Here is a 53,408-nt window from a genome sequence, read left to right as displayed (position 1 = left end):
ATTCAAGGGTGTTAAAAACCGGGCCGCAGCCAACGAACATCTCCGGCAGAACCGGCGGATTACGGCGCAAGCGCCTAATCCGCCCTACGCATAAACAACGCCGTCAGAGTACCAATCCTGCGAATTTCTAAGACCGGTTATGGCACTCAGCAGACCGTAATATTTGGCCAAGTTTGAATGGCAGGCCACGAGATCTATACATATTAGCGACCATGGACGGCCTAACCCTGAAGACGTCCGGCACTAGCCAGTGCTAGAATGCGCCCAAATCTTAAAACCACATAAACCATTAGGGAAAAACCATGAACCTGATCATCCTTCTGATTATTATCGGCCTGCTGCAATACATCCTGTTTATGATGAAAGTGGGCGGCGCCCGAGGAAAACTCAACGTACCGGCTCCAGCCGTCACCGGCAACGAGCAATTCGAACGCCTCTACCGCATCCAGATGAACACCATGGAACAACTTATCCTGTTCATCCCCGGAATGTATCTGTTTGCCACCTACACCCACATACTGACCGCCCAGATACTCGGTGTCCTCTACATTATCGGGCGCTTCCTTTACGCGCGCAGCTACGCTAAAGACCCCAAATCCAGAACCGTCGGCGCCCTCATGTCCATCCTGCCCAACTTTGTACTCATAGGCGGTGCTCTCGTGGGAATCCTGCTCGAAATCTTCACCTAAGAAATTCCATTAGATTCCCAATAGCCGCGCTGCCCGACATCTATCCTAAAGAGCACTAGCAGCGCGGTATCAAATCCCGCAACACCGATATTCCCTCCTCCCGCTCCGCTTCAGACGTATTGGCGAACCCCAACACCAAACCACTTCGTCCCTTGCCGGAGGCGTAGTACCAGGACAAAGGCGTACTTCCGAACCCCGCACCACGAAACTCACTGGCCAACTCAACATCACTCTGGCAATCAATCATCAACGCCAAATGCATCCCCGCGCTGCGGGCAACCGGAGTTGCCAACCCCTTAAGCTGATCCTCTACCAATGCACGTAAATGATCCCACTTACATTGATAGAGCTGCCGCATACGCCGTAAATGCCGAATAAAATGGCCCTCCGCGATAAAATCGGCGACAACCGCTTGAGTGAGCAGCGGTGTCTCTCCCCCCAACGCACGCTTGGCCGCTACCAATGTGGGAACCAACGGCTTCGGCACCACCAGATAACCCAACCGCAATGCCGGATACAGCGTTTTGCTGAAACTGCCCATATACAACACCGGCGTCTGCTCCGCCATACCCTGTAAAGCCGCAATCGGTTTGGCGTGAAAGTGAAACTCACTGTCGTAGTCATCCTCGATAACCCACAACCGATGACGTGCCGCCCAATCCAGCAACCGCAATCGATCAGCGGCCGGCAGAATTCCCCCTAATGGATACTGGTGAGTGGGCGTGGTGTACAACAAGCGGCCGGGAGGTGATTGCGGCAACGCCGTCACATCAATACCGTTATCTCCCAACCCAACTGCGTAGAAATGAGCATTGCGGGATTTAAAGGCATCGCGCGCGCCGCGATAACCCGGTTCCTCCAGCATTACCGTATCCTCCTCATCCAACAACACCAACGCACACAGCGCCAGGGCCTGTTGGGCCCCCTGGGTAATGATGATTTGATCAGCGTCGCAGATCACTCCTCGGGAGGTTTTCAGATAATGCGTCAAAGATTCGCGCAAGGGTTGATAGCCTTGATCCTCCTGAAACCCACGCAGTGGCATGCGTTCCTGATGACGACGCTGTAACCTTAGCCAGGTTGCATCCGGAAATGCCTTTAAATCCGGCACGCCTACCGTAAACGGCAAACACTGCTCATGGGAGATAGCCTCGTAATTCGACCATTGTTGCCCGACCCTGGATAACGGCGGCAAATGCTCCTGACTCTGCCACTGCACCCGGGCCACTTTCCCGGCGGGCAACTCCGATTTGACGGCAACCCCACTGCCGGGCCGACTTTCGAGATACCCCTCTGCTTTGAGCTGATCGATCACAATCAATACGGTATTACGGCTGACACCCAATTCATCGGCCAGGCGACGACTCGAAGGAAGCCGGGTACCGGCCGGCAACAAACCTTCATTGATTCGGCTCAATAAGGCGCTGTGCAGCTGAGGCTGCAACGGCCGCGAGCGATCAATGGGAATCTGGGCAAAAGAAAAGGCTTCCATGGCAGCTCTCAACTGGTGCTATAAGGTGGTCAGAATTGGCTCTTTCTCTAGAGCCACCATCCTATAACAATTACTCCTGCCCGGCCTACACAGAGCCGCATTTTCGTTTAATCGCGAAGCTTAAGGAGACACAGCTATGGACGTTACAGACGCACCGGAAATCACCGTAGAATCCTCAACTACCAGCCTGCCGGATTCCAGGCAAACGTTCGCACCCAGCCCTCGCAGTCGGGTACGCCACGGCGCCAAAAGGGCCAGCTATCGTCTTCGTGATATCTATCAGCTGGTGGATGACCTGAAACTGGGGCATGTGGGTTTTGTCCAGGAGGGCCAGGTGTTTGTCATTCCCATTACGCTCTGGCGGGTGAACGATCATCTGTATTTTCACTGTGCCAACAAGGGGCGCCTGCAGAAGCTGCTGGAGGCTGGAGAACAGGTCTGTATTTCGCTGGCGGAATGCACCGAATGGGTACTGACGAAATCCGCTTACCATCACAGCGCCAACTACCGCTCCGCCGTGGTCTATTGCCAGGGAGAGCGAGTGACGGAAGCTGCGGAGTTTGACCATGCTTTTGAGGTGATCATCAACCAGCTGGAAACCGACCGCTGGTCTCAGGTGCGCCCGCCCAATGCTATCGAACGCAAAGCCACGGCGTTGATGAAACTGGAGATTCTGGACGGCTCATTCAAGAGTCGTAGCGGAGGTCCCAATGAAGAGCCCGAAGATATGGCACTGCCGGTGTGGCACGGCACGGTTCCAGTGTGTCCCTTTCATCCACGATAGCGTGTTGGGGTGCCTTCAAGAGGCCAGTACCAATTCCGTAGTACTGCCCTGACGACTGGCGTGCACATCCAGGCGCACGTTCAGTCGTTCTTTGAGTTCCGGCACATGGGAAATCACGCCCACCATGCGGCCACTGGCCTGCAAATCCACCAGCGTATTGATGGCCAGATCCAGGGACTCCGGATCGAGGCTGCCAAAACCTTCATCCACAAACAGGGTATCGAGCCGAATACCACCGGCATAGGCTTGCACTACATCAGACAGGCCCAATGCCAGCGACAGCGCTGCCATAAAACTTTCGCCACCGGACAAGGTCGCTACGGGACGTTGTTTACCGTTGTAGGCGTCCTCCACCATCAGCTCCAGACCAAAAGCACCTGCCCCCTTGCCTTTTTCGGTTTGCCGGTAGAGCTCAAAACGACCTTTGCTCATACGCTTGAGTCTCTGGCTGGCCACCACCAGCACATCGTCCAGCAACACGCTGAGTACAAAGCGTTGCAGATTGATGCGATCACCCGTTTTTCCGGCCGCCACATCAGCCAGAGTTCCGATAACCGCGTAGCGTTTTTCCAAGGTTTGCGTTTCTTCAATGACTTTTGACAGCGCTTCTTCAACCCCGCGTAATGTCACCATCCGCTGATCCAGTCCGCGATGGTTTTGTTGCTTCAGCTCAAACTGCTGTAGACACTGTTGCAAGCGTTCCTCAATGGCGGGCAGATCCATCTGCGGCTGTTCCTGCAGTTGAGCCTCGAGTCTGACCAATACGCCCTGCACTTGCGCCCACTGACGTTCGAACTCTTGCAGCTCCTGCATCCAGGTCTGCATCTGCGATTCACTCTGGCGCGCGCCGAGGAATTCTTCCTCGGAGGCAAAGCGACTGTCTTGCAATACCTGCAACCAGGATTGCTGTGCTTTGCAGCAGGCATCTTCGGTTTGTTGCCACTGCTGCCTCATGCTTTGGTCATGGGCTCGCGCGGCTTCGAAAGCCAGTTGCGCCTGCTCCAGGTTTTTCTGTAACTGTTGCAGTCGTTGCGTTGTCTGTTGAAGCCTGGATTCATTATCAACAAAAGCCCGCTGCAAGGCGCCCGCCTGACGAAATGCTTCGGGCAATTCCGTCAGGGTTTGCTGCAACTGCTGGTTGGCCAATTCCAGACGGGTATTGGCTTGCGCCTGCGCTTTGGATTCCCGTTCCTGTTGCAGACGCAGAGTGTCGAGTTGTTGCTGCCATTGTTGCAGCTGCTCTGTAACGGATTGATGTATCTGCTGTGACTGCTCCAACGCTTGTACCCGCTGTTGCAATCTCTGAAGTTGCTGCTGTAACTCAGACAGGGGCAGGTCGACAGCATCGCCCAAACCCAGGCGATGTGTTTCTATCTGCTGCTGCAGATGCTCTCTGTTGGTTTTCTGAACCGCGAGCCGCTGCTCAATTTCAACAAAAGCCTCTCTCGCCGCTTCCAGAGCTTGGGTCGCCTGCTGTCGCTGGGCTTGGTCCGGAATTGCAGTCGTATCGTAAGCCGGTTGCGGATGTTTGTCACTGCCACAGACAGGACAAGGCTCGCCTTCCTGCAATTGTGCCGCCAGCAAAGCCGCCTGTCCGCGATGCCATTGAAGTTCCAGCTGATCCCGCGCTTGCCGCAACGCCTTGCCTTCGCCTTCAGCCTGTTGACGCTGCTGCTGTAGCCCCTGCAGATTGCTCTCTATCTCAGCGAGTTTGGCGTTGTCAGCATCCAATTGTATCCTTCGTTGGCAACGCTCGTTCAGTTGTTGCAGTCGCTGTTGCTCCGGGTTAAGTTCATTCAGCTGTTCTTGTAAATCCCGCAGCTGCCTCTGCCCCTGCTCCACCTGCTGGCTCATCCGGTTTAACCGCTGTTGCTGTTCGGCAACCGTTTGCTGTTGCTGTTGATAGTGCTGCTCGGCCTGTCGCCGCTGTTGTTCGGCCTGCTCCCAATGGTCGACACGTTCCCGGTAACCCAGTAGCTGTTGAGCCTCTGCTTTCAGCTGATCGATATCCTTTTGCAGAGAGTCCAGTTCCTGCATGGCCGTCCGTGCCTGCTCCAGTTGCTGTTGCTGTTGTTGTAGGCGTTGTTGCGATTCGCTGAGTTGTACTTGAAGCACTTGACGTTGCTGTTGCTCCCGCTGACAAAGCTCCCAATCCGGCTGCAAGCGCAACGCATCCTGTGCCAGCGCCAGTTGCTGCCGCTGTTGCTCCTGCAGACCGCGGCGTTGCTCCAGGATTTGCTGACGTTTCTGTTCACTCAGCAACTGTTGGTAGCGCTGCTCCCGCTGCTGAGCCTCGTCGTGCTCTTTCTGCACCGCTTGTAGTTGCTGTTGAACGCCTTGCAGTTGTTCCTGAGCCTGTTGCAACTGCGGCTCAAGCGCTGACAGTTGTTCCTGGAGGGCTTCTCCGCTGTCGAGTCCGCCGGTTTCAAGAATCCCCTTCTGACGGTTAAGCAAATTCTCCCGCTGTTGACGCAGATTACCGGAGCGAATTTTGAGGGAATCCTCAATGCGTTTATAGATCTGCGTCTGAAACAGTTGACTGAAAATTCTTTCCCGCTCACCGGAGCCAGCCAGTAGCAACCGACGAAATTCTCCCTGGGGCAGCACCATGACCTGGCGAAATTGCTCCACGGTCAAACCCGTCAATTCTTCGATGGTGCGGGTAGCTTCGGAAACCTTGGCGGCCACCAGTGGCTCTTCTTTCGATTCTCCATCTTCGTCATCTTCTCGCAATCGGAACAGCTCTGCTCGCGGTTTATGGGTGGTATAACCTTCACCTCGGACCTTGGGCCGCAGTTGTTCCGGTTCCCGCACAATGCGATAGTGGCGACCGCGCAGCTCAAACAACAACTCCACCCGGGTGATGTGTTGATCATCGGCGTAGTCACAGCGCATCTGGCTGGCTTCCCGTTCGTTGCCGGTGGTACTGCCGTAGAGCGCAAAACAGATGCCATCAAGGATGGTGGTTTTGCCCGCTCCGGTCGCACCATTGATCAGAAACAGTGGCCTGTCCCCAAGGCGGCGAAAGTCAATTTCTTCCGTTGCGGCAAAAGGACCAAAGGCCGTCATGGTCAACTGCAGAGGTCTCACGTGTTTGACTCCTGAGCCGATTGCTCACCTCGGTGCAATTGCTCAATCACCTCCTTCATATACTCATGCTGCTCATCGCTCATGCTCTCACCCTGTACCTGGGTAAAGAAGTCTTCAAACAGATTGAGTTCTCCTTTTTGCAGTCGCTCGCGATTGACTTCCAGGGTGTCACTTGCCGAGGTTAAACCCGGACGCTCCAGATGCAGTACATTGGGATACACCTCTCGCAACTTGCCCATGGCATCGAGAATCGCGTGGCGATCCGTCAAGCGTACCAGCAGATAGTCTTCGGCGCGGCTGTCATCCCGCCCGTCGGCCAAAATTTGCTGCAGCTCCCCTTCGATCACCCGCATATCGCGCAGGGGCTCCAGGGGCAGTTTTTCCACCTCGCATCCGCCGTTTTTATCGAGAGTCACCAAAGTGGCGGACTTGTGATGGTGCTGTTCGGAAAACGAATATTTCAGAATGGAACCGGAATAGCGAACGTGAGGCGCCCCCTTGTATTGAGGGCCGTGCAGGTGCCCCAGGGCAACATAATCAAATTCCAGAAAATGTGAAGGACTGACCCGGTCGGCACCACCGATGGATAGGGGACGCTCGGAATCCGATTCCTCTGCGCCGTCGAGAAAGCAGTGGCTGATAACCACGCTGCGACGGGCTTGATCACTATTGGCAAGATCGCTGTGAATATGATCTGTCAGGAAAGCCATCGCCTCTTCATGACTGCTGACACTGGTATCAAAGCGATCACGCACATGAGCCGGTTCCACATAGGGTATGGCATAAAAGGCAATCTCTCCGTATTCATCCTGCAGTATTACCGGCCGCAGAGGTGCCCGCAGCGGGCCAATGACATGCAACCCGGCCCCCAGCAACTGCCGCGCACCGAAACCCAGCCGTTCAGCGCTGTCGTGATTACCCGCGATCATAATGACAGGAATCTTCAGTTCCTGGCAGAATTGATGCAGAATTTCATCCAGCAGAGACACGGCAGCCGTCGGTGGAACAGAGCGGTCATAAATATCCCCCGCCACGATCACGGCATCCACGCACTGCTCGTCAGCCATGGTCACCAGCTGCTGGAGCACGTGGCGCTGGTCCTCCAGCAGAGAGATATTGTGAAACTGGCGCCCCAGATGCCAGTCAGACGTATGCAGAATTTTCATTCGGGGGATTCTACAGATAATGGACTGTTCTCGCAGTACCGAATGACATGTTATCGAGGGAACTTGGCGTCTACTTGGGCGTCTGAATGTGCAGGAATATGGATGGATTGCCCCACGTGATACTGACCTCTCATTACAATTTACCGCTGTTTGCCCTGCTGTTGGTTGCCTGGGTGAGTCCGTCTTTGGCCACACCGCCCTTGAACATATTGGACCCCGGCAATGAAGGGCTGTCGGCATTTGAGGAAGAGAGTTTTGTGGGTCATACCGATTATCAGATTGTGGAGCACGACGGCACGACGACATTAAGAGCGGCAGCCAATAACAGTGCTTCGGCCCTGTACAGGAAGATTGCGGTAGATCTCAATCGTACCCCCCTGTTGACCTGGGAATGGAAGGTGGAGCGCCTGTTACCGGCCAACAATCCTCAAGAAAAGGCCGGCGACGATTTTCCGGCGCGAGTATATGTGGTTGTCCAGGATGGTTTCCTACCCTGGCAGGTCAAGGTCTTGAGCTACGTTTGGGCCAATTCAGAGCCCCCTGCCCCCTACTGGCCCAACCCTTTTACAGAAAGAGCCGTGATGATTCCCCTGCAGGCCGGCACTGAACATCTGGGGCAGTGGCGTCGCGAGCAAGTCAACATTGCCGAGGATTACCAGAGGATCTTCGGTGAACCCATTAAGGAAATTGTTGGTGTTGCGATTATGTCCGATGCCGACAACGGTGGCGGGCAAACCCTGGCCTACTTTGGACGGATTCGCTTTGAAGTTCCGTCGGCAAGGCAAAAATGATCATAAAACAATCAAATCAATGATTCCCTGGCTTCGCGCAATTGTTGCTGCAACCGCTGTGACAGGCTTTGTACTTGCGTCCAGGCCTCCTGCAACGCCTTCAGGTCAGACTCGCGGCAGGCTGCCTCCAGTTCAGCCATCACCTGATGCAGAGCTTCACTGCCCAAATTGCCAACAACCCCTTTAATGGTATGGCTGATACTGGCAACTTCGAGCAGATTCCCCTGTTCGATATGTTGCTGGAGCTGTTTCAGGCGGTCGGGCATATCCTGCAAAAACAGATCGATTAGATGGACCACTCTTTCCGGTTTGTTACGTACCCGTTTGAGCAAAGCGGCCTGGTCCCAGAGACTGTCGGTTGCCGCTGTCGATTGGGAAGTCGTTGTCTCCGGGGGTGCTTGTTTCGCCAAGTTCGTATGGGCTTGCGGCAACCAGTGTCTCAACACCGATGCGATCACTTCCGGCTCCAGCGGCTTGGCGATATAGTCGTTCATGCCCGCATCCAGACAGGCTTGGCGGTCGCCTTTCATGGCGTTGGCGGTCATCGCGACAATCGGTATCGCGGTATCTCTTACCCCATCGCGACCGTCCCGAATCCTGGCGGTGGCCTCGTAGCCGTCCATTTCAGGCATCTGGCAATCCATTAACACTAATTGATAGGGGGGGTCCGCATCAGCCAGGGCCTGTAACGCCACCGCCCCGTTGTCCGCCACATCGGCACAATAACCGAGTTCCTCCAGAGTATTCAGCGCGACCTCCTGATTGATGCGGTTATCCTCCACCAACAGGATACGTACATCACAATGCCCTCCGACTTCGGTAGTCAGCTGCGGCACCGAAGGCTCCGAACGACGCAAGCTGCGCATCAATTTGGCGGGAGTCGCTGGCAGGCTAAGTCGGCAGCAATGGTCGGGGATGGCTGCCCCATTCTGGTTCACGGTTTCAATCAGCAGCCAAAGCGCTTTTTCACTCGGTTTCTCCAATGCCGCCAGCAGTGCCGGCTGCTGATCAGGACCATCGGCATTGAACAGCGCCGGGTAAGATTGCCGCAGCGTCTGGCTCAACACCAACAGAGGTTTGGGGTCAGTCTCTAATGCCTGCTGCAGCAAAGACCACTGGGGCGATTTTGTATCGCGGACATCCAGGAACTGCAGCGGAGCAAGACCGAGCAAACGCAGCTGAGTCTCCAAAATTAACATTTGAACTTCACCCTGATGAATCAGCCAGGTCTCCCCCAACTTCAATTCCTTAACCAGATTGGGCCAGGCCGGCAGGGCTTGAGCCATCGGCAGTGAAACCTTGAACCAGAAACAGCTGCCCTGCCCCGGTACACTGTTGACACCGATTTCCCCACCCATCAGATCCACCAATTGTTTGGCAATGGACAGCCCGAGTCCGGTTCCTCCGTATTGACGGGTTGTGGAAGCATCCACCTGAGAAAACGCGTCAAAAAGATGTGCCTGTTTTGCCTCCGCAATACCGATACCGGTATCAGTGACCGCAAACAGGAAGCTCACCTCCTTCTCAGATTCAGCAGAAAGTATTTGCGCTTCCAGAGTCACTTCGCCCTGTGGTGTGAATTTGCATGCATTGCTACAGAAATTGGTCAGAATTTGGCGCAAACGCCCCGGATCGCCCATCAGTTTGTGATGCAATTCCAGGGGCAATTTCAGTTGCAGTGACAACCCCTTTTGGCGAGCCATAAACTCAACGCTGTCGGCCAGATTTTCCAACAGGTCAAATAGGTCAAACTCAATGACCTCCAACTCCAACTTGCCCGCTTCGATTTTGGAAAAGTCCAGAATATCGTTGATCAGTACCAATAAAGAATCGGCACTGGAACGAGCCATGTTGGCAAAGTGTGCCTGACGCTGACTGAGCGGTTCACGGGTAAGCAAGCGCAACATGCCGAGCACACCGTTCATGGGTGTGCGGATTTCGTGACTCATATTGGCCAGGAACTCTGACTTGGCGCGAGTGGCTTCTTCGGCGCGGTCCCGGGCATCTTCCAGAGCCCAGGTCTGAAACTCCAGATCACTGGCGTATTTGTGCAGTTGTTCTTCGGTGTTTTTGATTTCGGTAACGTCTTCCGCTGACAGGAAAAATCCCCGCACATTGAACTGTTCATCAGCGTCCGGCAGGAGGTTTACCTGTGCAAAACGCAGACTGTCCGGTGCCTGAGGTAGCGGCAGTTCCATCGTAAAACTGACATTATCGCCACCGAGCACGCGATCCATCTGTGTATCAAAAAGATCGAAGTGATCGGTATCAAAGCAGCTTTGCACGAGCTCACCCTGCAATGCCTGTGGTGACCGTCCAAACCAGCTCTCACCGGTGTTATTGATAAACTGGAAACGCTTGTCCCGATCAATATAAGCCAGCAGAAACGGTACCTGGTTGGCAATAGCATCAATATACTTGCGGGTATTGGCAAGTTCGACCTCCCGCTCCTTGCTGTCGCGACTGAGTTGATTGTAGCTGCTGGCCAAGGTTCCAAGTTCATCGCCCGATTCCACCGGAAGGGGAATAAATTCATCGACGCGCTTCTGCTTTTCAATAGTTTTAATCATGGCGGTGACGGGCTTAAGAACGCCACGGCGCTGAAGGGCGCTGACCGCCACCAGCAGTAACAACATACCCACCGCCACCGTCACCATCACCACCTGCAGGCGTTGGCTTTCTGCATAGACGCCATCACTGATATCGTAATTGAGTAAAATCGTGTGAGGTCGCAGGCGGTTAAAGGTTTCGTCGATCAGATTAATTCGCATCAGGTAATAGAGATTATTGCCAACGAACAGAGCCCGGCTCTCTTGCTCCGGTGCATTCAAATAATTCTCCAATAACTGCCATTCGCTTTCGGTAAAACCTTGTGACAAAGGCATGCCAACATGTTGTACCTTGTTATCCAGCCAAAGCTCACGGTTGTGGTCTTTGATGACAGACAAGCGGCGCACATTTTTGGCACTCGCCAGAGAGGTGACCGCCCGCGCCAGTGACGCCTGGGTATTGTCCATCTCGGTCATAATGATCAGACTGTCGGTGATATAACCGGCGCGGATCAGCATTTGCTGCTGTAAGGTCTCGCGGCTGGAATCCTGCATCACCATTAACAGGGCCAACAAGATCAGTCCGCTGATCAAGGTGGCTGGCGCTGTGAGTTTGAGCGCCAACGAACCATCGAACCGGGAACGCTGAGACATAGTTTCAGAGCTCTCCCCGATACATTAACGGGTGCTGCTTCTCACAATCCACCCCTTCCAGCGAACCCAGCTGCACCAGTGTGTCACACACGGATTTTGCCGAGGCCTCAATGATCTGGGGGTTGCTGAACAATTCACGTTGTTTATTGATATCGAGCAGTGCCAGTGTGGAGAGTACCTCGCGAAAATCCTCCACCGAGATGCCCTCCCGACGCGCCATAATCTCATGAGCCTCGTCGGGATGATGCGCGCTGTAATCCAGGGCCATCTGCCAGGCCTGATGAATACTGGCCACCAGATGCGGGTGTTGTTCCAACACGCTGCTGGCGATGGCAACGGTGTCAATAATTTCAAAGGGGATCTCTGCGCTGCTGAAAATGGTGTGATAGCGGGAGTCCTTGAGCACATTGACGGAAAAGGGCGAATAAGAAACAAACGCATCGATACGCCCCTGGTCCAGCAGCTCCTGCCCTGCGCTCTGCTCGGTATTGAGTACGGTCACATCACTGAGACTCAGACCGGCTTTGCTCAGCGCCCTCTGTAACATCACAATCCCCAGCGAGGAGACTTCACAGCCCACGGTTTTGCCTTTCAGCTGAGCGACATTTTCAATCTCACGGGATGCCAGAATCACATCGCCGCCATTGGAATAATCGGCCACCAGCACCACCTGCAAGGGCTGGCCACCCAGGTGTTCGGCCTGCACTGCCTCAATCAGGGTACTGCTGAGACCATCCACCCTGCCATTGACATAGGCGCGCTGGGCGTCCCCCAGAGACATCAACTGCACCATCTCCACATTGGCCCCGGAAGCGGCGAAAAAGCCCTTCTGTTGGGCCAGGTACAGGAATTCGTAGCCGGGCCAGGGGTTAATAGCAATGGTCACGGGCTTTTCGGGCGGTTCACTGCACCCCCCAAGCAATAGCACCACCAATATCAACCTTACTGTATATATGGCTATCCCGTGCCGAAAAGGCTGGCCTGTGTTCATCAATAGCATTCCTTGTTATCCCCTCCCAGTATGGTAGTTGAGTGCTCAAATGAAAAGTCCACCCTGTCTATCAGCGTTCGAATCGGCTAGTATCCAAAATCAAGGCCCATCCCAGGGGCAGCCAACAGGGACTGTTGTTTTTATGATCATTCTTCCCACCGAAAAACGCTTGGACTGGCAGCGCGCGCCCGTGGTGTTGTGCCTGCTGGTTGCCATCAATATTTTTGCGTTTCTGTTCTACCAATCTGGAGATGATCCTGAATTTGAACAAGCCCTGCATCTCTATCAGCAACAGGACCTGCTGGAGCTGGAGTGGCCAATATTTCAACAATATCTGACCCAAAGGGAAGAAACCCAAACTCTCGAAGAACTCCAGGAGCTGTATCAAGATGCTCCCGAGATAGTCAGCATCCATGTGCTTCTGCGGGTGGATTTCTACCGCTATCTGCACCAAAACTACCCGGATCACATGTCCTATGAGCGCTACGACGACTGGGCACCGCTGCGCAAACTCATCAACCAGCACATAGAATCCGTCAGCTATGTGGCGTTAGGACTCAATCCCCAGAACTTTAACCCCGTCACCCTGCTCACCCACCAGTTCCTGCACGGTGACATCATGCACCTGCTGGGAAATCTGTTTTTCCTGGTGATCTGTGGCTTTGCGGTGGAGGCCGCCATCGGCCACCGCTGGTTTCTGCTGTTCTACCTTCTGTCCGGAGTGGCCGGCGGCTTGCTGCACTGGCTCTTCAACCCCATGGAAAGCGCCTCCCTGATTGGTGCCTCTGGCGCCATTTCCGGAGTGATGGCCATGTACCTGGGTGTCTTCCGGCTGAAAAAAATCGAATTCTTTTATTGGTTCTTTATCTTTGTAGGGTACATCCGCGCCCCCGCCCTGGTGATTCTGCCCTTTTATATCGGCAAGGAACTCTACAGCTTTTACACCGATACCGGCTCCAACGTCGCATTTATGGCGCACACCGGCGGTTTTTTGATGGGAGCAGCCCTGATTGCCCTGACCTTGTGGTTGCAACCACAGCTGTTCGATCAGGAATATATCGAAGAAGATCAGGACCAAGACCCCTACCGCGAAGCCCTGGCGGCCATATACACCGCTATCGGGCGCTTCCAGTTTCCCTCGGCACTGAAACAACTGAACCGGGCCATCGATCAATATGACCTTAATTTTGAACTCGCGGCTCTGCGCAGCCAATTGGCTGAAGCCAGTGGTCATCCCGAGCACAAAGACTACCTGCTGCGATGGTTGACGATGCCGGCGGAGGGCAACACCCAGATCCAGCGCCTGGAAACGCTCTGGAAGAAACACCCGCAGCTGCATGACCACTTGAACGACGAACAACGACTGCAGTTGGGGCTGAGCTTCGTGCAGCTTGAAAACCCCGTCAGTGCCGAGACCCTGTTTAAACAATTGACCAATGCCACGCCCCCTCCGGCCAAAACCGGGTTACTGGCCAAAAAGCTGGCGCAGTCTTTTGCGCAGAACAGCAACCGGGAAAAACAGCAATACTATGCCCGCCAGGCGCGGGACATGATGCAGGGATAATCAAAGTGCGAACCAAGGACATGGACTATTGCAAATACCACCCGCTCACACCTGCGGCTTTTCACTGCCAACACTGTGACATCGATTTCTGTGGACATTGCATCAACGAAGACCCCTACCGGGACACTCAACGCTGCTTTCACTGCCAACAAGACCTTGACCCCCTGGGAGCACGCAATAGTGCCCCCCCCTTCTGGCGTCGTCTGCAGGAAACCTTTCACTACCCCTTGCAAGCACAACCGCTGATATTTATTGCCCTGATTTCATTTTTATCGGCGCTGCTCAGTTTTACCCCCTTTGCCATGCTTGGGGTACTGGTGTTATCCGGCATTATGATGAAGTATTGCTTCAGCTGCCTCGAAAGCACCGCGCGCGGTCAGCTAAACCCGCCGGATATCACTACAGCTTACGAAGGTGGCGTCGCCCTGATGCTCAGTCTGATACTGATTTTGGTGCTCATGGGCGGCGCCGTTGTTGCCGTTGGCCTCTATTTGGGGCCCACTGCTGCCGGTCTGTTGGCAACCCTGATGGTTATCAGCCTGCCAGCGGTGATGATCAATTTTGCCATGTCAGAAAATCTGCTGTTCGCGCTCAATCCGCTCAACTCGATCAAACTGATCCACACTATTGGTCTGCCCTATGGCCTGTTGCTGGGTTTTATTCTCATCATGATCAGTTCCGTTGGTGCCATTGGTGGTCTCTTTGGTTCACAGATTTCGGTGCTGAGTCTGGGACTGCAATCCGTCGTCAGTAACTATTACACGGTAGTGGCTTTTCACATGATGGGTTACATGTTATTTCAGTATCAGTTTGAGCTGGGTTTTGTTGCCCAGACCGACGAAGACTCCGAAGCACGCTCAGATCGGGACCGTCTGCTGGCTCATATTGACGTTTGTGTGAAAGAGGGGCAGTTCGGCAAGGCGTTGAAGTTGTTTTCCGAGGGCGTTCACAAATACGCCAATGATCGTGAACTGTTTGAGATGTGTTTTAATTTTATGTGTGCCACAAAAAACCGTGAGCACATTGGCAATTTTACCAGCAGTTATCTGCAACTGTTGCAGGATCAGGGGCGGCCTGAATTAGTGCGTGGGGTGTTTAAGCGCGCCCGTGATGTGAATACAGAGTATCAGCCCACAGATATTAAACTGCGGGTGCACTTGGCCCGGGATTGTCATGACAGTGGTGATTTTATGACAGCCATCAAATTGATCAACGGTCTGCACAAGCAGCACCCCGAGCACCCGCTGTTGCTGGAGGCTTATCATCTGATGGCGGAAGCCATGGAGCAGGTACCAAAGATGGCGGCTCAGTTACCGGCGTGTCATAAGCTGATTGCACAGTTGAAAAAGCAGACTGCGGCGGCTCCAGTTCAGAAGTCTCCTCAGAAAACCAGGCCTAAACCGACCGTTGACTCAGCGCCCAAACCGACCTTGGAGTTGGAGCCTGTTGAGCCGGCTGATGGTAATAATAACGATTTACCGCCGATTGAGTTTCGTTGACATTTGTTCCAGGCATTGGGGGTATGTGCCATTTCCGGAAATAGCGCACACATCTATTTTCGGTTATGGCACTCTGCTGACTTTTAAATCTCAAAAAAAGCCGGCAATGTTGCACATTGCCGGCCCAACTGACGGGTGGTTCCAAAAGCCCGTCTATCCTACATTGAGGAATCGTTTACCCGAGGTTAATAGCGGTATTCGGCCTCCAAACCCCAAACACGACCTTTTTGCATCGGACCCGCGGTATAGGCGCCGCCAATGGACGTCAGGTTGCCCCAACGGGCCTCGTCATTCAGGTTTTTACCGTACAATGACAGTTTCCAGCGATCATCCGGAGTGGTGTAATTCACGCTGGCACTGGATTCGTGTTGTTGATCGAAGTAATGGGTATTGGCGTCGTTGTAGGCTGCACGATCGCGGAAGCTGTAGTTGGCCCGGAAGGTCAAGAATCCGGCGTCCCCCATATCCACATCGTAGGTGGCGCCAAGACTGGCAGTCCAGGGAGACAGACGCGGCAGGTCGGTGCCCACGTAGATATCAAAGGCTGGATCCACCTCGGTATAACGACCCTGGGTATAACCGATTGAGCCGTTGATAGAGAAGTTATCCGCCAACAGGGCGACAAAGTCCACTTCCACACCCTGAATCGTGACATCACCAGCATTGATGGTCGCCTGCAGAACAACCACATCGGCATCACCCTGGTTCAACTCGCGCTGCATATCGTCTACCTCATTGTAGAAGTAAGCAGCATTGAGACGGAAACGACCATCCATCCAGTCGGACTTGAGGCCGATTTCAAAACTGCCCTGAGCCTCTTCCTTGGTGGGGCCAGCGGGAATCAGATCGGGTTTGGCGTTACGGAAATTCACCCCGCCGCTGCGGAATCCACGGGTATAGAACGCATACAGTTGGGCGCTTTCGGTAAAGTGCCAATTGAAGCCGAGTTTCGGCGTCCAGTTATTCCAGGTATCTTCGAGATCGTCGAATTCGCAGTTAAACGTCAGCAGATCGGAACACCGACTGCTGCCATCGAGCCCCCCCTTGATCACCTGGGCCTCTTTCTCTTCGCGGGTAAATCGAACACCGGCGGTCAGGGTAAGCGTCTCGGTCAGGTGATAATCATTGTTGACAAATGCGCCCCAGGTTTTGTGGTCCATGTCTCCTCCCAAAGCAATCCGCAAGGCACCGCCGGCCACATAACGCGATTCACGGTAGTAGACGTCCTGCTCGAAGTAATACAGTCCGGTGGTCAGATCCCACTTGCCTTCCATAAAGGTACCGGAGTAACGCAGCTCGTTACTGATCTGATCCTGTTCAGTCCAGGCGGGCACGGTAAAGATAGGAGCGGACGTGCCGTCCACGTCGGCAACTGAAAAGGCATCCACCTGACGCCAACCCAGGATATTGGTAATCACGCCATCTCCAAATCCTACATTCCAATTGGCTTCGAAAGTGACCTGGTCCCAGGTCATATCGGTTTCACCCTGTTCGTTCATGGTGGTGGTGAAATCGTCTTGGGTGCCGCTCTGCTGAGCACTGGCGTTGGTCCAGGCAGCACCATCACCAGTGGTCTCGCCGGTTTCGGCAATCAGCGTCAGGTCCAGATCTTCCGTAGCTTGCCAGACAAATGTCGGACGTAAAAATTTGGTTTTCAGCTCACCGATATCACCGTCCCCGGCTGGATTGTGATAGTAAACACCGGGAGTCGCCTCTCCACCCTCACGATCAAAATAACCCTGATCGTCGTTGTAATAGGCCACCACCTTGGCAAACAATTTGTCTTCCACCAGGGTGCCTTCTACCGAGCCGGCAAAGTTAAACAGATTCTTGTCAGTTACCTGGGCACGGGCGCGGTAACCAAATTCACCGTCTGGTCGCGCCGAGCGCAGTACCACCGCACCACCGGTAACGTTGCGGCCGAACAGCAGCCCCTGAGGACCTCGAAGCAATTCAACGGATTCCAGATCGAACATATCGATCACCGCACCGTGGGTAATACCCAGATAAACTCCATCGATAAAGGTACCTACAGTGGGGTCAACACTGGGAATGGAGCTATTAATACCCTGCCCCCGGATGGTGAAATTCTGAACACCAGGGAAGGTGCCGACCTCTTCAAGCTGAACATTGGGGGCGGCATAGCTCATATCGGTCAGATTCTTGACGAACATATTGTCAAGCTGCTCACCGCCGTAGGCGGTAATCGCAAGGGGTACGTCCTGTACGGATTCAGCGGCGCTTTTCTTACGGGCCATTACCTGAATTTCTTCGATCAGGGTTGCGGCAGCGCCGGCGGCAAAGGTGGGAAGGGATATAGTGGAAGCCACTGTCAGGGCGACAGCGGAGCTCAATAGGGTGCGTGACACGGATGACTTAGACATTCCGACGGCTCTCTTGGTTATTGTATTAGAGTTATTGTGTGGTGCCTTGTGAAGGCACTCGACATGGAGACGCAGTCGGATTTAAGAGGGGGACAAAAAAAAGAAAAATAGTTGGCAGGTGCTAAACGGCCCGATTGACGGGCCTTCAAAGGTGTCTGTTGTTAAGGCAGGGATCTAGAAACCGAGATCGTCCGGATCGCCAAAGGGGGTTTCGTCACGGCTGGCAATGGCCGACTGACAGGCATCCACCTTAGGAGAATAGCGCCGATAACTACTGAACAATTGTTTTTTGATACCAAGTTTTTGAGACAGTGGCATAAAGTCTGAAATGGTGAGCAGTCGGTTGCTTGCTCCCTTCATTTCCTGGTCCATAATCTGCGCACAGGGGTGAAGGCCAAACTCCCCCACAATCCTCAACTCATGCTCTTTGTCGTACATAAACACCTCTTTGGTGTCCTCGAAGTAAAGCGCATCCGCAGTGCCATCGGAATCCACGTCCAGTGCACACATATCGTAGATCAGGTAGCGGTCGCAATAGAGATCATGAACGGCAGGCAGCGTATACAGCTGAGCATTGGGACCCGCGCCAGCGGAAATATTGATACAGCCGCCAAGCAACAACATGATCAGCAGGATCGGGGAATACAACCAGCGTGTGTTCAAAACACTCATGGGGAGTTCTCTCATCAAAGGCGCCGGCAGTACTTTAAGGCATGTTCGTTAAAGTTTTATGTCCCCCGGAAGTGCCATTCAGCTTGAAATGCGCTGAGCGATTGCCTCTGCAATCGCCAGGGTACGCTCGGCTTCTTCAACGTGCAGAACTTCCACCAACTTGCCGTCCAGCACGGCGACGCCCTTGCCTTCGGCTTGGGCCAGCTGCCAGACCTCAAGAATACGCCTGGCGCGATCCACCTCCTCCGGTGCCGGGCCGAATATCCGGTTGGCGGCCTCCAGCTGATTGGGGTGAATCAAGGTCTTGCCGTCAAAGCCCAGATTGCGCCCCTGTTGGCATATGGCCTCAAAGCCCTGCGGGTCCTTCAAATCGAGATAGACTCCGTCGAGAATCTCGGCGTTGTTCAATCGCGCAGCCAGCACACACTCGCTCAATGCGTAAATAAACCCGATGCGATCCGGTGTATGGGGAATACGCATTTCCTTGGCCAGGTCTGAGGTTCCCATGATCATAACGGTCATTCGCGGATGAGAGGCCGCAATTTGCTTAGCATTTGCCACACCCAATGGCGTCTCGATCATGGGCCAGATTTTCAAATCCAGTGAGCTATGTGCTTCGATTAACTCGGCCACGGCTTGCACCTGAGCGGCAGTCTCCACCTTGGGCATGCAGATCGCATCCAAGGTTACCCCGGCCTTTAACACCGCCAAAAGATCATCCCGCCCCCACTCGCTTTCGAGACTGTTGATTCGTACCACTAACTCCCGATTGCCATACCCAGCCTGCTCCAGAGTGTCGATCACCTGCTCCCGGGCCTCGACTTTTTTATCTGGAGAGACCGCATCCTCCAGATCAAAAATAACGGCATCGGCATCCAATCTGCGGGCCTTATCCATGGCGCGAGCATTGGCGCCAGGCATATAAAGTGCCGAACGACGCGGGCGGAGGGGAGTTGAAGAGCTGCTATTCGACATTGTGAATTCCTGAATCTTTACTGCGTTGGGCGGGCAATTTTACAAAATGATGGATTGGAAGTCAGCGTTGGAAACTCATCCTACCGTTCGAGAATTTCATCCAATAACCAACGGTGTCCTTTATCACCGCTGACAATGGGATGCCAAAGGAGGTCAATGCTGAAGGATCCGGGATCAAACCCCAGGGGAATGGATCGCAAAGGCAACTGCCGACAGAAGTATTCGGCATAGCTCTTGGCTACAACCATTACGTGTCGGCTTTCCCCGACCAGTAGCGCACCTGCGGTGTAGGTACTGAGCGTAGCCACAATCTGGCGTCGACAATTCTGCTCTTCCAGCCAATGGTCCACCATTCCGCGACGACCACTGTTACTCACCCAAACATGGGTCTGCTCGAGGAACCGCTGCAAAGAAACCGGTTCCCGCTGTAGCGGATGATCCTCTGCCACCAGACACACCAAATGATCCCGTTTCCAGGTATGACGTTGAAACCGCGACGGAACGTCGAAAAAGCGACCGATCGCCAGATCAATATCGCCTTTTTCCAACCCACCCAACACCGACTGCCGCTGCAAGTGCCGAATCGTAACACCTACACCGGGAGCATCTGACTGCCAGCCGGGTAACAAGCGAGACACCAGCTCAACGCCAATAAAATCGGGCGCAGCGATCACAAACTGCCGTTGGCTGTGGCGACTGTCGAAGGGTTGAGTGGGCAGCAGAGCACTTTCCAAATCCCGCAAAGCATGCTTGATGGGAGCAACCAGAGTCAGGGCTTTGGGAGTCGGCTCCATGCCCTGTCCGCTGCGAACCAAAATAGGGTCATCCAGCTGCTCACGCAACCGCCTCAGCGCGTTACTGACCGCCGGCTGGGTCAGAGACAGTCGTTCAGCGGTGCGGGAAACACTTCGGGTTTCCAGCAAGGTATCAAAAGTAATCAAGAGATTGAGATCAAAGGATTGCAGTGACACTGATTATCACTCAAGGTTATGGGTATGCAACTAGTATACACAATATTAATGAATGGTATTTAACAAGACTCCAGACACCGCTGAAGACCAGCTCCGCGCTATCGCGGCTTCAGTAGCGTCAATTGGGCAGCGCCGGTTAATGGCTTAGTGGTGTAAGGGGGTCAATATTAATATATAAATCTGGCGAATATTTGTATTGAAACTATAAATTATGAATATGTCCTATATACAGGCAAAATCAATGCAATTCCCATAGGATCGAGATAATGCAGCCTTTTACGTTCACCACCACTCGCTCCCTGGTCAGTCGGCCGGGCGCCCTGAAAGAGCTACCTGACTACTGCCGCCAGCTGGGTATGGAACGGCCATTAATCGTTACAGACAGAGGGATTGTTTCTGCCGGCTTGCTCGACCAACTCGAGGATGTGCTGGGGCAATTGCCCAGTGACAGCTACTGCGATGTCGTGGCGGATCCACCGGAGTCCGTAGTACTTGAGGCCCTTGCTAAGGCCCAATCCATGCAGGCTGATGGCATTATCGGCTTTGGTGGTGGCAGCTCTATGGACACAGCCAAACTGATTGCCCTGCTGGCCTGTTCCGGGGAGTCTCTGGATCAGGTTTATGGGGTTGAACAAGCCAAGGGCCCGCGACTGCCCCTGGTGTTGATTCCCACTACCGCTGGTACGGGCTCAGAGGTGACAGCGGTGGCCATCGTCACCACCGGCGAAACCACCAAGACCGGCGTGGTGTCCCCTATTCTTCTTCCCGATCTAGCCATTTTGGATGCCGAGCTGACAGTCGGGCTGCCTGGTCATATCACCGCCGCAACGGGTATTGACGCTATGGTACATGCCATTGAAGCCTACACCAGCGCGCACAAGAAGAACCCATATTCTGATATGCTGGCGAGAGAAGCTTTGAAGCTGATGGCCGGGAGTTTACTCACTGCGGTTGAAAATGGTGAAGATCTCGAGGCCCGACAGCAAATGCTGTTGGGCGCCTGTCTCGCCGGCCAGGCTTTCGCCAATGCGCCCGTCGCCGCGGTACACGCTTTGGCCTACCCTCTCGGCGGCCATTACCATATACCACACGGCCTCAGTAATTCACTGGTTCTGCCTGAAGTATTACGCTTCAACGCCAGTGCCGCTGCCGATCTCTATGCAGAGCTCTACGATGTCCTGGTGCCATCTAACGATTACGCGACTGCCGATCAGAAAACCCAAGCCATGATTCAGTGGCTGAAACAGCTGATCGACTCGGTTGGTCTGCCGACCCGTCTGCGCGATGCGGGGGTCAAGGAAAAGAGTCTGGAAATCCTGGCTGCCGACGCCATGTTGCAGCAAAGATTGCTGGTCAATAATCCCCGCGAGGTCAGTGAAGCGGATGCCCTGGCGATTTATCGTGCCGTCTTTTAACTATTCAACCAGAGAGTGACCCCATGCCGACAACCCGAAGTGACTACGGCTACTTTTTACCCATTACCACCCGTTGGATGGATAACGACATCTACGGTCATGTGAATAACGTCACCTATTACTCTTACTTCGATACCGTGGCCAATACCTATTTGATCGAAGAAGGTAAACTGGATATCCATAACGGGGATACCATCGGTTTTGTGGTGAACTCCCAGTGCACCTACCATGCTGCGGTGACCTATCCGGACAAAATACAGGGGGCCCTGCGCGTCAATCGCCTGGGCAACAGCTCAGTTGAATACGGCATTGGCATTTTCCGTGAGGGGGAAACCCAGGCCGCTGCGGAGGGTACCTTTACTCACGTGTTTGTAGATCGGGATAACCAGCGCCCGACGCCCATCCCCGAATTACTGCGTGCGGCGTTGGAAAAACTCAGCCATTAATTCGTCGCTGAAGCCCCTCATAATCCCTCTTTTCTACCCCGACAAGGGTATGCGATAACCTAATCGAAGTACCCTTGTTGTAAATCAAATCTCAATATGCAAAACCAGACTATCCTTATGGCTTTCAACTTGGGGGATGGTGTTGAGTGTTCGGCACGCTGAAAAAACTATTGGGCTCCATGACTGGCAGTATCCGGGATCTGGCACCCATTGTTGCGGTTATTCTGTTCTTCCAATTGGTGGTGTTGCAGCAACCCCTGCCGAATGTCGGGCAACTGATTGGCGGGGTTGTGTTTGTCATCATGGGGCTGACATTTTTTATTCACGGCCTGGAGCAGGGTCTGTTTCCGATTGGCGAGTCCATGGCCCACGCCTTTGCCCGTAAAGGCAGCGTATTTTGGCTATTGGTATTTGCGTTTGCGCTCGGCTTCGGTACCACCATCGCCGAACCGGCGTTAATTGCCGTTGCATCGGAGGCCGCCAGCATTGCAGCCGATGGTCAAATCATCGCCGCCACCGGGGAAGCAAAAGAGGACTACGCCTTTGGTCTGAGAATGACTGTGGCGGTATCTGTCGGAGTCGCCATTGTCATAGGCGTGATCCGCATTATCAAAGGCTGGCCTATCCAGTGGATTATTATTGGCGGTTATGTGTTAGTGGTGATTATGACGGCGTTTGCTCCGCGTGAGATTATTGGTATCGCCTATGACTCCGGCGGAGTGACCACTTCTACCATCACGGTGCCACTGGTGACCGCGCTGGGGGTCGGTCTGGCTTCGTCCATCAAAGGACGCAATCCGATGATCGATGGCTTCGGGTTGATCGCCTTCGCGTCGCTGACGCCAATTATCTTTGTTATGGCTTATGGGATGACCATTTGATGGAAGTCTTAAATCAGATCCTGTCTGTCAGTCTGGGCACCATCAAGGACGTGCTACCGATCGCTGTCATTATTTTTGGATTTCAGTTCGCGGTGATTCGCAAGGTACCCGCCAACTTGCCGACAATTCTCGCGGGGTTTGTCTGGGTGTTATTGGGTTTATCCTTGTTTCTTCTGGGACTGGAATGGTGCCTGTTTCCTCTCGGTCGGTTGATGGCAGAGCAATTGACAGACCCGGTATTTATTCATGGTACCGAGGTCGTCTCGCAACTTGCCGCAGATCTGGACTGGCGCGATTATTTCTGGGTTTATATGTTCGCCTTCCTGATTGGATTCAGCACTACCATCGCCGAGCCTTCGCTGATTGCGGTTGCCATCAAAGCCAACGAGGTTTCCGGTGGTGCCATCGGTGTATGGGGATTGCGTATTGCTGTTGCTCTGGGTGTGGCCGTGGGTATTTCCCTGGGTTGTTACCGCATCGTTGCCGGCGATCCGATTCACTGGTACATCATTGTCGGCTATATTCTGGTGGTGCTGCAAACGGCCTTTGCGCCCAAATTGATTATTCCCCTGGCATACGACTCCGGCGGTGTAACCACTTCCACGGTAACCGTACCACTGGTGGCAGCACTGGGACTCGGTCTGTCCGAAACCGTGCCGGGTCGCAACCCCCTGATCGATGGCTTCGGGTTGATCGCCTTTGCCAGCCTGTTCCCAATTATTTCGGTCATGGCCTACGCTCAACTCTCAGAGTTGCTTGCCAGATCCGCCCGAAAAACCGTACGACTAGGTGACTGACTATGCACTTTAAAATGATTGTTGTGTTTGTCGAAGATGAAAAAACCGATGTAATACTAGACGCAGCTCGAACCGCGGGAGCCACTGGCGCAACGGTGGTCAATAATGCCCGCGGTGAAGGTATGAACAAATCCAAAACCTTCTTTGGCCTGTCGCTGGACACTCAGCGAGATATGATTGTTTTTCTGGTGGAAGAACATCTCAGTCGCTCCATATTGGAGGAAATTAACCGCGTCGGCCAGTTCGACGAAAAACCCGGTACAGGCATTGCTTTTCAACTCGATGTGGAAGACGCTGTCGGCGTTGTTCAACAGGTCGAAAAAATCACCGGTAACGTCAAGGAGCTATTGTAATGAACAAGCAAGTGATTAAAGCCCGTGATGTCATGCACGAAAAACACTTGGAACTCGATGGATTGGCAACAGTATCCGAGGCGTTAGCACTGATGAAAGCCGACAAAGCTGATGTTGTCATCGTTAAAAAACGGGATGAACACGACGCCTATGGTATTGTCCTGCTATCCGATATCGCCAAAAAAGTGTTGGCCAAAAACCGATCCGCAGAGCGAGTTAATATCTACGAAATCATGTCCAAACCGGTGATCACACTGGAGCCGGATCTGGATGTTCGCTATTGCGCGCGACTGTTCGAGCGCTTTGGCTTGTCCAACGCGCCGGTGGTTGAGAACGGTCAGGTTCGAGGAATCGTCAGCTACAACGAGTTGGTGTTTCAAGGGCTGTGCGAGCTGGCGGATTCCTGACTGACAAATGCGTCAGTCATAATATGGCTGCGTTTGGCACCGTTAAAAAAGCAAGTCTTGGAAACCGCTTCTATCATAGAAGCGGACCCACATAGGTAGATAAGTGTCTGGCGCAGTTCTCTGTGCCGGTCGCGAATCAGTGAAGCCAGGTCATCCTGCTGTTTGCCCTCTTCAAGCAGCGCCTCGCCACTGGTAACAACCGGGTGATAGCGAAACTGCGGGTATGTTGCGCGGAGTTTTCTCAGCTCTTCAACCAAATACAGTTCGTCAGATTTAGCGGCAGCCGCATAGAGATCGATGCGGCCACTGTGATTGTTCTGCAGTGCATCCTGCAGAATTCCGAACAGTGGCGCCAATCCGGTGCCATTTCCCACCAATAACAACGGTGCGTCACTGTAATCGGTATCGTAATAAAAGTGTCCTTCCGGTGTCCCAACCTCCAAAAAGTCACCCTGCTTCACCTGATCGAAAACCCATCTGCTGACTTCTCCGAATGCATGGCGCTTTATGTGCAGTTTAATGAGTCCATCCCGGGCAGGATCACTGGCAATTGAATAGGGCCTGCCCAGATTTTTGTGACGCCAGAGAATAATATTCTGGCCCGCCCGCCAGCGACATCTCACTTCGAGGCTAAGTTCTACTACATTGTTATTCAGCAGGCGTTTTCCTGTTACCCGCGCCTGTTGACGACCATTGGTGTCTGGACGATGTATTCGCAGATCCCCTTCGGGATAACAGCAACAGGCCAAAAATGCTCCCTGCTGCCTTTGCAAGGGCGTCAGACTTTCCCGGGCATGTTCTGGAACCGGATCCGGGCTGATCAACACACAGGTGTGACAAAGACCCCGATGGCAACTGTGGGGTACCTGCGTGCCGCTGCGCAACAACGTCTGCAAGACAGACTCACCCGGCTGCACGGGCAAGCACTGATCTTCAAACCGCAGCTTGGCCATAAAGGTTTCTCAAGCTCCCGCAACAGCAGACGAGTACTCGTTGCGTACCGGTAATCCCGAATGGAATCGAAACAACGGATCCGGAGATAAAATGGCATCCTGTTCCAAAGCGAGAAAGAATTCGACTCTGGTATCAATCGATTCCTGGGCGTACTTATCTGCCAAGTGCAAATAATCCTGAAAATGTCGGGCTTCCGATTTCAGGAGCGACAGATAAAACTTGTTCAGTTCCTCATCCAGGTGCGGCGCCAATGCTTCAAAACGCTCACAAGAGCGAGCTTCGATAATGGCCCCTACGATCAGCGTATCCACAAAGTTCTGGCGCTGCTCCTTGCGAATATGGCGAGCCATACTGGAAGCGTAACTGCTGGCCCTGATCGCCCGGTATTCGATACCACGCTTTTTCAGGATCTTCAGTACCTGTTCAAAATGCACCAGCTCCTCTCTGGCCAGTCGGCTCATTTTGTTAAGCAGGTCAATTTTGGTGGGATTCTTGGACATCAGAGTCATGGCGGACTGCGCCGCTTTCATCTCGTTGGCGGCATGATCGAGCAGTACCGTTTCGAGGTTTTCCAGAGCCGCCTGCACCCAGGCATCGGGCGTGCGACACTTGAGGAAGGACAGTATTGGTGAAATATCAACCATGTGTTCAGAGTCCGATCTGTGTTACGAAAAGACCGGCATTATACCCGGACCCCGCCTAAACCTGGTAGTGCTCAACGATCTCCGTCAATTGGTCGGATAGCTGCCCCAGATCCCGGCTCATCTGCACCAGACTGATTACTTGTTGGCTGGTTGTCTGCGAGGACTGATTGATGTCGTTGGCGCCCTGGCTGATCTCCCCCGCCACTGACGTTTGCTGTTCAGCGGCCGTCGCCACCTGCAAATTCATACTGGCGATGCGGTCAATAATTTGTGTTTCCTGTTCAATGGCCGACTGAATATTGGCGATTTTTTCCAGATTATCCTGCAGGCTCTCTCCACCGGAAGCCATTGAGCTGACGGCCTGCTGACTGGATTGCTGCAGATTACTGATCATTTCATCAATCTCGGTGGTTGCCTCAGCCGTTTTGCTGGCCAGGTTGCGCACCTCATCGGCCACCACGGCGAAACCGCGCCCGGCTTCACCCGCCCGTGCTGCTTCAATAGCCGCATTGAGGGCCAGCAGATTGGTCTGTTCTGCAATCCCCCGGATTACATCAAGTACCACTCCGATATCCTGTGACCCCTTGTCGACACTGCCTACCACCTGTGCGGCTTTCTGGATATCTTGCGCCAGCTTTTGGAAGCCGGCAACGGAACCGTCAATCAAATTGTGGGTTTTAACGCTCAACTCAGTGGCTGTTCGGGTTTGCTCGGCTGTTTCAGCGGCATTGCGGGCGACCTCTTGAACAGTGGCTTCCATCTGTGTCGATGCACTGGCCTGAAGATCGCAACGCCCCCCTTGCTCTTCAATGGCCGACATCACCTCACTCATGGCGTTATTGAGCGAACCGGCAGAGCGCCGAAGCTCTTGAGCCGCGCCCTGCACCGTATCGAAGTTGCCGCGTAGCTGTGCCACCAGGGCATTGACGGACGCCGCCAGCGCCTGTACTTCTTCGTCGCCCTTGGGTTCAATCTCAATACGCAGATTGTTGTCCTGCTGAATTTCCTGGACTTTGCGACTGAGGTAAACAATGGGGTTGGCGACCACACGGGCATTGTAGAGCCCGAGTCCAACCGCAGCTGCGATGACAACCAATGTAAAAACCAACACCGTTGTGATAATTTCCCGGCGCAGGGTTTCAACCGCTGCAAAGGCCTCTGATTCATCCTGCTCGCTTAGAATTGCCCATTCCACACCGGGAATATTGAGCGGACCATAAGCGGATAAAACAGAAACATCGCGATAATCCTGCTGAATAACAAAGCCGGTTTTACCCTCTATTGCGCTGCTAGCTGCGACGGTATTAATTTCCAGTATTCCGATGGCAGATCCACCCCGCTTAAAATATTCCACTGTGCTGTTGCCAACGCCTGCGCGGTTCAAAGCCTCCACAAAGCCAGCGGAATCTTGAAGCTGGAAACGGCTCGCGCTTCTGAGTTTCCTGTCTTTTCCCAGTAAATAGGTTTCGCCGCTATCGCCAAGCCCTGCACTGTTCCAATCGCCTCCATAGGTCATGATGGTATTGATCGTATCCAGGGGCATTTGGTATACCAACACACCGACCAGTTCACCGTCATCTATAATGGGTGAACTGACAAAGGCCGCTGCACTTTCGTAGGAAGGAAGGTAGGGTCGAAAATCAACGATCGCGGTTTCGCCTTCCGAAAGCGCTTTACCCTGTCGAAAGGCCTCTGCCAAGCCAGAGTTGCGATAAGGACCATTGAGCAAAGAGGTGGCAAAGTCCAGCTCCTTGTATGTGGAATAAACAATCAGGCCGTTGTCCGGCTCCACGATAAAAATATCGTAGAGGTGGAATGCCTGCAGTAAATCCCGAATCGCCGGATGATAAAGTTTGTGATAGAGATCGTAGTCGCGGGTATCACCGCCACTGAGCAAACTGTCCTTGGCACCAAGCTGGTGGGGATTGCGCGCAATATAAGTAGCCTGAAGCGCTTTGGATTGCGGCGACAGACCGCCGAGCAACTCGGAAATATTCGCGCTGTGCCCGGTTTTCTGTTGATAAAGTTGATTGAACTGATCCCGGTAAAATCGTTCGAGGTCCTGATCGACCGAAGTGGCGGTAACCGTCGACGAGGCCGCATTTAAATCTGTGCCTGCAACGTCGGTATCAGCTGTAGTCTGGGTTTCAACATTGGTTTCTACATCTGATTGTGTAGCGACGACAGCCCCTGAATCGGACAACGTCTGCGGGCTTTCTATCGCATAAGCCGCAAAACTTTCCGTAAATTCACGCGCGGCTTCAGCCATCCAGTAACTTCGCGCCTGGCTGACCAACAGCTGTCGAATCTCGGCGATGTAGCGTTCGATTTCACTCTGTTTGACTTGCCGTTGTGACTGCAGGTTATCAGCGGCCTTACGGTTAAGGGCATCCCGGCCGGAAGAGTAAGCGATTCCGCCAATCACCAGACTGGCGATAATCACCGGAATCACACCCATTAAAACAGAGACTGCGGTCAGACGGGTTTTGACTCTCATTGTACACACCTTAGGTTGAGCGAATTCTCAGAACGATCTTTGTCGTTTGAAAGGCCTGATCGAAGGCTCTTCCCTAAACCCCATGCACCACAATTGTGCAAAAGTCATTGACTTAAGGTGTTTGTGGTTACGCGTCAAACCCATATGTCCATGTACATGACTAAAGCATAGCCCGAACAAATGGACCTACAAATTGAAACCCCGCAGCGACTCCGGTGATTACCGACCGAAATGGAAAGTCCAGGAGACTGATAGGTATTGAATAGAGGCTAGATCGCGGTCACAGAAAAATAACGCTCATAATGCGCGCAGGAAAGTGTGTAGTAGTCTGAATCAATGGCATCTTTTATGGCGACCAGAGAGCGATTCTGCCAGTCGGGATGATATTCAAGGCCATACACGCCCAGATCTGAGATCTGGCTGGCGCCCGCTTTCAGCAAGTCAAATACCCAGCAATACGGATCTTGTTCCTGCTTGAACTGGATTTGTTGGTGTTTAATGGCCGCTAATAACCGTTCTTCATCCCGGATCACCAATTTACTGCTGACCACCTGCACCAGAAATGCGTCCAGGCGCTGTGCAATCAGATAGCGTTGGTCATTGGTATAAGCGTTCCAGTGGTTGACCTCATGGGCGAATCGCTTGCATCCGCGGCAGACGTCATCCCCAATCCCCGTGGAACATACCCCAACACAGGGAGTTCGTACCCGCTTGAACATGCTACCTCTTTGTTTATTGGTGGTTATTTCCTTGGCGTTGCGGATTATATGACATAGATCAAGGGAACACAGCAGCGAATCGATATGCTGGGTATTTTGAACTCGGTTGTTTGCTCCAAACTGGCACGCTAAGGCCACCTGGAGAAACCGCCATCCTCGGATCGAACCTATTGTGGAGATATTGATACTATGGCTGGAGAATTTCGAGTCGCCAAACACTGCATTGACGATGCCCTGGAAACAGCGGATGCCGAAAGCTCCATGACCCGTGAAGGTATGGGACGCGCCCTGCTGACCGAGCTGCTGGGGCAGATGCGCCAGCATCATTCCGCACAGGAACTGACCGATCTGGTCAATTACCAACTGGAAAACCTGGGTGAAGACAGCTTTGTCGTGACCCGGGGTTGCTGAAGCTGTTTTTTCGTCCTTTCCCCTCCCCTAAATCTGTCATTAATCACTGCTATTCTCAGGCCATGGCCGATCCCGAATCGGGCTATAACACGGGTTGCCTTGATCATTATTCGTCCTGCTTATAATGACTATAAGTAGCTGATTTCCAAGTCAACTTAACTAAGGATTGGCATTCGTGTAGAATATGCGCCCCGTTAGCGGAGTATCTTGTAGTCAAACTACAAGGCTGGTCGGCTGTTTGGAGATCCAGCCAGGTGTAACCGCTAGCCCATCGATGGAGTGCCACCGATAGCCTTGTCCACCAGCGATCCTGGTTAGAGATGAGTAACCAACAACAATTGCCTGCCGTGAGAGGTTTGAATGAGCTTATATTCAGCATACATGGATGAAATCGAAACCCGTAAAAAGGATTTAGGATTGCATCCAAAGCCTATTGACAGCGCCGAGCTGCTGTCAGAGATTATTGCCCAAATCAAGGACACCGGTAATGAGCACCGCGAAGACTCCCTGAAGTTCTTCATCTACAATACCCTGCCAGGCACCACTCCTGCTGCCGGCGTAAAAGCTCAATTCCTGAAAGAAATCATCCTGGGCGAAGCTACCGTTGCCGAGATTACCCCGGAATTCGCTTTCGAACTGCTCTCTCACATGAAAGGCGGCCCTTCCATCGAAGTGCTGTTGGATCTGGCCTTGGGTGACGACGAAGCCGTTGCCAAGCAAGCCGCTGAGGTTTTGAAGACTCAGGTATTCCTGTACGACGCTGATACTGACCGCCTGAAAGCCGCTCTCGACGCAGGCAGCGCCATCGCCAAGGAGATTCTGGAAAGCTACGCCAAGGCCGAGTTCTTCACCAAGCTGCCAGACATCGAAGAAAAGATTGAAGTGGTTACCTATATCGCCGGCGAAGGTGATATCTCTACCGACCTGCTGTCCCCCGGCAACCAGGCTCACTCCCGTGCCGACCGTGAATTGCACGGCCAGTGCATGATCACCCCTGAAGCCCAGCAAGAAATTGTTGAGATGCAGAAGCAGCGCCCCAACGCCAAAGTGATGCTGATTGCTGAGAAAGGCACCATGGGTGTGGGTTCCTCCCGCATGTCCGGCGTCAACAACGTTGCTCTGTGGGCCGGTAAGCAAGCCAGCCCCTACGTACCCTTCGTAAACATCGCACCAGTGGTTGCGGGTACCAACGGTATCGCTCCCATCTTCCTGACCACCGTTGGTGTAACCGGCGGAATCGGTCTGGATCTGAAGAACTGGGTCAAGAAAGTGGACGCTGACGGCAACACCGTTGTTGACGAGAACGGCGATCCGGTACTGGAAGAGGCCTACTCCGTGGCCACTGGCACCGTGCTGACCATCGATACCAAAGCCAAGAAGCTGTACAACGGCGATAAAGAGCTGGTAGACGTATCTGACGCCTTCACGCCTCAGAAGGTTGAATTTATGAAGGCCGGCGGCTCCTACGCGGTCGTATTCGGTAAAAAGCTGCAAACTCTCGCGGCTGAAGCCCTGGGTATCGAAGCCCCTCAGGTGTACGCGCCTTCCAAAGAAATTTCTCACGAAGGCCAGGGCCTCACTGCGGTTGAGAAAATCTTCAACCGTAACGCCGTTGGCGTCACCTCAAAAACGCCTCTGCACTCAGGCTCTAATGTTCGCGTTAAAGTGAACATTGTCGGTTCTCAGGACACCACGGGGCCAATGACCTCTCAGGAGCTGGAAGCCATGGCCGCTTCCGTGATCTCTCCGATCGTGGATGGTGCCTACCAGTCCGGTTGTCACACCGCTTCTGTTTGGGACAGCAAGGCAAAAGCCAATATTCCCAAGCTGATGTCCTTCATGAACAACTTCGGTCTGATCACCGCCCGTGATCCAAAGGGTGTTTATCACGCCATGACTGACGTTATTCACAAGGTGCTGAATGACATCACTATCGATGACCGCGCTATTATTATCGGCGGAGACTCTCACACCCGTATGTCCAAAGGCGTCGCCTTTGGCGCTGACTCCGGTACCGTCGCCCTGGCACTGGCCACCGGTGAAGCGGCCATGCCCATCCCTGAGTCTGTGAAGGTCACCTTCAAAGGCCACATGAAGCCACACATGGACTTCCGTGACGTGGTACACGCCACACAAGCTCAAATGCTGAAGAAGTTCGGCGGCGAGAACGTGTTCCAGGGACGCATCATTGAAGTTCAAATCGGTACTCTGATGGCTGACCAGGCCTTCACCTTCACCGACTGGACGGCAGAAATGAAGGCCAAAGCCTCTATCTGTATCTCTGACGACGATACCCTGATCAAGTCTCTGGAACTGGCCAAGAGCCGCATCCAGATCATGATCGAAAAGGGCATGGACAACAGCGCCAATATGCTGCAAGGCCTGATCGATCTGGCCGACAAGCGTATTGCTGAAGTCAAGTCCGGCGAAAACCCTGCGCTGGCTCCGGACAACAACGCCAAATACTACGCCGAGCTGGTGGTTGACCTGGACCAGATCGACGAGCCGATGATCGCAGACCCGGACGTTAACAACGATGACGTCTCCAAGCGTTATACCCACGATACCATCCGTCCTACCTCTTACTACGGTGGCACCAAGAAGGTAGACCTGGGTTTTGTGGGTTCCTGCATGGTTCACAAAGGTGATATGCAGATCATTGCTCAGATGCTGCGCAACCTGGAAAAACAAGGCGACATCAGCTTTAATGCACCGCTGGTTGTGGCGCCGCCCACTTACAATATCGTTGACGAGCTCAAAGCCGAAGGCGATTGGGAACTGCTACAGAAGTACGCTGGTTTCGAATTCGACGACAATGCACCAAAGGGTGCTGCTCGTACCGAGTACGAAAATATCCTGTACCTGGAGCGTCCTGGATGTAACCTGTGTATGGGTAACCAGGAAAAAGCCGCACCGGGCGACACTGTACTGGCCACCTCTACGCGTCTGTTCCAGGGCCGTGTGGTAGCCGACAGCGATGAGAAGAAAGGCGAATCTCTGCTGGCTTCTACCCCGATGGTTGTTCTGGCCACCATCCTGGGTCGTATTCCCACACTTGAGGAATACAAGCAGGCCGTAGACGGTATCAACCTGACTGACTTCGCTCCTCCATCGGAAGACCTGAGTGTTGAAGCTGAGCCTGTGAAAATCGTAGGCTGATAAAGACGCTGGTCTGAATCAAAAAGCCCCGCAACCAAGAGGTTGCGGGGCTTTTTTGTTGCAGGTCTTTGTTTGCAGTTTTTCAGGCAATCAGCTCCGAAGTGCTGATGCCCACCAATTCGAGTTCAAACACGTCAGGCTTAGGTTCCCCCCAAACTGGCGGCTCGCCCCAAACCGGTTCTTCGACCGGAAAATCTATCGGCAAGGGTTCCAGCATGATGCTGTCATCAGGATCGGGAAGCAGGATAAGGATATCCTCGGGGTCCACTTCCTGGAGCTCCGGCTTGGGTGCCTGCTCATCCGCTGCAAACAGCGACGATGCGACTGCAACATCGCTCTTACCTTCGAGGATATAACCCCCTTGGTAGATGGAGCCGACATACAGATCGTCGATACCGTCACCAAAGAAGTCACCTAACGCCGTTATATCGGCGTCGCCGTAACCGCTGATGACGAAGCCATCATCTTCACTAACTTCGTCCAGATCCACTTCACCGTCCCAATGCTCCTTGCCGTATATCAGATAAGTCAAACCGTGGACTTGCGGCAGCAGCTCATTGGTGGCCAAGGTCTGAATAACGCTGGAGGTGGTTTGTGCCACCAACGCAAAGTCCTGCAGGCCATCGTTGTTAACATCGCCCGCTGACACCACGCCCCAGTCCGCTTGAGGTGCGTCAGAGAAACTCAGGGAAAAGTTAACGCCGTTGCTGCCGTCGAGGGCAGTCAGGTCAAGCGCCGAAGTAAAACCGTCCTGCTGACCGAATACCAAGAACGCCTCCTGCTCTCGACCCGCCATAAACATCACATCATCCAAGCCGTCGCCGTTGACGTCTCCGAGCGAGGCCACTTGGGGAAGATCTGAGTCATTGAGCTGCGCATTATGTGGATCCAGCAGCAGATCCACAATGTTGGCATTTTCTTCATCGTACAGATCGATACGGGTATCCCAACCGTCGCTACTGCCCTTTACCAGCTTGATAGCGACTTGGCCTTCCGCGTTGTAATCATAAGCCAACAGATCGTCGAAACCATCGCCATTGAGATCCCCCACCGCTACTGCCTGCCCGGACAACTGACTGCCCAGGGTAAGCTCTGGCTGGTTGATAACATCGTTAGACAGATTGACAGTTGCGCCCGCTGATATCTCACTTCCAAACACAACGATACTGGAACCGCGGTCGTTTAAAAGAATGTCATCCCTGCCATCGCCATCAAGATCACCCGCAGCGCTGACGTGGTACATGGAAAATAACCGGGCTTCGGCAATCGCGGCTTCGTGGGCAGACACAATAGTGGCCCCATTCTCTCCAAGATCATCCAAACTGAATCGCTCGCCCCAGGCCTGATCGCCGCCGAAAACCACCCGCGTCTCACCCGGGGTCAGGGTTACGGCCAGGTCATCGTAGCCATCACCATTTACATCTCCAATACCGGTAACTGAGGGAGTTGATGTCTGAGATGCTTCAATAACCAGCGCTGTGCCCGGATGTTGCTCCAGAAAAAACTGAGGAGGCCAGGACTCAGCAACCGCTTTGAGATCGCCACCCAACAGCAGGCGGGGAACATCAGATTTATCGCTGTCCTCCCCTGATGAATAGTAAACATGATCTTCTATGCCGTCGCCATCCACATCACCCACCGAAATAATGTCCCCGCCGGGCCCTTGAACTATCACCGCAGACAAGGGGCCATCCACATCGACAAGTCCATTGCCGTTGAGATCAAAACTGTCGGTTACATCTTCCACTGCAATGGCGATAGCGTGGTGGGTCACCACCCCGGCTGCGTTGCTTGAGGTGACAATAATCTCTAAATGAGCATCCCATTCAAAGTCGACAAACGCACCCTCCTTGAGTTTTAAAACACCGTCCGAGATTTCAAAGCGATCATCCTCAACGTCGAAATCCTGGGGCAAGGTGCCATCGTTACGGCCCTTGGCAATCAACGTCCCCAAAATCACCCCTTGCTCATTTTCGGTCAGGGTTGGTACGCCATCTTCATTGTCCGTTTCCAGTTCCAGTCTCACAGGCGCAGGAACAAAATCCGCAATCACCAGCCTGGCACCGGCAGCATCATAGTCCTGCCCCACTGCGAGAGTATGGGCGGAAGCCGCTTGCACTTTGCCATTGAGAGTAATTCTGTCGACATCGGATGCCCCGTTGATCAAAGCCAGCACCAGCTGATCGGCGTTCACTGTACCTCCGCCGCCACTGACCCAGTATTCCAGCCCCTCCGCCTCAGGCTGACGCGAAAACAGATTCCAATAGAGCGCGGTTACCAACTCACTTCGATCCATCTGGCCGAGTCCCTGCCGGTATTCCTCCTGTTCATTAACGAAGTTGGCACGAACCTGTTCCAGCGTGATAGCACCGCTGTTGATCTCCGCCGCCCAATACTGCAGCCCCTCTTGGGCGGCTCCCCTGGCCAGTAATCCGATATACAGCTCCTGAAGCTGTTGTTCCAGGGTCCTCTCGGTGGTGTCAGGTGCCTGCAAAGTCATAGCTCAATCCTTGATAGTTCAATGGAAATTCCACCAGTTTAAGGAAGGTATGCAACGCTTTATGTATTTGTTCGGTAGCGAAATGTATCAGCTTGTAACAGCCCAAAAGGAAGAGGATCAACGGCGGGTGCAAGGGGCTGGTGATGGCAGCTGACTACAAGGTACTGGGGCGGATTAGCGTTATTCCCGACGTCGAACCTCAGTAAATTCCTTCTCATCCGAGGGGCGCAACTTCACCGCCATAATCCGGTTGGTTTCCGCCGACACCTCACACAATGCATAAATCCGCTGCATCTCGCCGGCAAACCCCGAACCGGACTCCGAGTAATCCACCGTAAAGAACAACACATTCATATTCGTAATGCGCTGATACTTCGCCGCCCGGTCGTCACCCTCGACACTCAGAACCCGACCCGGAATCGCCTCCTCAACGGCAATCTGACATTGATTATAGCCCTCGAATACATCAAACCGACGCGGCACCGCCGCACCGTAGGAATCGCCAGATTGATGCCCGCTGAACTCAAATACAACAAGAGTGGCTGCACTGCTCACCACCATCAATACCACCGCTGCCAATACAAGTATCCAATTACGGGACATTCTCACACCTCAAAGAACGCCTGAATGCGATCTTTCTCCCACATCGTGTCCTGATACCCCAATTCAATCAACTCATCAATAAACGGCTTTTCAAACAACAGATAACTCGACGTCGCTGCACCACCCCCCTTAGTGGTACCGCCGGCAGAGCGCAAGAAAACCCGCACACTCTTCGGCATGTAACGAATCTTGCGCCCCGCTATTTTATCCAACTCCTTACTGGGCGAAATAACCATCGTTTCCACCGAACGCAGCCGCACGTTATTCTCCTCCAGCGTCTCTTCCGGAATCAACTCCAGCAGCTCGTTAACACGCTCCAGGTGTTCGATATCCCCTTCCAGTGAGTCAATAAAGGCACTGTTAAACAAATGCCCAAACACCTGCGCAATAGAGGGAGAATGCTTGGGTGGCATCGCCCGCTTCGCCCAATGCACCGGATTACGGTTGCCGGACACACCAATCACAAAAATCCGATCCGCCCCCATATGTAAAGCAGGGCTGATGGGCGCCATTTGGCGCAGGGCACCATCGGCGAAATAATCCCGATTCACTTTTACTGCCGGGAAAATTCCCGGAATCGCCGCCGACGCCATCAAATGATCCAGAGTCAACTGAGTGGCAATACCAATACGGCGGTAACGGCGCCAATCCTTTAATTCCTCGTTGCCCTGATAAAAACTCACCGACTCACCGGTGCCATAGTTCATTGCCGTAATCGCCACCGCTTTCAGATCGCGATTATTCAGTCCCACTTGCAGCTGACTGAAATCGATATGCTCCGCTAAAAATTCCCGCAAAGGCGCGTTATCCAGCAACGCAATTGACTTGTGCTTGCCAATACCTTCACGCAACAAAGACATTAATAACCGCGCGCCGCCACTAATCAAGTCACCCCAACTGGTTCTAAACACCCGTTCGGTTGAAAGCTGAGTCCAGATATCGTTAAGATCCGCCACCGCTTCGTAATAATGACCGGTGTGAGTGGCCAATGCTATGGCATTGATGGCACCAGCGGAGGTGCCGCAGATAATGGGAAAAGGGTTATGAGTCGAACTCGGGAGCAACTCATTGATCGCAGAAAGAACGCCGACCTGATAAGCAGCACGTGCGCCACCGCCAGACAGGATAAGTGCGTTGGTCGCCATCAGCCAATTCTCCGTTTAGCCATAGTTCTCCGCAAACTGAATGAGCGGCCGCTACTGGTCAAGGTCGATCAAATGTTTGATGGGTGCCACTTGATCCACCAACTCTGCCAGGCGGCGCGCCTCCATCTTGGTCATCACCCGGCTGCGATGAATTTCCACCGTCTTGATGCTGATACCCAGGGTATCGGCGATTTCCCGATTGGCTGAACCCGACACCACCAGTCTGGCCACATCGGTTTCCCGGCGGCTGAGGCTGTTCCAGCGGGCCAGCACCTCCTGCTGTTGATTTTGCTCAGCGAAACGCTGTTGGGTGCCCGCCAGGGTTTTATCGATCACCTCCAGCAACTGGGTATCCTCAAAGGGTTTCTCGATAAAATCCACGGCATCGTTCTTCATGGCCTGCACCGCCATGGGCACATCGCCATGCCCCGTGATCATGATCACTGGCAACACATATTCCCGCCGCTTCAGCTCCTGTTGCAGTGCCAGCCCGCTCATTCCGGACATACGTACATCCAGCAACAGACAACCGGGCTGCTGCTGATAGTGCTCAAGAAAGGCCTCTGCACTCTCATAGATGATAACGTCGTAACCCGCACCCTCCAGCAACCACTGTAGTGATTCGCGGAAATCCTGATCATCATCGACCACAAAGACGCTATTGACGTTCATTTCTGTCACTCCTGCACCCCTTGCCGCTTTTCTTGTTGGCTCAAGGCGCTATTGTCCCGATATTGGCAACAGCAATCAAATCGCAGCTCGCGGCAATACCACGGTAAAGGTAGACCATTGCTCGCCGTCGGTGTCCACCTCGATGCGGCCACCATGAGCCTCCGCAATACTGCGTGCAATCGACAGCCCCATGCCCAAACCACTTTCCTTGGAGGTGACATAGGGTTCAAACAGCGAATCGCGAACACCTTGGTCGATGCCACCGGCCTGGTCCCAAATACATACCCGCTGTTCGCGCTTATCGCCACTCAACTCGATATGCACACAACGATCGTCCCGCTGCCGCTCTTTCAGCGCCTCCACACTATTACGGACGATATTGAGCACCACCTGCTCAATCTGTATTCGATCCCCCACCACCGGATGGGACTCGGATTCAGCATCGATTTGCAGCGTGGCACTCGCCTGCCAGAGTTCGTGTCCCAAAAGCTCGGTCACCTCTTCACACACCTCTTTGAGGTCAAATTGTCGCCGCTGGTAAGGGGTTTTCCGGATCAGACTGCGAACCCGCTTGATAATGTCGGCCGCATGCTGGGTCTGCTTGATGATGGTACGAAAGATGTCCTGAATGCGCTCCGAGGCAGACTCCCGTCCCTGCTCAATTTGACGGATTGCCCCCCTGGCGTAGTTGAGACTGGTGGCCAGTGGCTGGTTGATTTCGTGAGCCAGTCCACTGGCCATTTCTCCTACTGTCATAAGTCTCGATACATGTATCAACTCTGCCTGATGATCGCGCAGGGACTCTTCGATCTGCCGCTGCTCAGTGACATCCCGCATGATCAAAGAGTAGGAATCCCCCTCCTGTCCCGGGCGGGGATGGGCAATCACCTCTTCCAGCCGCCAGTGGCGCCCGGGAGCACGTTCGGCCACCACCATGGATGTGCCGGTCCAGTTGCCCTGTTGACTGGCAGCATTAAAGGCCTCATCCGCGATACGTTCATAAGTTTCCGCCCCGAGCAGCTGTTTCAGGTGAGGATGTGAAGGCAGGTCTCGCAAATCAAGTTGATGGGTCAATGCCTGGTTCATATAAGTGACCTGGTGATCCCGGTTACAGAACAGAATCATGGCAAAGGAGGCTTCCACCACACTGGCCAGGCGTTTGGTGGCCTCCTCGGCTTTCACCTGTTCAGTGATGTCCCGGGTAACGGCAATGATTTCCAGTAACTGGCCATCCCTGTCGCGAATGGAGCGATGGGTTGACTCCATCCAGCCATAAACATTGTTCTTGTCGCGGCTGCGATACCGGAAGGTACGCACCCCGTGTTTGTAGATGGCGGGAATGGTCTTATTTTTCATCGCTTCGGCATCGTCGGGATGAAACAACTCATACGCCGGCCGCCCCAGCAGCTCTGCGGCGCTGTAGCCGGACATGCTCTCCAACGCCGGATTGATCGAGGTATAGGCCCAATCCCCCGGTCGATGGGTAGAGATTGCATCCCCCGAGTGCTCCACCAGATGCCGGTATCGCTCCGTGGAGGAAACCCCGGCCGCCAGACCTTGCGGGTGATCCTCAGCCATCAGTAAATCTCCCGGATCAATTCCCGCATCCATTGATTGGCTTTGTCGTGATCAGCGCTCTTGTGCCAATAAAGATTGGTACCCAATGGCGCGGTGGAGAACGGCAGCTCCAACACCTTGAGATCCAGCGTCAGCGCCAACTCCATGGGAATAGTCAATGCCATATCGCTGACCGCGATCAGTAATGGCGCCACCCGATAATGCTGTACCCGCATGCGAATATGGCGCTGGCGTCCAAGCCGGTTAAGAGCCACATCTTCATAGCTACCGCCCTTGCGGCGAGACGACACCTGCAGGTGATCCAGAGACAAATAATCGTCCAGCGTCAGTGTATCGCCGATAAACGGATGATCCTTGCGAACCACGCAGGCGTAGCGCTGATTGGAAGCCATAGGCTCCGCACAGACCTGGGGGCTGGCCACCACCGGAATATCAAGGGCAAAATCCAGAGTACCGGCAGCCAGCTCTCGCTCGATGTCATTGCGTTTGACGAGATAACACTCCAGCCCCAACTGCGGGGCTTCCTCTTGTAAGCGCGCCAACAGCTTGGGCAGCAGCATGGACTCCATCATGTCATTCATGCTCAGCCGGAATACCTTCTCCGTATTGGTGGGATCGAAGACCTCCCCTTCCGTCACACTGGTACTCAACAGCTGCAAGGCCTCCTGCACCCGCCCGACAATATTTTCCGCCAGCGGCGTCGGCATCATTCCCTGGGAGGTGCGCACAAACAGCGGATCGTCCAGGGTGGAACGCAGCCGCGCCAAGGCGTTGCTCACTGCCGGCTGAGTAATACAGAGCACCTCCGCGGCCCGGGTCAGATTGCGCTGCTGGTAGACCGCATCAAACACCAGGAACAGGTTGAGATCTATCTGACTTAAACGCATGGTAAACCCCGGCAATATCACTATTGTGAATAATGTAAAATTCACATAATAAACTTCGAAAATAGTGGGTAAGAATTTAAGCTGTTACGACTTCAAAAACAAGGGTAAACCTTTACCAGGGGCAACAAAATATGGCTGAGCTTTATCTGGTCAGACATGGGCAAGCATCGTTTGGTTCAGACAACTATGACAAGCTCTCCCCTCTTGGTCACCAGCAGGCGCAATGGCTAGGCGACTATTTTCGTGACCGCAACCTGAGCTTTGACAGCATTCTGATGGGTGATCTTGTCAGACACCGGGAAACCGCCGAAGGTATCGCCAAGGGCATGCAGTTGCAGCAACCGCAGTATCAGGTCTTTTCCGGCCTGAATGAATTCGATTTTCATGCTCTGTTGCGGGTGTATATGGAACAGTTCCCGCAGCAGGCCCTGGCCAAGGATGCCCCCCCGTCTGCCTTTTATAAGCTTCTGAAAAAGAGCATGCAACTCTGGTCTCACGGTGAACTTGAAGGCGATCTCCCAGAGACCTGGACCCAGTTTGAAGAGCGTGTGGCCGAGGTGCTCAAGAGTGTACAGGATCGTCTCCAGGGCCAACGTGTACTGGCGGTCAGCTCCGGCGGCGCTATTTCCATGGCTCTGCGCCAGATCCTGCAGGCGCCCAGCGAAACCGTTATCGAGCTTAACCTGCAGACCCGCAACACCGGCGTCTCCCACTGCTTTTTTAACCAGCGTAGCCTGCGGCTGAGCGGATTTAACAGCGTGCCTCATCTGGATCATCCAGAGCGGCTGCAACACATTACCTTTTCCTGATTGCGACTAAACTGATTTGGATACGACTGAGGACAACACCATGGATTTTGAATACAGCGACAAAGTCAAAGGCCTGATCGAGCAAGTAAGAGCCTTTATGGACGAACACGTCTACCCCAACGAGGCACTGTTCCACGAACAGGTCTCCGCTGATCGCTGGAACACACCCCCGATTCTGGAAGAGCTCAAAGCCAAAGCCAAAGAGCAAGGCCTGTGGAACTTCTTTTTACCCCTGGCCTACGGAGAATACAGCGGAGGCCTGACCAACCTGGAATACGCCCCACTGGCGGAAGAGATGGGCAAAGTGGGCTGGGGTCCCGAGGTGTTTAACTGCGCAGCTCCCGACACAGGTAATATGGAAGTTCTGGCAAAATACGGCAACGAAGAGCAAAAGCAGCAATGGCTTGAACCACTGCTGGCCGGTGAGATCCGCTCTGCCTTTGCCATGACCGAACCCGATGTAGCCTCCAGTGACGCCACCAATATCGAAACCTCTATCGTTCGCGATGGCGACGACTACGTGATCAACGGCCGCAAGTTTTACATCAGTGGTGCCTGCCGTGCCTCTTGCGAAATCATGATCGTCATGGGCAAGACCGATCCCGAGAATCCCAACCGCTATGTCCAGCAGTCTCAGATCCTGGTGCCCACCAAGACCCCTGGCGTAAAAATTGTTCGCCCCATGCAGGTCTTTGGTTACGACGACGCGCCGGAAGGTCACGCCGAGGTTGTATTCGATAACGTGCGTGTTCCCGCCAAGAACCTGATTCTGGGCGAAGGTCGTGGTTTTGAAATTGCTCAGGGCCGCCTTGGTCCGGGTCGTATTCACCACTGCATGCGTTCTGTAGGTGCCGCCCAGCGCGCCCTGGAAATGATGTGCAAACGCGCCAACAGCCGCGTTGTGTTCGGCAAGCCCATGATCAAGAACCAATCCGTGCGTGAAGACATCGCCAAGTCCGCCTGCCAGATTGAGCAGGCCCGCTTGCTGTGCCTGAAAGCCGCTCAAAAGATGGATACCGCCGGCAACAAGGACGCCAAGGATCTGATTGCCATGATCAAGATTGTTGCACCAAACATGGCCCTGGACGTGATCGATCGCGCCATCCAGATCTACGGTGCTGCCGGTGTCAGCCAGGACACCTTCCTGGCACACATGTACGCCGGTCAGCGCACCCTGCGTCTGGCGGATGGTCCCGACCAGGTACACATGATGCAACTGGGCCGAAATCTGGCGAACACTTACGAATGATTCAAGCCTCCGGCTAAATCACAGCGGTCGGGCAACCTCGCGGTTGTTCGACCGCCGTGCGTTTAAAAACACTACTAGAGAGATGGATATGTCCCAGGTCGATACGCTCGATGAAATCAAGCTGGCCAATTATCTGGAACAGCAGGTCGAGGGCTTTAAAGGCCCCCTGACCGCCACCAAATTCGCCGGCGGTCAGTCGAATCCCACCTTTAAGATCGACGCCGCCTCCGGCACCTATGTGCTGCGTCGCCAGCCTCCGGGCAAACTGCTGAAAAGTGCCCACGCGGTAGATCGTGAATTCCGCGTTCTGGACGCGCTGAAAGATACCGACGTGCCAGTAGCCAAGGTCTACCACCTGTGCGAAGACAGAGATGTAATCGGTTCCATGTTTTATTTGATGGAGTTCTGCGACGGCAATATCTTCTGGGGCGCCGCCCTGCCCGAGATCGACAGCAATGAACAGCGCGCCCGTATGTACGACGAAATGAACCGCGTACTCGCCGCACTGCACAGCGTTGATATCGAGGCCGTTGGCTTGTCCGATTACGGTAAACCCGGCAATTATTTCGAGCGCCAGTTGGGCCGCTGGACATCACAGTACCGCGCCTCGGAGTTGCAGCCCATTGCCGAGATGGATCAGCTGATTCACTGGCTTGAAGAGCATCTGCCTGAAGACGATGGCAAGGTGTCCCTGTCACACGGTGACTATCGCCTCGACAACGTCATGTTCGACAAGGGCAACGACAAGATTATCGCTGTGCTGGACTGGGAGCTGTCGACTCTCGGCCACCCCTACGCCGATCTGGCCTATCAGTGTATGCAGCTGCGCCTTCCCGCCAGCGATGCCAAAAACACCATGTCCGGCCTGCTGGGTGTCGATCCCACCCCGCTGGGTATTCCCACCGAAGCGCAATACGTGGCCAAGTACTGTGAGCGCATGGGTATCGAGAAAATCGACAACTGGTCGTTCTATCTTTGTTTCAGTTTTTTCCGCCTTGGCGCCATCGCTCAGGGTGTGGCCAAGCGCGCTGCCGATGGCAATGCCTCCAACAAAGCCGCCGGCAAGGTTGGCGCCATGGTTCGGCCACTGGCACAACTGGCCCTCGCCATCATCGACGAACAATAATCAGGGAATCACGCCATGAAAGCCATAGTCTGTGAAGAATTCGCCCCCGTCGAAAAACTGCAATACAAAGACGTGCCTGATCCCGTTGCCGAGCCTGGCAAAGTTCTGGTAGACATCAGTGCCGTCGGCGTTAACTACCCCGACGGATTATTGGTGCAGGGTCTGTACCAGATGAAGCCCCCCTTCCCGTTTACGCCCGGCACTGAAGTCTGTGGTGTCGTCAGTGAAGTGGGCGAAGGCGTTAAGCATCTGAAACCCGGTCAACGTGTGATAGGCCTGGACATGCTCAATGGTTATGCGCAAAAAATCGCCCTTAACGGCCATATGGCCATGCCGGTTCCCGACGGTATTCCCGACGACGAAGCCGCTGGACTGATTACCGCGCACGCCACCGCTCACCATGCCCTTAAGCAACGCGCCAATTTGCAAGCGGGTGAAACCCTGGTGGTGACCGGTGCCGCCGGCGGAACCGGACTGGCAGCGGTGCAGATTGGTAAAGCTATGGGCGCTACCGTGGTGGCGGTTTGTTCCACCCAGGAGAAACTGGATATCGCCAAGGAAAACGGTGCTGACATCCTGATCAACTACAGCGAGACAGATCTGAAAGCCGAACTGAAAAAGCTGAACGATGGCAAGGGTGTGGATGTGGTCTACGACGTGGTGGGCGGCGACACCTTCGACGCCTGCTCCCGCGCCATGGCCTGGAATGGCCGCCTGCTGGTGATCGGCTTTGCCTCCGGCACCATCCCCAAGTTCCCGGTCAATCTTTCTCTGGTTAAAGGTTACTCAGTGGTCGGTGTGTTTTGGGGCAGTTTTACCATGCACGAACCCGCCGTGTTTATGGACAACATGAAAGAACTGCTGGGCTGGTATCTGCAAGGCAAGGTTAAGGTAGTGGTCGACGAAGTCTTCCCGCTGGAGAAAACCGCCGATGCACTCAACAAGGTGATGAATCGCCAGGTTAAGGGCAAGGTTATTCTCAAGCCCTGAATACGCGATTCAGAGATTTATCCCGGATAAGAATACAAATTCAATTACAGGACAAACGCTATGACAACTGATCTGTTTAATCTCAATGGCAAAATTGCCCTGGTCACCGGTGCCAGTCGCGGTATCGGCGAAGAAATTGCAAAACTGCTGGCCGAGCAAGGCGCACACGTGATTGTGTCCAGCCGCAAAATCGAAGACTGCTCGCGTGTTAGTGACGAAATCAATGAAGCCGGTGGCAGTGCGGAATCCTTCGCCTGTAACATCGGCAATATGGACGATATCACTGCAATTTTCGACCATATACGCGGTACTCACAATCGCCTCGATATCCTCGTGAATAACGCCGCCACCAACCCCTACTTCGGCCATGTTCTCGATACAGATCTGGGCGCCTACAACAAAACCGTTGAAGTGAATGTACGCGGTTATTTCTTTATGTCCATCGAGGGCGGTAAGTTGATGCGCGAGAATGGCGGTGGTGCCATCGTGAATACCGCCTCGGTCAATGCGCTGCAACCGGGGCCCGGCCAGGGTATCTACTCCATTACCAAAGCCGCGGTTGTGAACATGACCAAGACCTTTGCCAAGGAATGTGCCCAGTTTGGGATTCGCTGTAACGCCCTGCTTCCCGGGCTGACCAAAACCAAGTTTGCCGGTGCACTGTTTACCAATGACGATATCTACAAGCACGCGGTGCAAACCATTCCCATGGGGCGTCACGCCGAGCCCAGGGAAATGGCGGGCACGGTTCTGTATCTGGTGTCGGAAGCCGGCAGCTTTACCAATGGTGAGTGCATCGTTGTCGACGGCGGCATGACCATTTAACGGGAGCCAATGTTTATGTCCCAATATCAGGACCAGGTTGTATTGATTACCGGCGCCAGTGGCGGTCTGGGGCGTGAAGCCGCGTTGCAGTTTGGACAAAATGGTGCAAAGCTGGCGTTAAGCGATATTAACGCTGACGCTCTGGAGGCCACCTGTGCTGAACTTCGCGACGCAGGTATTGAGGTTTTCTCCCGCGTTTGTGACGTTACCGACGAAACCCAGGTGAATAACTTTGTCAACGGCGCCTATGAGCACTATGGGCGTCTGGATGCCGCAGTCAACAATGCCGGTATCGACCCCGCCCACAATCTGCTGGCAGATATCCCGTTGGATGACTACAACCGCACCATGGACATCAATGTAAAGGGCGTGTTTCTGTGCATGAAAGCGCAGATTCCCTTGATGCAAGCCCAGGGCGGTGGTGCAATCTGTAATATTTCATCCGTTGCCGGTGTAGGTGCCGCGCCCAACATGTCGGTCTACGCGGCCAGTAAGCACGCCGTGCTGGGGCTCACAAAAAGTGCCGCTCACGAATACGGTAAGTGTAAGATTCGTGTCAACGCGGTATGCCCGTTTATTACCCGTACTCCTATGCTTGATCAAAGTCTGGAGTTGGTGCCCCCCGGTCAGCGCGAGGCGATGGAAAAACAACTGGGCAAAAGTGCCGCGCTTAAGCGCATCGCCGAACCTGCGGAAGTGGTCACCGCCATATTGTTCGCTTGCGACAAGACTAATTCTTTTATGACTGGCCACGAACTGATGGTTGATGGCGGCATGAGCGCTCTGTGAACCGGCGCGACCAGACTGAAAAACAGGAGAAACCATAATGGATCCCTTACTCGATTTTACCGGAAAAGTCATACTCATCACTGGCGCCGCCAGCGGCTTTGGACAGCTGCTGGCCACAGAATTCTCAAAACGTGGCGCCAAACTGGTGATCGGCGACATCAATGAAGCCGGCGTGCAGCAGGTAGCAAGCACGCTGGACAACGACGCCACCGCCATGCACTGCGATGTATCCCGCGAGGATCACTGCAAAGCCATGGTGGAAGCCGCAATTGAACTCTACGGCCGACTGGATATTGCCATCAATAACGCGGGTATCTCTCACGCCTTTACACCGGTACACCAGATTACCGAAGAACTGCTCGACCAGCAGATGGACGTTAATCTGAAAGGCGTGCTGTTTGGTATGAAGCACCAGATTGAAGCGATGAAGGCACAGGACGGTGGTGGTCTGATCCTAAACGTCAGTTCAATGGCCGGTTTGGGTGGCGCTCCCAAAATCGGCGCATACGCGGCTGCCAAGCATGCTGTTGTGGGTGTTACCAAAACCGCTGCGGCAGAGTACGGCAGCAAGAACATTCGCGTTAATGCCATCTGCCCTTTCTACTCGCTTACCCCAATGGTGACGGACTCTGAGATGAGCGGCGACAATCCGGAGCAATTCGCACAGTTCCTTGCTCAGGGTTCCCCTATGAAACGCCTCGGACAGCCCGAAGAGATCACCAATGTGATGTTGCTGCTGTGCTCTCCCGGCAATACCTATATGAATGGTCAGACTATTGCCATTGATGGCGGTGTTTCTGCCCTCTAAATTTTTATTGCGGAGCCGATAACAATGAATGCCGTAAACAGAGCCGTAGTGCTGAAAAAACGCCCTCAGGGTGAAATCCAGGATGGAGATCTGGCCCTGGAGGAGCGCCCCCTAAGGGAACTTCAGGAGGGCGAAACGCTAATCCAGATCCTGTGGCTTTCCCTGGATCCGTACATGCGTCCTCGTTTGAACGATGCCAAGGGTTATATGGATCCGGTGGAGATTGATGCAGTAATTGTCGGTGAATCCGTTGGCCGTGTCGTGGAATCTCGCAATGACAAATTTGCCAAAGGCGATATCGTCACCTGTTATTCCGGTTGGCAGGAATACTACATAGCCGCCAAGGATGAACAGACGATCTACAAGGTTAACGCCAATGGCGTACCGCTACAGGCATTCCTGGGTGTTGCCGGTATGCCCGGCCGTACGGGTTATTGTGGTCTGGTCGAAGTCGGAAAACCGAAGGAAGGTGAAACGGTTGTCGTCGCCGCGGCCTCCGGCCCGGTGGGCACCGTCGTTGGTCAGACTGCCAAGCAGCTCGGTTGCCGCGCAGTCGGTATTGCCGGCGGTGAAGAGAAATGCCGCTATGTGGTTGAAGAACTGGGTTTTGATGCCTGTATCGATTACAAGAAAGGCGATTTGCTTGAGAATCTGAAGCAGGCCTGTCCTGATGGCATTGATGTTTATTTTGAGAACGTTGGCGGCGATGTCACCAAGGCGGTTGCCCAGCTGTTGAATCCGGGGTCACGAGCGCCGATATGTGGTTATGTGTCAGCCTATAACGCCACCAATATGGCTGAAGTGGAGACACCTTTTCATATTTTGGGGGCGTTGCCGGAGCCGCCCGAGCATCGTTTCTTTTTGGTGACTGAATGGCAGGATCGTCACCAGGAAATTACCCAGCTGCTGGCTGAGCGGGTCAAATCCGGCGAGCTGAAGTACAGTGAAACTGTGGCCGAAGGTCTTGAGCAAGCCGTTGAAGCGTTTAAGGGAATGTTGAAGGGTAAGAACTTCGGTAAGCAGCTAGTACATATTGCTGATTAATTTTGTACTACACCGCAGCACCGCGGTAGGTCTCCTACGTGCCATAACCGGAAGTTCATAATCCTGGTTCAGGGCACCATGGGCGTTCGATAATGTCCGCAACGGCCGCACGACGTAGGGTGGATTAGAAGCGCTTTGCGCTTCGTAATCCACCGATCCGCCGAAGGTTTAAATTGGCGGCGGCCGTGTACAAATCACCTGTTGCAGGCACATTCAAGGGTGTTAAAAACCGGGCCGAAGCCAACGAACATCTCCGGCAGAACCGGCGGATTACGGCGCAAGCGCCTAATCCGCCCTACGCATAAACAACGCCGTCAGAGTACCAATCCTGCGAATTTCTAAGACCGGTTATGGCACTCAGGTGACTTTCAGATCCAATCAGACTCATCCAGCACAGTCAGTCAAAATACTCCCCAACCTCTATCAAACAACCAGTAGCTGGAGAGTATCCCAACAGCGTAAATAGCTACAGCCTCAGCCTGATAAAGACGTTGTTCAGACAACACCCGCTTAACCAATGCCATAACAGCCACGCAAGCCAGGATAAACAATACCTGCCCTATCTCAACTCCCAGGTTAAAAAACAGCAAACCACTAACCAACTCAGTCTGCGGTAAACCAATATCTCTCAGTACTGCCGCGAAGCCAAATCCATGTAACAACCCGAATGACGATGAAACCAGAATTGGTCGTCGAAATGTCAATGTATTTTCACGCCCACGGGCAATTTCCACCGCCAGGAATAAAATACTGAAGGCGATCAATGTCTCTACTGGCGCTACCGGTACTCGAACCATCTCCAGTGCCGATAACACCAGGGTAATCGAATGAGCCAGGGTAAATCCCGTAGCGGTCATCAGAACCCGACGAAAAGTTCCGGCAATAAATAGCAGACAGGCCACAAACAACAAATGATCCAGCCCAATCAAAATATGCTCGATGCCCAGCCAGGTATAATGCCTGGCCACACCACCAAAGCTCTCCTGTTCCGGCACTACCCAATCCGTTTCCGTTGCCGCCAGTAAGCTGGAGTACTGCTCCCCATTGAGCAAAGACAAACGCAAAAACGCAGATACAGACGGATTATATTGTGCGTACCGAATCTGCAGCGTCTCTCCAGCCAAGGGGCCGGAACACCGATACTGACTCGCCGCCAGTCGTTGGCACTGCTCCGGCATGAGAAGACTGGGCTGATTATGTCGGGGAACCGTCGGCGGTATTTTCATACGCACCTGATAGTTGAAATCCGCCTGTTCAATAATATCCACGTACAGTGGACGATTTTCATGGGCCTGAACTGACAAAGGCAACAAGACCAGCAACCACAGCACTCGCACTAGTTTCATCATGTTCAACGCTCAACCACACGGTAACGCTGAACAATCTCTTCTATGGCCAAGCGTTGCTTTTCCCGAATCTGGGCCTGACGGTAATCCTGCTTGACAACATCAACCACCTCAGCCAATTCAGGATAGCGTCCCGGCAATCGCTGACTGACATTCACCAGATGCAAACCGTATTGCGAGCTGAATGGCCCTACCCAACGACTGCCGTCCTGTTCCGGCAAAGCCAGGTCAAACACCTCATCAGCAAAACTCTGCCCAAAATGACTGGCAACAAACTCCGGTGTTCTCTCCACATAGTTAACATGGAAGGGGAAACGGTCCCCAAACCTCATTGACTCCGAGAAGTTCACCTTCTCCTCATGCAATTGCTTCAGCATCCCCTCTGCGGACTGCTGCAGCTCGCCGCCTGGGTGCTTTTCTGCACTCAGGAAAACATGGGTGAAGGTCACCGAAGGTTCGATAAAATAGTCATCGCGTTGTTGCTGGAAAAAAGCCTCAAGCGACTCCTCGTCAACTTCAACGCCCTGCTCTACAAACCCCTGAGTAATAAACTCCAGCTTCTGCACCATACGACGGCGGATCACATAGTCGTCACCCTCCAGTCCCATGGCAATAGCCTCGCGGTAAAGCGCCTCTTCCTCTACATATTGGCGTACAAGGTTAGCCTTTTGCTCCACAGTCATGGCATCGAGGCGCTTCGCCGCCAACTCTGGCTGAAAAACCTTGGTGCGATACTGCACAAAGGTCAGCAGGGTTTCGCGGTCCACAACAATATCCCGCTCGCTGCTATCGTCACCGCTGATGGCACTGAGGCCAAGGAACAGCGCCAGGCCCGCGACCAGAAAGTGACTCAACGGATCCCTGTACCAAGGGATCCGAATGGTTTGATCAGAGGTATCACTCATAAACGTCTTTCAATTGCCCTGATTAATAACTAAGAGGTCAGGGAGTGTACCAAACCGGAGAGCTGTATGCCCGCTCCTGAATATTGACAGGGAATTTATCCTGCGCACTCGGATCTTTTCCCAACGCCAGCATATCCAGGGTGGAATGTCTCGCGGTTGGAATCTGCAACACTCGCACGTAGTAGAAAGCACGCTGGTCGACGTCAAAATCCGGGTCCTGCCACAGCACGCTCAGTTCGGTACTCCCAATACTGTTAGTTACTTTACCGGTTCTGGGATTGACGGTATCGCCAACGGGCGCCAACTTTCCGTCTTTATCCGGCGATCGGTTGTCAGACCAGGCGACATTATACACCCGCTCATGAGTGCGCCCCTCCGCATCCAACCACCCCTTGACCACTTGAACACGATCGAGATTGGCACCCGTTGGTTCTTTGACCGCACGGATCATCAACTGTGGCACCTTGACCTCGCCCTCGCCAAACAAAGAACGGTGCTTGGGCGCTCGGCTTAAGTCGCCGCCCATGGGTACACCCACGGCATATCCCCGTTCGGCAAAATGCCTGGAGTCCAGATCACTCTGCTTAAAGTCAAAGCCCGCAAACAACCGCAATTGAATACGCGGACCTGTGGTGGAATAAACCTCTCGACGTTTAAAAGCCTGCAGGATAGACTCACGGGTGTTCTCCTGTGCCCAAACAGCAGCCAGACCGGCACCGGACATATCCCAACCGCTCAGGCCACCCAACATTGGCTCAGCATTGGCTGACGGCATGCTGCCGGAAGCAAATTTGCCGGCGAAGTTATCCTCTGCAGCGGTCGCCAACCCGGAATGAGCATCCGTAGAACCAATCAGACCAAACTTAAAAGGATTGATGCCCACCTTGTGCTCCAGTGCCAGTCCCTTCTTTAACCCACCTCGAACATAATCCGCCTCAGTAGGAGCCGGATTTTCTCCCCCCATATCCGACGTAATCAAATGCTGATAACTCTCGAAATCCGCGAACTCGTCATCCGGAGACAGTTCGCCAATGGTCTCGGAATCGCCCTTGATCTGAGTCGCCTCCACCACTGGCTCCCAGCGCATACGGGTGCGGGCATACTCACGGGTCAACGGATTGCCATCCGAGTCCTGGGAAGCAAACATACGGCCGTTGCTGATATTGGAATTATGCGGGATGGCCACGAAATCCATCCCCACCCGATCAGAAGTCTGCTGCAACCACTGCCACAGATCCTCCGGTCGGTCACTGTCGTTGGCGCTAAATGGAATAAATTGACGGGCCTTATCGCTGGATTCATCCGTAAACACCACTCGGTGAAGATTGGAACCATCCGGAATTGAAGACCACTCCCAGCCGATCAGCGTCGTAAACTTGCCCGGTTGGTAGTGGCGATCCGCGATTTCCGTCTGGCTATTCCACACCGGCTGACGAACGGCAGGGGCTTCCAATTCATCCAGCTTCTCACCCCGGTTGAGGATACCCACAAATTCCAGAAACGCCTCTCGTCCCTTGCCGGCCTTCATCATCTCGAAAACCTTGGCTCCAAAACGGGTATTCAACACACTGGGATCCTGTTGCGCAATTCGCAGCGGTACCCCCATCATCTCCGCGTGGTCCGCGATCACCAGAAAATCCAGAGGCTCGCGCAGCTGTGAACGCCCCTGATTGCCCCCATTCACCACCGGCTGCCCCTTGGCAAAGCGATAAGCCGTATCCGGATCCACGGTACGATTGCCCAATAAAAAGGCATCAGGAGACACGTTCGTATGCAGATGGGTATCCCCCCATAGCAACTGAGTGGAAGCTTCAGAGGCGAATACAGCCCCCCCATTCAGAACTGTCAGACCGGCCAGCAGCGAAATTGAGAGTTTTTTGGCGTTCAAGATGATATCCCCGCGTGATTTATCACAATAGCCCACCAATCTAACAAGCACCATCCAGTGGCAATATGGCCATTTGTCGCAAAGATCCGGTAACATGCCACCAAATGTCCGCTGCTGTATCCGGAGTTTGAATTTTGATCGATTTCCCCGTCAACACGCCTGTCGCCGCCACCCTGGCTGAACATCTCATGCAAAATGGCGTGTCGATGGAAGAGCTGGAAAGCGAGCTAGGCCTCGACAGCGCTACCATACTGGATCCCTCCGCCGCCCGCCCTGCTTCGGTGCTGCTTCGATTGGCCGTATGGATCACCTCTGCCAGTGCGGACCCCACCTACTTTCTCAACTTCCGCCACCAACACCCAACCGCCCCCAGACACTTTTCCACCTGGATGAGCGACCACTGCAACAACGTCGAAGAACTGCTGCGGGAGCACAGCCAATACAGCCAGCTGAGCAGCATCGCCCAAATGAATGCCTGTTTTTGGAACGGACAACAGCTGTGCTTCCAGTTTCAGGAACTGTCCACACCTCCACAGCAACGATGGTTGGTCGAATACCTCTTGGGTTTCCTGCATCAGCGGTTACTGAAACTTACCGACGGCAAAGTCTATCCCCAGGCAGTGGAACTGATGTATGTAGCCCCAGACTATGCCGATGACTACGAGCAGGTTTTCAAATGCCCGGTACAGTTCTCGTCCACCCGCAATACCATAATTTACAGTGCCGAAGCGGCGGCAATACCGCTAGCCACTCCGGACCCCCATCTCTATGCCACGTTAAAACAACAGGCTGATGAGCAACTGAGACAGCTGGATCCACGAGTGGTGATCTTCAATACCAAGGCAAAAATCCTGACCGCCCTGCCCCAAGACGAAAAACAAGCGGTTACGGAACTCAGCTCAGACTCCATTGCGGCACAACTTCATATGGATCGGGCTACGTTAGCCAGACGATTGAAGAAATACGGACTGAGCTTTCAGGCAATCCTGGACCACACCAGGCGAGAAATGAGTGAACTCTACCAGCAGCAAGGTCGCAGCATCGAGGAAATCGCTCACCTGACCGGCTTCTCAGAGGCCAGCAGTTTTAGGCGAGCACAGAAGCGATGGGGCAAATCGGATTAGAACGGGGGATATAGATTGTCCGGGGCTGATAATCCGCTGAGTGCCATAACCGGAAGTTCATAATCCTGGTTCAGGGCACCATGGGCGTTCGATAATGTCCGCAACGGCCGCACGACGTAGGGTGGATTAGAAGCGCTTTGCGCTTCGTAATCCACCGATCCGCCGA

General features: G+C 53.7%; 44 protein-coding genes. 22 read left to right on the top strand and 22 right to left on the bottom strand.

Features of this window, described 5'->3' with window-relative positions:
• Nucleotides 1-302: 302 nt before the first annotated feature.
• Nucleotides 303-689, top strand: a complete 387-nt coding sequence (locus tag HBA55_RS35630; protein ID WP_167000677.1) for an MAPEG family protein — start codon at nt 303-305, stop codon at nt 687-689.
• A 55-nt stretch (nt 690-744) separates the two neighbouring features.
• Here the strand turns inward: HBA55_RS35630 and pdxR are convergent, their stop codons facing one another.
• Entirely contained in the window at nt 745-2,181 is a 1,437-nt protein-coding gene (pdxR, locus tag HBA55_RS35625; protein ID WP_167000675.1) for a MocR-like pyridoxine biosynthesis transcription factor PdxR, read from the bottom strand.
• 136 nt (nt 2,182-2,317) lie between these two features.
• Between pdxR and HBA55_RS35620 the strand changes: the two genes are divergently transcribed.
• Complete coding sequence (locus HBA55_RS35620; RefSeq protein WP_167000673.1) at nt 2,318-2,965, top strand: pyridoxamine 5'-phosphate oxidase family protein; 648 nt, start codon at nt 2,318-2,320, stop codon at nt 2,963-2,965.
• Nucleotides 2,966-2,980: 15 nt separating this feature from the next.
• On the opposite strand, the gene HBA55_RS35615 is transcribed toward HBA55_RS35620, so the two are convergent.
• Both HBA55_RS35615 and HBA55_RS35610 read right to left on the bottom strand, forming a co-directional pair.
• Complete coding sequence (locus HBA55_RS35615) at nt 2,981-6,055, bottom strand: SbcC/MukB-like Walker B domain-containing protein (RefSeq protein ID WP_167000671.1); 3,075 nt, start codon at nt 6,053-6,055, stop codon at nt 2,981-2,983.
• Nucleotides 6,052-7,221, bottom strand: coding sequence for an exonuclease SbcCD subunit D (locus tag HBA55_RS35610; RefSeq protein WP_167000669.1), 1,170 nt, complete (start codon nt 7,219-7,221; stop codon nt 6,052-6,054). Before HBA55_RS35610 ends, HBA55_RS35615 begins: the two co-directional genes overlap by 4 nt.
• A gap of 98 nt (nt 7,222-7,319) precedes the next feature.
• On the opposite strand from HBA55_RS35610, the gene HBA55_RS35605 reads away from it, so the two are divergent.
• Nucleotides 7,320-8,012, top strand: coding sequence for a DUF3047 domain-containing protein (locus HBA55_RS35605; protein WP_167000667.1), 693 nt, complete (start codon nt 7,320-7,322; stop codon nt 8,010-8,012).
• 11 nt (nt 8,013-8,023) lie between these two features.
• Here the strand turns inward: HBA55_RS35605 and HBA55_RS35600 are convergent, their stop codons facing one another.
• Together HBA55_RS35600 and HBA55_RS35595 are read right to left on the bottom strand one after the other, a co-directional pair.
• On the bottom strand, nt 8,024-11,215 hold the full coding sequence (locus HBA55_RS35600; RefSeq protein ID WP_167000665.1) for a hybrid sensor histidine kinase/response regulator: 3,192 nt from the start codon (nt 11,213-11,215) through the stop codon (nt 8,024-8,026).
• Nucleotides 11,216-11,219: 4 nt separating this feature from the next.
• Complete coding sequence (locus HBA55_RS35595) at nt 11,220-12,206, bottom strand: ABC transporter substrate-binding protein (protein ID WP_167000663.1); 987 nt, start codon at nt 12,204-12,206, stop codon at nt 11,220-11,222.
• Between the two features lie 142 nt (nt 12,207-12,348).
• On the opposite strand from HBA55_RS35595, the gene HBA55_RS35590 reads away from it, so the two are divergent.
• Together HBA55_RS35590 and HBA55_RS35585 are read left to right on the top strand one after the other, a co-directional pair.
• Entirely contained in the window at nt 12,349-13,770 is a 1,422-nt protein-coding gene (locus HBA55_RS35590) for a rhomboid family intramembrane serine protease (RefSeq protein ID WP_167000661.1), read from the top strand.
• A 5-nt stretch (nt 13,771-13,775) separates the two neighbouring features.
• A complete protein-coding gene (locus HBA55_RS35585; protein ID WP_167000659.1) occupies nt 13,776-15,269 on the top strand; it encodes a hypothetical protein in 1,494 nt (497 codons plus the stop codon).
• A 185-nt stretch (nt 15,270-15,454) separates the two neighbouring features.
• Here the strand turns inward: HBA55_RS35585 and HBA55_RS35580 are convergent, their stop codons facing one another.
• The 4 genes from HBA55_RS35580 to HBA55_RS35565 all read right to left on the bottom strand — a co-directional run bounded on the left by HBA55_RS35580 (nt 15,455) and on the right by HBA55_RS35565 (nt 20,271).
• Nucleotides 15,455-17,653 (bottom strand): TonB-dependent receptor, encoded by a 2,199-nt coding sequence (locus tag HBA55_RS35580; RefSeq protein WP_167000657.1) that lies wholly within the window; start codon nt 17,651-17,653, stop codon nt 15,455-15,457.
• Between the two features lie 174 nt (nt 17,654-17,827).
• The gene (locus HBA55_RS35575; RefSeq protein ID WP_167000655.1) at nt 17,828-18,325 is read right to left on the bottom strand and encodes a hypothetical protein; all 498 of its coding nucleotides are present in this window, start codon (nt 18,323-18,325) and stop codon (nt 17,828-17,830) included.
• Between the two features lie 78 nt (nt 18,326-18,403).
• Nucleotides 18,404-19,300 carry an HpcH/HpaI aldolase/citrate lyase family protein gene (locus HBA55_RS35570; protein ID WP_240946457.1) on the bottom strand — a complete coding sequence of 299 codons (897 nt, stop codon included), beginning with the start codon at nt 19,298-19,300 and terminating at the stop codon, nt 18,404-18,406.
• 80 nt (nt 19,301-19,380) lie between these two features.
• Nucleotides 19,381-20,271 (bottom strand): LysR substrate-binding domain-containing protein, encoded by an 891-nt coding sequence (locus HBA55_RS35565; RefSeq protein ID WP_167000653.1) that lies wholly within the window; start codon nt 20,269-20,271, stop codon nt 19,381-19,383.
• Nucleotides 20,272-20,537: 266 nt separating this feature from the next.
• Here HBA55_RS35565 and HBA55_RS35560 point away from each other — a divergent pair, with 266 nt between their 5' ends.
• The 6 genes from HBA55_RS35560 (at nt 20,538) to HBA55_RS35535 (ending at nt 24,570) form a co-directional block, all read left to right on the top strand.
• Nucleotides 20,538-21,686, top strand: coding sequence for an iron-containing alcohol dehydrogenase (locus HBA55_RS35560; RefSeq protein WP_167000651.1), 1,149 nt, complete (start codon nt 20,538-20,540; stop codon nt 21,684-21,686).
• 23 nt (nt 21,687-21,709) lie between these two features.
• Nucleotides 21,710-22,132 (top strand): acyl-CoA thioesterase, encoded by a 423-nt coding sequence (locus HBA55_RS35555; protein ID WP_167000649.1) that lies wholly within the window; start codon nt 21,710-21,712, stop codon nt 22,130-22,132.
• Between the two features lie 146 nt (nt 22,133-22,278).
• Nucleotides 22,279-23,013: a DUF1538 family protein gene (locus HBA55_RS35550; protein ID WP_338109505.1), complete on the top strand. Its 735-nt coding sequence runs from the start codon at nt 22,279-22,281 to the stop codon at nt 23,011-23,013.
• A complete protein-coding gene (locus HBA55_RS35545; RefSeq protein ID WP_167000647.1) occupies nt 23,013-23,810 on the top strand; it encodes a DUF1538 domain-containing protein in 798 nt (265 codons plus the stop codon). The genes HBA55_RS35550 and HBA55_RS35545 overlap by 1 nt, the downstream gene beginning before the upstream one ends.
• A 2-nt stretch (nt 23,811-23,812) precedes the next feature.
• Complete coding sequence (locus HBA55_RS35540) at nt 23,813-24,163, top strand: P-II family nitrogen regulator (RefSeq protein WP_167000645.1); 351 nt, start codon at nt 23,813-23,815, stop codon at nt 24,161-24,163.
• Nucleotides 24,163-24,570: a CBS domain-containing protein gene (locus HBA55_RS35535; protein ID WP_167000643.1), complete on the top strand. Its 408-nt coding sequence runs from the start codon at nt 24,163-24,165 to the stop codon at nt 24,568-24,570. The genes HBA55_RS35540 and HBA55_RS35535 overlap by 1 nt, the downstream gene beginning before the upstream one ends.
• Here the strand turns inward: HBA55_RS35535 and HBA55_RS35530 are convergent.
• The 4 genes from HBA55_RS35530 to HBA55_RS35515 all read right to left on the bottom strand — a co-directional run bounded on the left by HBA55_RS35530 (nt 24,540) and on the right by HBA55_RS35515 (nt 29,384).
• On the bottom strand, nt 24,540-25,523 hold the full coding sequence (locus HBA55_RS35530) for a 2Fe-2S iron-sulfur cluster-binding protein (RefSeq protein WP_167000632.1): 984 nt from the start codon (nt 25,521-25,523) through the stop codon (nt 24,540-24,542). The two genes, HBA55_RS35535 and HBA55_RS35530, sit on opposite strands and share 31 nt — an antisense overlap.
• 9 nt (nt 25,524-25,532) lie before the next feature.
• A complete protein-coding gene (locus HBA55_RS35525) occupies nt 25,533-26,168 on the bottom strand; it encodes a MiaE family protein (RefSeq protein WP_167000630.1) in 636 nt (211 codons plus the stop codon).
• A gap of 55 nt (nt 26,169-26,223) precedes the next feature.
• The gene (locus HBA55_RS35520) at nt 26,224-28,665 is read right to left on the bottom strand and encodes a methyl-accepting chemotaxis protein (protein WP_167000628.1); all 2,442 of its coding nucleotides are present in this window, start codon (nt 28,663-28,665) and stop codon (nt 26,224-26,226) included.
• 269 nt (nt 28,666-28,934) lie between these two features.
• Nucleotides 28,935-29,384, bottom strand: a complete 450-nt coding sequence (locus HBA55_RS35515; protein WP_167000626.1) for a DUF1289 domain-containing protein — start codon at nt 29,382-29,384, stop codon at nt 28,935-28,937.
• 189 nt (nt 29,385-29,573) lie between these two features.
• Here HBA55_RS35515 and HBA55_RS35510 point away from each other — a divergent pair, with 189 nt between their 5' ends.
• The gene (locus tag HBA55_RS35510; protein WP_167000624.1) at nt 29,574-29,795 is read left to right on the top strand and encodes a hypothetical protein; all 222 of its coding nucleotides are present in this window, start codon (nt 29,574-29,576) and stop codon (nt 29,793-29,795) included.
• Nucleotides 29,796-30,155: 360 nt separating this feature from the next.
• Entirely contained in the window at nt 30,156-32,954 is a 2,799-nt protein-coding gene (locus HBA55_RS35505; protein WP_167000622.1) for a bifunctional aconitate hydratase 2/2-methylisocitrate dehydratase, read from the top strand.
• Between the two features lie 82 nt (nt 32,955-33,036).
• On the opposite strand, the gene HBA55_RS35500 is transcribed toward HBA55_RS35505, so the two are convergent.
• From HBA55_RS35500 to HBA55_RS35475, 6 genes are all read right to left on the bottom strand, one after another.
• Nucleotides 33,037-35,454 (bottom strand): DUF4214 domain-containing protein, encoded by a 2,418-nt coding sequence (locus HBA55_RS35500; RefSeq protein WP_167000620.1) that lies wholly within the window; start codon nt 35,452-35,454, stop codon nt 33,037-33,039.
• Between the two features lie 180 nt (nt 35,455-35,634).
• Nucleotides 35,635-36,057: a hypothetical protein gene (locus HBA55_RS35495; protein WP_167000618.1), complete on the bottom strand. Its 423-nt coding sequence runs from the start codon at nt 36,055-36,057 to the stop codon at nt 35,635-35,637.
• 2 nt (nt 36,058-36,059) lie between these two features.
• Nucleotides 36,060-37,202, bottom strand: coding sequence for a patatin-like phospholipase family protein (locus HBA55_RS35490; protein ID WP_167000616.1), 1,143 nt, complete (start codon nt 37,200-37,202; stop codon nt 36,060-36,062).
• 51 nt (nt 37,203-37,253) lie between these two features.
• A complete protein-coding gene (locus tag HBA55_RS35485; RefSeq protein WP_167000614.1) occupies nt 37,254-37,874 on the bottom strand; it encodes a response regulator transcription factor in 621 nt (206 codons plus the stop codon).
• 75 nt (nt 37,875-37,949) lie between these two features.
• A complete protein-coding gene (locus HBA55_RS35480) occupies nt 37,950-39,452 on the bottom strand; it encodes a PAS domain-containing sensor histidine kinase (RefSeq protein ID WP_167000611.1) in 1,503 nt (500 codons plus the stop codon).
• Nucleotides 39,452-40,339, bottom strand: a complete 888-nt coding sequence (locus HBA55_RS35475; protein WP_167000609.1) for a LysR family transcriptional regulator — start codon at nt 40,337-40,339, stop codon at nt 39,452-39,454. Before HBA55_RS35475 ends, HBA55_RS35480 begins: the two co-directional genes overlap by 1 nt.
• A gap of 131 nt (nt 40,340-40,470) precedes the next feature.
• Here HBA55_RS35475 and HBA55_RS35470 point away from each other — a divergent pair, with 131 nt between their 5' ends.
• The 8 genes from HBA55_RS35470 to HBA55_RS35435 all read left to right on the top strand — a co-directional run bounded on the left by HBA55_RS35470 (nt 40,471) and on the right by HBA55_RS35435 (nt 47,979).
• Nucleotides 40,471-41,148 (top strand): histidine phosphatase family protein, encoded by a 678-nt coding sequence (locus HBA55_RS35470; RefSeq protein ID WP_167000607.1) that lies wholly within the window; start codon nt 40,471-40,473, stop codon nt 41,146-41,148.
• Between the two features lie 40 nt (nt 41,149-41,188).
• Nucleotides 41,189-42,397: an acyl-CoA dehydrogenase family protein gene (locus HBA55_RS35465; RefSeq protein ID WP_167000601.1), complete on the top strand. Its 1,209-nt coding sequence runs from the start codon at nt 41,189-41,191 to the stop codon at nt 42,395-42,397.
• Nucleotides 42,398-42,485: 88 nt separating this feature from the next.
• Nucleotides 42,486-43,523, top strand: a complete 1,038-nt coding sequence (locus HBA55_RS35460) for a phosphotransferase family protein (protein WP_167000598.1) — start codon at nt 42,486-42,488, stop codon at nt 43,521-43,523.
• A gap of 15 nt (nt 43,524-43,538) precedes the next feature.
• Nucleotides 43,539-44,513 carry an NADPH:quinone oxidoreductase family protein gene (locus HBA55_RS35455; RefSeq protein WP_167000596.1) on the top strand — a complete coding sequence of 325 codons (975 nt, stop codon included), beginning with the start codon at nt 43,539-43,541 and terminating at the stop codon, nt 44,511-44,513.
• A 60-nt stretch (nt 44,514-44,573) separates the two neighbouring features.
• Nucleotides 44,574-45,338, top strand: coding sequence for an SDR family oxidoreductase (locus HBA55_RS35450; protein ID WP_167000594.1), 765 nt, complete (start codon nt 44,574-44,576; stop codon nt 45,336-45,338).
• A 15-nt stretch (nt 45,339-45,353) separates the two neighbouring features.
• Entirely contained in the window at nt 45,354-46,127 is a 774-nt protein-coding gene (locus tag HBA55_RS35445; RefSeq protein WP_167000592.1) for an SDR family NAD(P)-dependent oxidoreductase, read from the top strand.
• A 37-nt stretch (nt 46,128-46,164) separates the two neighbouring features.
• Nucleotides 46,165-46,935 (top strand): SDR family NAD(P)-dependent oxidoreductase, encoded by a 771-nt coding sequence (locus HBA55_RS35440; RefSeq protein WP_167000589.1) that lies wholly within the window; start codon nt 46,165-46,167, stop codon nt 46,933-46,935.
• A 24-nt stretch (nt 46,936-46,959) separates the two neighbouring features.
• On the top strand, nt 46,960-47,979 hold the full coding sequence (locus tag HBA55_RS35435; RefSeq protein ID WP_167000586.1) for an NADP-dependent oxidoreductase: 1,020 nt from the start codon (nt 46,960-46,962) through the stop codon (nt 47,977-47,979).
• Nucleotides 47,980-48,380: 401 nt separating this feature from the next.
• On the opposite strand, the gene HBA55_RS35430 is transcribed toward HBA55_RS35435, so the two are convergent.
• Genes HBA55_RS35430 through HBA55_RS35420 form a run of 3 tightly spaced genes read right to left on the bottom strand, consistent with a single transcriptional unit; the run spans nt 48,381 to nt 52,118 of the window.
• A complete protein-coding gene (locus tag HBA55_RS35430; RefSeq protein ID WP_167000584.1) occupies nt 48,381-49,328 on the bottom strand; it encodes a HupE/UreJ family protein in 948 nt (315 codons plus the stop codon).
• A gap of 2 nt (nt 49,329-49,330) precedes the next feature.
• On the bottom strand, nt 49,331-50,230 hold the full coding sequence (locus HBA55_RS35425; RefSeq protein ID WP_167000581.1) for a peptidyl-prolyl cis-trans isomerase: 900 nt from the start codon (nt 50,228-50,230) through the stop codon (nt 49,331-49,333).
• A 37-nt stretch (nt 50,231-50,267) separates the two neighbouring features.
• Nucleotides 50,268-52,118, bottom strand: coding sequence for a DUF3604 domain-containing protein (locus HBA55_RS35420; protein WP_240946456.1), 1,851 nt, complete (start codon nt 52,116-52,118; stop codon nt 50,268-50,270).
• A gap of 134 nt (nt 52,119-52,252) precedes the next feature.
• Between HBA55_RS35420 and HBA55_RS35415 the strand changes: the two genes are divergently transcribed.
• Nucleotides 52,253-53,242, top strand: a complete 990-nt coding sequence (locus tag HBA55_RS35415; protein ID WP_167000578.1) for a helix-turn-helix transcriptional regulator — start codon at nt 52,253-52,255, stop codon at nt 53,240-53,242.
• Nucleotides 53,243-53,408 lie beyond the last annotated feature (166 nt).

It is taken from the genome of Pseudomaricurvus alkylphenolicus, from assembly GCF_011683955.1.
In the GTDB taxonomy this organism is placed as follows: domain Bacteria; phylum Pseudomonadota; class Gammaproteobacteria; order Pseudomonadales; family Cellvibrionaceae; genus Pseudomaricurvus; species Pseudomaricurvus alkylphenolicus.
The sequence above is the reverse complement of the archived record's forward strand: the minus strand, read 5'-3'. Positions and strand labels throughout refer to the sequence as shown.

What these genes read in the sequence shown, in the direction of transcription:
- HBA55_RS35515 (WP_167000626.1), bottom strand. Translation starts at nt 29,384, where the DNA reads ATGTTCAAGCGGGTACGAACTCCCTGTGTTGGGGTATGTTCCACGGGG.
- HBA55_RS35455 (WP_167000596.1), top strand. Translation starts at nt 43,539, where the DNA reads ATGAAAGCCATAGTCTGTGAAGAATTCGCCCCCGTCGAAAAACTGCAA.
- HBA55_RS35580 (WP_167000657.1), bottom strand. Translation starts at nt 17,653, where the DNA reads ATGTCTAAGTCATCCGTGTCACGCACCCTATTGAGCTCCGCTGTCGCC.
- HBA55_RS35600 (WP_167000665.1), bottom strand. Translation starts at nt 11,215, where the DNA reads ATGTCTCAGCGTTCCCGGTTCGATGGTTCGTTGGCGCTCAAACTCACA.
- HBA55_RS35590 (WP_167000661.1), top strand. Translation starts at nt 12,349, where the DNA reads ATGATCATTCTTCCCACCGAAAAACGCTTGGACTGGCAGCGCGCGCCC.
- HBA55_RS35540 (WP_167000645.1), top strand. Translation starts at nt 23,813, where the DNA reads ATGCACTTTAAAATGATTGTTGTGTTTGTCGAAGATGAAAAAACCGAT.
- pdxR (WP_167000675.1), bottom strand. Translation starts at nt 2,181, where the DNA reads ATGGAAGCCTTTTCTTTTGCCCAGATTCCCATTGATCGCTCGCGGCCG.
- HBA55_RS35610 (WP_167000669.1), bottom strand. Translation starts at nt 7,221, where the DNA reads ATGAAAATTCTGCATACGTCTGACTGGCATCTGGGGCGCCAGTTTCAC.
- HBA55_RS35570 (WP_240946457.1), bottom strand. Translation starts at nt 19,300, where the DNA reads ATGTCGAATAGCAGCTCTTCAACTCCCCTCCGCCCGCGTCGTTCGGCA.
- HBA55_RS35545 (WP_167000647.1), top strand. Translation starts at nt 23,013, where the DNA reads ATGGAAGTCTTAAATCAGATCCTGTCTGTCAGTCTGGGCACCATCAAG.
- HBA55_RS35520 (WP_167000628.1), bottom strand. Translation starts at nt 28,665, where the DNA reads ATGAGAGTCAAAACCCGTCTGACCGCAGTCTCTGTTTTAATGGGTGTG.
- HBA55_RS35460 (WP_167000598.1), top strand. Translation starts at nt 42,486, where the DNA reads ATGTCCCAGGTCGATACGCTCGATGAAATCAAGCTGGCCAATTATCTG.
- HBA55_RS35505 (WP_167000622.1), top strand. Translation starts at nt 30,156, where the DNA reads ATGAGCTTATATTCAGCATACATGGATGAAATCGAAACCCGTAAAAAG.
- HBA55_RS35560 (WP_167000651.1), top strand. Translation starts at nt 20,538, where the DNA reads ATGCAGCCTTTTACGTTCACCACCACTCGCTCCCTGGTCAGTCGGCCG.
- HBA55_RS35620 (WP_167000673.1), top strand. Translation starts at nt 2,318, where the DNA reads ATGGACGTTACAGACGCACCGGAAATCACCGTAGAATCCTCAACTACC.
- HBA55_RS35535 (WP_167000643.1), top strand. Translation starts at nt 24,163, where the DNA reads ATGAACAAGCAAGTGATTAAAGCCCGTGATGTCATGCACGAAAAACAC.
- HBA55_RS35450 (WP_167000594.1), top strand. Translation starts at nt 44,574, where the DNA reads ATGACAACTGATCTGTTTAATCTCAATGGCAAAATTGCCCTGGTCACC.
- HBA55_RS35630 (WP_167000677.1), top strand. Translation starts at nt 303, where the DNA reads ATGAACCTGATCATCCTTCTGATTATTATCGGCCTGCTGCAATACATC.
- HBA55_RS35595 (WP_167000663.1), bottom strand. Translation starts at nt 12,206, where the DNA reads ATGAACACAGGCCAGCCTTTTCGGCACGGGATAGCCATATATACAGTA.
- HBA55_RS35485 (WP_167000614.1), bottom strand. Translation starts at nt 37,874, where the DNA reads ATGAACGTCAATAGCGTCTTTGTGGTCGATGATGATCAGGATTTCCGC.
- HBA55_RS35425 (WP_167000581.1), bottom strand. Translation starts at nt 50,230, where the DNA reads ATGAGTGATACCTCTGATCAAACCATTCGGATCCCTTGGTACAGGGAT.
- HBA55_RS35525 (WP_167000630.1), bottom strand. Translation starts at nt 26,168, where the DNA reads ATGGTTGATATTTCACCAATACTGTCCTTCCTCAAGTGTCGCACGCCC.
- HBA55_RS35555 (WP_167000649.1), top strand. Translation starts at nt 21,710, where the DNA reads ATGCCGACAACCCGAAGTGACTACGGCTACTTTTTACCCATTACCACC.
- HBA55_RS35440 (WP_167000589.1), top strand. Translation starts at nt 46,165, where the DNA reads ATGGATCCCTTACTCGATTTTACCGGAAAAGTCATACTCATCACTGGC.
- HBA55_RS35470 (WP_167000607.1), top strand. Translation starts at nt 40,471, where the DNA reads ATGGCTGAGCTTTATCTGGTCAGACATGGGCAAGCATCGTTTGGTTCA.
- HBA55_RS35490 (WP_167000616.1), bottom strand. Translation starts at nt 37,202, where the DNA reads ATGGCGACCAACGCACTTATCCTGTCTGGCGGTGGCGCACGTGCTGCT.
- HBA55_RS35445 (WP_167000592.1), top strand. Translation starts at nt 45,354, where the DNA reads ATGTCCCAATATCAGGACCAGGTTGTATTGATTACCGGCGCCAGTGGC.
- HBA55_RS35465 (WP_167000601.1), top strand. Translation starts at nt 41,189, where the DNA reads ATGGATTTTGAATACAGCGACAAAGTCAAAGGCCTGATCGAGCAAGTA.
- HBA55_RS35510 (WP_167000624.1), top strand. Translation starts at nt 29,574, where the DNA reads ATGGCTGGAGAATTTCGAGTCGCCAAACACTGCATTGACGATGCCCTG.
- HBA55_RS35475 (WP_167000609.1), bottom strand. Translation starts at nt 40,339, where the DNA reads ATGCGTTTAAGTCAGATAGATCTCAACCTGTTCCTGGTGTTTGATGCG.
- HBA55_RS35530 (WP_167000632.1), bottom strand. Translation starts at nt 25,523, where the DNA reads ATGGCCAAGCTGCGGTTTGAAGATCAGTGCTTGCCCGTGCAGCCGGGT.
- HBA55_RS35495 (WP_167000618.1), bottom strand. Translation starts at nt 36,057, where the DNA reads ATGTCCCGTAATTGGATACTTGTATTGGCAGCGGTGGTATTGATGGTG.
- HBA55_RS35480 (WP_167000611.1), bottom strand. Translation starts at nt 39,452, where the DNA reads ATGGCTGAGGATCACCCGCAAGGTCTGGCGGCCGGGGTTTCCTCCACG.
- HBA55_RS35430 (WP_167000584.1), bottom strand. Translation starts at nt 49,328, where the DNA reads ATGATGAAACTAGTGCGAGTGCTGTGGTTGCTGGTCTTGTTGCCTTTG.
- HBA55_RS35500 (WP_167000620.1), bottom strand. Translation starts at nt 35,454, where the DNA reads ATGACTTTGCAGGCACCTGACACCACCGAGAGGACCCTGGAACAACAG.
- HBA55_RS35575 (WP_167000655.1), bottom strand. Translation starts at nt 18,325, where the DNA reads ATGAGTGTTTTGAACACACGCTGGTTGTATTCCCCGATCCTGCTGATC.
- HBA55_RS35605 (WP_167000667.1), top strand. Translation starts at nt 7,320, where the DNA reads ATGGATGGATTGCCCCACGTGATACTGACCTCTCATTACAATTTACCG.
- HBA55_RS35435 (WP_167000586.1), top strand. Translation starts at nt 46,960, where the DNA reads ATGAATGCCGTAAACAGAGCCGTAGTGCTGAAAAAACGCCCTCAGGGT.